The organism is Kitasatospora sp. NPDC097643 (assembly GCF_040302625.1).
Classification (GTDB): Bacteria; Actinomycetota; Actinomycetes; order Streptomycetales; family Streptomycetaceae; genus Kitasatospora.
In genome coordinates, this window is the sequence record NZ_JBEOSA010000012.1 from 55097 (window position 1) to 112191 (window position 57095).

The 57095-nt window shown below is 75.0% G+C and carries 51 protein-coding genes (2 of these 51 running past the window's edge); 31 read left to right on the forward strand and 20 right to left on the reverse strand.

Going from position 1 to position 57095, the window contains the following annotated elements; translation table 11 throughout:
- A protein-coding gene (locus ABTY15_RS11070) for a S8 family serine peptidase (protein ID WP_350579925.1) crosses the window boundary here: on the reverse strand, positions 1-2860 show its 5' portion. The gene continues 599 nt to the left of window position 1, outside the view; 2860 of the gene's 3459 nt are visible here — the first part of the coding sequence; it begins with the start codon at positions 2858-2860; its stop codon lies beyond the left edge, outside the window.
- A gap of 559 nt (positions 2861-3419) precedes the next feature.
- The gene (locus ABTY15_RS11075) at positions 3420-4292 is read right to left on the reverse strand and encodes a siderophore-interacting protein (RefSeq protein ID WP_350579928.1); all 873 of its coding nucleotides are present in this window, start codon (positions 4290-4292) and stop codon (positions 3420-3422) included.
- An 82-nt stretch (positions 4293-4374) separates the two neighbouring features.
- Here ABTY15_RS11075 and ABTY15_RS11080 point away from each other — a divergent pair, with 82 nt between their 5' ends.
- Positions 4375-5187, forward strand: a complete 813-nt coding sequence (locus ABTY15_RS11080; RefSeq protein ID WP_350579931.1) for a TetR/AcrR family transcriptional regulator — start codon at positions 4375-4377, stop codon at positions 5185-5187.
- Positions 5188-5258: 71 nt separating this feature from the next.
- Here ABTY15_RS11080 and ABTY15_RS11085 read toward each other — a convergent pair whose 3' ends face one another.
- Positions 5259-5459 (reverse strand): hypothetical protein, encoded by a 201-nt coding sequence (locus ABTY15_RS11085; RefSeq protein WP_350579934.1) that lies wholly within the window; start codon positions 5457-5459, stop codon positions 5259-5261.
- Positions 5460-5642: 183 nt separating this feature from the next.
- Between ABTY15_RS11085 and ABTY15_RS11090 the strand changes: the two genes are divergently transcribed.
- From ABTY15_RS11090 to ABTY15_RS11105, 4 genes are read left to right on the forward strand one after another with little or no spacing between them, the layout of a single operon-like run.
- Positions 5643-7031 carry a D-alanyl-D-alanine carboxypeptidase family protein gene (locus ABTY15_RS11090; RefSeq protein WP_350579942.1) on the forward strand — a complete coding sequence of 463 codons (1389 nt, stop codon included), beginning with the start codon at positions 5643-5645 and terminating at the stop codon, positions 7029-7031.
- A 32-nt stretch (positions 7032-7063) separates the two neighbouring features.
- The gene (locus ABTY15_RS11095; protein ID WP_350579945.1) at positions 7064-7849 is read left to right on the forward strand and encodes a bestrophin-like domain; all 786 of its coding nucleotides are present in this window, start codon (positions 7064-7066) and stop codon (positions 7847-7849) included.
- 35 nt (positions 7850-7884) lie between these two features.
- Positions 7885-8307, forward strand: a complete 423-nt coding sequence (locus tag ABTY15_RS11100) for a PPOX class F420-dependent oxidoreductase (protein ID WP_350579947.1) — start codon at positions 7885-7887, stop codon at positions 8305-8307.
- 15 nt (positions 8308-8322) lie between these two features.
- A complete protein-coding gene (locus tag ABTY15_RS11105) occupies positions 8323-8739 on the forward strand; it encodes a PIN domain-containing protein (RefSeq protein WP_350579949.1) in 417 nt (138 codons plus the stop codon).
- Here ABTY15_RS11105 and ABTY15_RS11110 read toward each other — a convergent pair.
- Both ABTY15_RS11110 and ABTY15_RS11115 read right to left on the reverse strand, forming a co-directional pair.
- A complete protein-coding gene (locus ABTY15_RS11110; protein ID WP_350579952.1) occupies positions 8736-9209 on the reverse strand; it encodes a hypothetical protein in 474 nt (157 codons plus the stop codon). The two genes, ABTY15_RS11105 and ABTY15_RS11110, sit on opposite strands and share 4 nt — an antisense overlap.
- A 113-nt stretch (positions 9210-9322) precedes the next feature.
- Positions 9323-9952: a hypothetical protein gene (locus tag ABTY15_RS11115; protein ID WP_350579955.1), complete on the reverse strand. Its 630-nt coding sequence runs from the start codon at positions 9950-9952 to the stop codon at positions 9323-9325.
- Between the two features lie 419 nt (positions 9953-10371).
- Here ABTY15_RS11115 and ABTY15_RS11120 point away from each other — a divergent pair, with 419 nt between their 5' ends.
- The 4 genes from ABTY15_RS11120 (at position 10372) to ABTY15_RS11135 (ending at position 14465) form a co-directional block, all read left to right on the forward strand.
- Positions 10372-11313 carry a barstar family protein gene (locus tag ABTY15_RS11120; protein WP_350579956.1) on the forward strand — a complete coding sequence of 314 codons (942 nt, stop codon included), beginning with the start codon at positions 10372-10374 and terminating at the stop codon, positions 11311-11313.
- A gap of 202 nt (positions 11314-11515) precedes the next feature.
- Positions 11516-11707, forward strand: a complete 192-nt coding sequence (locus ABTY15_RS11125) for a hypothetical protein (protein WP_350579959.1) — start codon at positions 11516-11518, stop codon at positions 11705-11707.
- 11 nt (positions 11708-11718) lie between these two features.
- Complete coding sequence (locus ABTY15_RS11130) at positions 11719-13956, forward strand: heavy metal translocating P-type ATPase (RefSeq protein WP_350579961.1); 2238 nt, start codon at positions 11719-11721, stop codon at positions 13954-13956.
- Positions 13953-14465 (forward strand): copper chaperone PCu(A)C, encoded by a 513-nt coding sequence (locus ABTY15_RS11135; RefSeq protein ID WP_350579964.1) that lies wholly within the window; start codon positions 13953-13955, stop codon positions 14463-14465. The genes ABTY15_RS11130 and ABTY15_RS11135 overlap by 4 nt, the downstream gene beginning before the upstream one ends.
- Here ABTY15_RS11135 and ABTY15_RS11140 read toward each other — a convergent pair.
- Positions 14422-15504 carry an Acg family FMN-binding oxidoreductase gene (locus ABTY15_RS11140; RefSeq protein WP_350579968.1) on the reverse strand — a complete coding sequence of 361 codons (1083 nt, stop codon included), beginning with the start codon at positions 15502-15504 and terminating at the stop codon, positions 14422-14424. The genes ABTY15_RS11135 and ABTY15_RS11140 overlap by 44 nt on opposite strands.
- 191 nt (positions 15505-15695) lie before the next feature.
- Positions 15696-16577 carry a universal stress protein gene (locus tag ABTY15_RS11145; protein WP_350579971.1) on the reverse strand — a complete coding sequence of 294 codons (882 nt, stop codon included), beginning with the start codon at positions 16575-16577 and terminating at the stop codon, positions 15696-15698.
- A gap of 410 nt (positions 16578-16987) precedes the next feature.
- Here ABTY15_RS11145 and ABTY15_RS11150 point away from each other — a divergent pair, with 410 nt between their 5' ends.
- The 11 genes from ABTY15_RS11150 to ABTY15_RS11200 all read left to right on the forward strand — a co-directional run bounded on the left by ABTY15_RS11150 (position 16988) and on the right by ABTY15_RS11200 (position 31247).
- Positions 16988-18685: a sensor histidine kinase gene (locus ABTY15_RS11150; protein WP_350580134.1), complete on the forward strand. Its 1698-nt coding sequence runs from the start codon at positions 16988-16990 to the stop codon at positions 18683-18685.
- 262 nt (positions 18686-18947) lie between these two features.
- Positions 18948-20534, forward strand: a complete 1587-nt coding sequence (locus ABTY15_RS11155; protein WP_350579974.1) for an AMP-binding protein — start codon at positions 18948-18950, stop codon at positions 20532-20534.
- Positions 20524-20766: a phosphopantetheine-binding protein gene (locus ABTY15_RS11160; protein WP_350579976.1), complete on the forward strand. Its 243-nt coding sequence runs from the start codon at positions 20524-20526 to the stop codon at positions 20764-20766. Before ABTY15_RS11155 ends, ABTY15_RS11160 begins: the two co-directional genes overlap by 11 nt.
- Positions 20763-22115 carry a flavin monoamine oxidase family protein gene (locus tag ABTY15_RS11165; protein ID WP_350579979.1) on the forward strand — a complete coding sequence of 451 codons (1353 nt, stop codon included), beginning with the start codon at positions 20763-20765 and terminating at the stop codon, positions 22113-22115. The genes ABTY15_RS11160 and ABTY15_RS11165 overlap by 4 nt, the downstream gene beginning before the upstream one ends.
- Before the next feature lie 116 nt (positions 22116-22231).
- Positions 22232-24049 carry a class I adenylate-forming enzyme family protein gene (locus ABTY15_RS11170; protein WP_350579982.1) on the forward strand — a complete coding sequence of 606 codons (1818 nt, stop codon included), beginning with the start codon at positions 22232-22234 and terminating at the stop codon, positions 24047-24049.
- 6 nt (positions 24050-24055) lie between these two features.
- A complete protein-coding gene (locus tag ABTY15_RS11175) occupies positions 24056-25450 on the forward strand; it encodes a KamA family radical SAM protein (RefSeq protein ID WP_350579984.1) in 1395 nt (464 codons plus the stop codon).
- On the forward strand, positions 25447-26517 hold the full coding sequence (locus tag ABTY15_RS11180; protein ID WP_350579987.1) for an ATP-grasp domain-containing protein: 1071 nt from the start codon (positions 25447-25449) through the stop codon (positions 26515-26517). The genes ABTY15_RS11175 and ABTY15_RS11180 overlap by 4 nt, the downstream gene beginning before the upstream one ends.
- Positions 26514-27740, forward strand: coding sequence for an AMP-binding protein (locus ABTY15_RS11185; RefSeq protein WP_350579990.1), 1227 nt, complete (start codon positions 26514-26516; stop codon positions 27738-27740). The genes ABTY15_RS11180 and ABTY15_RS11185 overlap by 4 nt, the downstream gene beginning before the upstream one ends.
- On the forward strand, positions 27737-29035 hold the full coding sequence (locus ABTY15_RS11190) for an MFS transporter (protein WP_350579993.1): 1299 nt from the start codon (positions 27737-27739) through the stop codon (positions 29033-29035). The genes ABTY15_RS11185 and ABTY15_RS11190 overlap by 4 nt, the downstream gene beginning before the upstream one ends.
- Complete coding sequence (locus ABTY15_RS11195) at positions 29032-29973, forward strand: SDR family NAD(P)-dependent oxidoreductase (protein ID WP_350579996.1); 942 nt, start codon at positions 29032-29034, stop codon at positions 29971-29973. The genes ABTY15_RS11190 and ABTY15_RS11195 overlap by 4 nt, the downstream gene beginning before the upstream one ends.
- Before the next feature lie 5 nt (positions 29974-29978).
- The gene (locus tag ABTY15_RS11200) at positions 29979-31247 is read left to right on the forward strand and encodes a phenylacetate--CoA ligase family protein (RefSeq protein ID WP_350580136.1); all 1269 of its coding nucleotides are present in this window, start codon (positions 29979-29981) and stop codon (positions 31245-31247) included.
- Between the two features lie 57 nt (positions 31248-31304).
- Here the strand turns inward: ABTY15_RS11200 and paaI are convergent, their stop codons facing one another.
- From paaI to ctaD, 4 genes are all read right to left on the reverse strand, one after another.
- On the reverse strand, positions 31305-31736 hold the full coding sequence (gene paaI / locus ABTY15_RS11205; protein ID WP_350579999.1) for a hydroxyphenylacetyl-CoA thioesterase PaaI: 432 nt from the start codon (positions 31734-31736) through the stop codon (positions 31305-31307).
- Between the two features lie 46 nt (positions 31737-31782).
- Entirely contained in the window at positions 31783-32508 is a 726-nt protein-coding gene (locus tag ABTY15_RS11210; protein WP_350580006.1) for a response regulator, read from the reverse strand.
- Between the two features lie 118 nt (positions 32509-32626).
- The gene (locus ABTY15_RS11215; RefSeq protein WP_350580009.1) at positions 32627-33055 is read right to left on the reverse strand and encodes a hypothetical protein; all 429 of its coding nucleotides are present in this window, start codon (positions 33053-33055) and stop codon (positions 32627-32629) included.
- 144 nt (positions 33056-33199) lie between these two features.
- Positions 33200-34960, reverse strand: a complete 1761-nt coding sequence (gene ctaD, locus ABTY15_RS11220) for an aa3-type cytochrome oxidase subunit I (RefSeq protein WP_502893476.1) — start codon at positions 34958-34960, stop codon at positions 33200-33202.
- A 302-nt stretch (positions 34961-35262) separates the two neighbouring features.
- Between ctaD and ABTY15_RS11225 the strand changes: the two genes are divergently transcribed.
- Entirely contained in the window at positions 35263-37092 is a 1830-nt protein-coding gene (locus ABTY15_RS11225; RefSeq protein ID WP_350580011.1) for an AfsR/SARP family transcriptional regulator, read from the forward strand.
- Between the two features lie 18 nt (positions 37093-37110).
- Here the strand turns inward: ABTY15_RS11225 and lanKC are convergent, their stop codons facing one another.
- The 3 genes from lanKC to ABTY15_RS11240 form a co-directional block, all read right to left on the reverse strand.
- A complete protein-coding gene (gene lanKC, locus ABTY15_RS11230) occupies positions 37111-39648 on the reverse strand; it encodes a class III lanthionine synthetase LanKC (protein ID WP_350580014.1) in 2538 nt (845 codons plus the stop codon).
- Between the two features lie 35 nt (positions 39649-39683).
- Positions 39684-40907 carry an MFS transporter gene (locus ABTY15_RS11235; RefSeq protein ID WP_350580017.1) on the reverse strand — a complete coding sequence of 408 codons (1224 nt, stop codon included), beginning with the start codon at positions 40905-40907 and terminating at the stop codon, positions 39684-39686.
- Between the two features lie 136 nt (positions 40908-41043).
- Positions 41044-41217 (reverse strand): hypothetical protein, encoded by a 174-nt coding sequence (locus ABTY15_RS11240; protein WP_350580019.1) that lies wholly within the window; start codon positions 41215-41217, stop codon positions 41044-41046.
- Positions 41218-41600: 383 nt separating this feature from the next.
- On the opposite strand from ABTY15_RS11240, the gene ABTY15_RS11245 reads away from it, so the two are divergent.
- Genes ABTY15_RS11245 through ABTY15_RS11255 form a run of 3 tightly spaced genes read left to right on the forward strand, consistent with a single transcriptional unit; the run spans position 41601 to position 46109 of the window.
- The gene (locus tag ABTY15_RS11245; protein ID WP_350580022.1) at positions 41601-44717 is read left to right on the forward strand and encodes an adenylate/guanylate cyclase domain-containing protein; all 3117 of its coding nucleotides are present in this window, start codon (positions 41601-41603) and stop codon (positions 44715-44717) included.
- Positions 44714-45568 carry a S8 family peptidase gene (locus ABTY15_RS11250; RefSeq protein ID WP_350580025.1) on the forward strand — a complete coding sequence of 285 codons (855 nt, stop codon included), beginning with the start codon at positions 44714-44716 and terminating at the stop codon, positions 45566-45568. Before ABTY15_RS11245 ends, ABTY15_RS11250 begins: the two co-directional genes overlap by 4 nt.
- A complete protein-coding gene (locus ABTY15_RS11255) occupies positions 45552-46109 on the forward strand; it encodes a GAF domain-containing protein (RefSeq protein ID WP_350580027.1) in 558 nt (185 codons plus the stop codon). Before ABTY15_RS11250 ends, ABTY15_RS11255 begins: the two co-directional genes overlap by 17 nt.
- Here the strand turns inward: ABTY15_RS11255 and ABTY15_RS11260 are convergent.
- The 6 genes from ABTY15_RS11260 to ABTY15_RS11285 all read right to left on the reverse strand — a co-directional run bounded on the left by ABTY15_RS11260 (position 46100) and on the right by ABTY15_RS11285 (position 51461).
- The gene (locus tag ABTY15_RS11260; protein WP_350580030.1) at positions 46100-47221 is read right to left on the reverse strand and encodes an AI-2E family transporter; all 1122 of its coding nucleotides are present in this window, start codon (positions 47219-47221) and stop codon (positions 46100-46102) included. The two genes, ABTY15_RS11255 and ABTY15_RS11260, sit on opposite strands and share 10 nt — an antisense overlap.
- 104 nt (positions 47222-47325) lie before the next feature.
- Positions 47326-48417 carry a winged helix DNA-binding domain-containing protein gene (locus ABTY15_RS11265; RefSeq protein WP_350580033.1) on the reverse strand — a complete coding sequence of 364 codons (1092 nt, stop codon included), beginning with the start codon at positions 48415-48417 and terminating at the stop codon, positions 47326-47328.
- A complete protein-coding gene (locus ABTY15_RS11270; protein ID WP_350580035.1) occupies positions 48414-49142 on the reverse strand; it encodes a glycerophosphodiester phosphodiesterase in 729 nt (242 codons plus the stop codon). The genes ABTY15_RS11265 and ABTY15_RS11270 overlap by 4 nt, the downstream gene beginning before the upstream one ends.
- Positions 49139-49606, reverse strand: coding sequence for a hypothetical protein (locus ABTY15_RS11275; RefSeq protein ID WP_350580038.1), 468 nt, complete (start codon positions 49604-49606; stop codon positions 49139-49141). The genes ABTY15_RS11270 and ABTY15_RS11275 overlap by 4 nt, the downstream gene beginning before the upstream one ends.
- 85 nt (positions 49607-49691) lie before the next feature.
- On the reverse strand, positions 49692-50108 hold the full coding sequence (locus ABTY15_RS11280; RefSeq protein WP_350580041.1) for a TOBE domain-containing protein: 417 nt from the start codon (positions 50106-50108) through the stop codon (positions 49692-49694).
- Positions 50109-50267: 159 nt separating this feature from the next.
- A complete protein-coding gene (locus ABTY15_RS11285) occupies positions 50268-51461 on the reverse strand; it encodes an ROK family transcriptional regulator (RefSeq protein WP_350580044.1) in 1194 nt (397 codons plus the stop codon).
- A gap of 159 nt (positions 51462-51620) precedes the next feature.
- Here ABTY15_RS11285 and ABTY15_RS11290 point away from each other — a divergent pair, with 159 nt between their 5' ends.
- From ABTY15_RS11290 to ABTY15_RS11320, 7 genes are all read left to right on the forward strand, one after another.
- Positions 51621-52886 carry an MFS transporter gene (locus ABTY15_RS11290; protein WP_350580047.1) on the forward strand — a complete coding sequence of 422 codons (1266 nt, stop codon included), beginning with the start codon at positions 51621-51623 and terminating at the stop codon, positions 52884-52886.
- A 91-nt stretch (positions 52887-52977) separates the two neighbouring features.
- Positions 52978-53772: a dienelactone hydrolase family protein gene (locus ABTY15_RS11295; protein ID WP_350580050.1), complete on the forward strand. Its 795-nt coding sequence runs from the start codon at positions 52978-52980 to the stop codon at positions 53770-53772.
- Positions 53773-53781: 9 nt separating this feature from the next.
- Positions 53782-54531 (forward strand): TVP38/TMEM64 family protein, encoded by a 750-nt coding sequence (locus ABTY15_RS11300; protein ID WP_350580052.1) that lies wholly within the window; start codon positions 53782-53784, stop codon positions 54529-54531.
- A gap of 64 nt (positions 54532-54595) precedes the next feature.
- Entirely contained in the window at positions 54596-55111 is a 516-nt protein-coding gene (locus ABTY15_RS11305; RefSeq protein ID WP_350580055.1) for a DinB family protein, read from the forward strand.
- A 270-nt stretch (positions 55112-55381) separates the two neighbouring features.
- The gene (locus ABTY15_RS11310; protein ID WP_350580059.1) at positions 55382-55774 is read left to right on the forward strand and encodes a cell division protein SepF; all 393 of its coding nucleotides are present in this window, start codon (positions 55382-55384) and stop codon (positions 55772-55774) included.
- A gap of 143 nt (positions 55775-55917) precedes the next feature.
- A complete protein-coding gene (locus tag ABTY15_RS11315) occupies positions 55918-56517 on the forward strand; it encodes a TetR/AcrR family transcriptional regulator (protein ID WP_350580062.1) in 600 nt (199 codons plus the stop codon).
- On the forward strand, positions 56514-57095 hold the 5' end (the start) of the coding sequence (locus ABTY15_RS11320; RefSeq protein WP_350580065.1) for an MFS transporter. The gene runs 963 nt beyond the window's last position; 582 of the gene's 1545 nt are visible here — the first part of the coding sequence; it begins with the start codon at positions 56514-56516; its stop codon lies beyond the right edge, outside the window. Before ABTY15_RS11315 ends, ABTY15_RS11320 begins: the two co-directional genes overlap by 4 nt.

Here is a 57095-nt window from a genome sequence, read left to right on the forward strand (position 1 = left end):
CGCCCTGCGGCACCAGCGGCAGGTCGACCCGGCGGTCCAGGCGTCCGTCGGCCGCGATCTTCTGGGTGGCGACGGTGTTGTTGGTGTAGTTCACCTGGACGGTGACCGGCTTGCCGGCGGCGAGCTTGGTGCGCGCGTTGTCCGGCAGCCCGGTGGCGGTGGCGCGGTTCTGGTTGAACGCGACGGTGCCGGTGAAGTCCTGGGCGAGCTGCTGGCCGCTGACCGGGCCGAGCACGTTCAGGACGAACCGCCAGCGGCCGGCGGCCGGGTTGACGGTGGTGGCCGAGACGCCGGCGGTGGTACCGCTCAGGCCGCCCTGCGCGTCGAGGAGCGCGTTGCCCTCGATGTCGACCGGGGTGCCGTTCGGGCTGATCAGCGCACCCTGCATGAGCAGCTTCGAGTCCTTGGCGACGGTCACGCCGACCCGCAGGTCCTTCTGGCCCTTCGGGACGTCGAACGCGTACGCGAAGCTCTGCGTCGGGGAGGCGCTGCGGCCGTTGCCACCGGTGATGGTGCCGGTGAAGCTGCCGGTGCCCTGGTTGACCGGGACGAGGCTGCGCAGGACCACCGGCACGCTGGTGGTGCGGCCGTTGGAGCTGGCGACGGTGATCGCCTCGCTGGAGTCACCGCTGGTGGCGGGGGTGGTGAGCTGGACCTTGAGGGTCTTGGTGGCGCCCGGGGCCAGGTCGACGACCTGCGGGGTCACCGCGCCGGCCGGCACCGCGCGCTGGGTCGCGGTGCCCAGCTGGACCGGGCCGTTGTAACCGGCCTTGCCCGCCGGGGTGTAGAGGATCGCGGTCCACTCGCCGGCGACCGGGTGCGGGACGTCCACCAGGCCGTAGTCGGCCGGGGTCGCACCGCCCTGCGGGCGGGTGTTGGTCTCGAAGCGGCCCTTGGGGTCGAGCAGCGTCATGCGGACGACCGGACCGTTGGTGACCGGGTTCGGCGCACCCTGCCAGGCGATCGACGCCGCGAGGCGGTCGGCACCGGCCGGGACGGTGAACTTGACCTGCTTCTGCACCCAGGTGGCGCCGTTGGTGGCGTACTTGAAGGTGTCGGTGGAGGACGTGTCCAGCTGGACGGTCTGCTGGTCGCTCGACAGCGGCGCGAAGTTGCGGGTGGCGGCGCTGACCGTCTGGGCGGTGGCACCGGTGTTGGTGACCGTCACGTCGGCGGTGTGGTTCGAGCCCGGGTTGCCCGCGATGTCGAGCTGGCCGGTGGTGACGACGACGGTGTTGCCGTCGGCCGCACCGGAGCCGCCCTGGTAGCCGCGCGCGGCCTCGACGGCGGCGCGGACGTTCAGCAGACCGGCGCCCTGCTCCTCGGCCGGCACGCCGAGGTCCTGCGCGGTGCCGGTGAGCAGCTTCTTCACCAGCGCCGGGGCGGGCGACTGGCCGTGGTGGGTGTCGCGGTAGGCCTGGATGACCAGGGCCGCGGCGCCGGTGACGAACGGCGCGGACTGGCTGGTGCCGCCGAACGGCTGGATCGGCGAGCCCTTGCCGCTGAAGCCCTTGCAGTCCTCGTACTTGGTGAGGTCGGGCGAGCAGAGCGCCCAGTCCGACTCGCCCGGCGCGACCAGGTCGACGGTGCGACCGGCCTGGGTGAAGCCGCCGGAGGACAGCGCCGAGATGCGGTTGTTCTCCCACGTGCGGTTGGAGAACTGCGCGGCCGCGTAACCGGTCTGCTGGTAGTTCTGGTTGTCTGTGGAGGCGCCGACCGCGATCACGTTCGGGTCCGTGGACGGGGTGCCGATGGTGCCGCTGATGCCCGCGTCGCCGGTGGAGACGGCAACGGTGACACCGGCCTTGACGGCCTGGTCGTTGAAGAGCGCGACGGTGTCGTGCGCGCCGCTGTCCGGGGTGACGTTGCCACCGAAGGACTCGTTCAGCACGTCGACGTGCGCGACCGAGACGGCGTAGTCGATGGACTGCAGGATCGACGAGTTGGACATGATCTCGCCGCCGGCCCGCAGGGCGACCAGGTTGGCGTCCGGGGCGAGGCCGCGGATGCGGATGGTGCAGCCGGTCGGCAGCGGGTGCGAGGCGTTGACGAACTCCGAGACGTCGTACACCTGGCGGCCCTGGGCGATGACCGCCGAGGCGTCGCCGAAGGCCTCCGCGCCACCGGTGGGCGCGTCGACGCCGGTGCCGGAGAAGTCCTGGTAGTCGACGACCGCGTGCGAGCCGTCGGCCCGGATGAAGTCCGGGTTGTTCGGGTCGAGGCCGTCCGCGATGTAGGCGACCTTCACGCCCTTGCCGGTGGCCAGGTCGGCCGCGCCGGGCTGGCCGTTGGCGCCGACGGTGTGCGTGGAGTACAGGCCCTCGGGCTCCAGCAGCGGCTTGGACGGGTCGGAGGGGCAGACCGTGTTGGTCGCGTTCTCCTCGGCGCCCTGGCTGCCGTTACTGCCCGAAACGGCCTGCGCGGCGGCGCTCTTGGGGGCCTTGGCACCCGTGGCAGCGGCGGTGGTGTCCGTGCCGTCCTTGTCCTTCTTGGTCTTGCCGGCGGCCGGCGGCGCGACGGTGACCTGCTCGTCCGTCACGACCGAGGCGACGGCCGGGTCGGCCTGGAGCGCGGCGCGCAGGGCCGGGCTGACCGTGGCCGAGAAGGCGTTGCCGACCACGAAGGTCTTGATGTTGGTGCCGCCGCCGGCCCGGACCTTGTCCAGCAGCGGCGCCTGGGCGTTCGCGGCCTTCTGCTTGCGGGCACCCAGGTGTCCGCTGTCCGCCGGGGAGTCGGCTATCTGGTCCTTGAGAATCACGATCACCGGCACCGGGGGCCCGTCCGCCGACGCCACCGGGGCGGCGCTCTGCGAATCCGGGATCGGAGCACCGTTCGCGCTGGTCCCGAAGGTCAGGACCATGGACGCGGCGGTGACCGTGACGGCAGCTGCTAGCTGGGATTTCCGCCAGCCGATCAATGGACATCCTTTCGTCTGATGAGACGTCAGGCTGCGCGGCTCAGCGTACCCGGATCCAGGGTCGGTCGCGTGGTTGCTCCGGACCGCGCGTCCCGACAGCGGTCGCATTCCAGCGCATGCGACACGACCGCGACAAGGGGGAAAAGCCCCATCAGAAAGTAAAAATGACCATCAGAAAGTAAAATTCACGGCCGAAATCGGGCCATGTCCACATCTTTTCGCTGACCAGACCAGGTCGGAACCGACCGTTCCGGCAAGCCCCGTGCCACGAAAATGCCGGTGGCGAACTCTGGACACTGGCGAAACACCGCCACTTCGGCCGCACCACGGCTGCCACCCGTCTTCCCCGCCGGCGCGCCCGCCGAAACCGGGCGGGACGCGCCTGCCGGGAGCGGACGGGGAGCGGACGGGACCGGGCGCGGGGCCTACGGGATCGGGCGCGGGATGGCCGGGGCGGGTGGCCGACGGGGAGCCCCGTTGGCCGCCCCGGCCGGTGGCGGCGTCAGGACCCGGCCAGCCGCTCCTGAACGTCCGCCAGATCCTCGGCGGTGGGCGCGTCGTCCTGGGTCAGCCGGTGACGCCAGTACCCGCTGAAGTCGATCGAGGACTTCGCCACCCCGCGCTCCGCCACCAGGTGCCGGCGCAGCGCCCGGACCGCGCCCGCCTCCCCGGCCAGCCAGGCGAACGGCGTGCCGGGCGGCAGATCGGCCGCCCGGACGGCCTCGGCCAGCACGGCGCCGGGGGCCGCGTCACCCCGGGCGAGCCAGTGCACGGTGAGCCCGGCCCGGGCGTCCAGCGGCTGCCGTTCGGCCTCGTCCGCGACCTCGACGAACGCGACCGCCCGGGCGTCGGCGGGCAGCGCCTCGACCAGGGTGCCGATCGCGGGCAGCGCGCTCTCATCCCCGGCCAGCAGCACCCAGTCGGCCGCCGCGAACACCTCGGCGAACGGCACCGGCCGGGCGTACAGCTCGGAGGGGCCGACCATGCCGAGGCGGTCCCCGGGCTTCGCGCGGCGCACCCAGGCGACGGCCGGGCCGGCGTCGCCGCTGTCGCGACCGTCGCCGCCGTGCAGCACGAAGTCGATCTCCAGCAGCCGGGTGCCCGGGCGCCGACGCCGGACGGTGAAACTGCGCAGCACCGGGCGGTCGGTCTCGGGGATCGCGAGGTACGCCTGGTACCAGCCCATCGGGTCGGCGCTCGGCGCGGGCAGCTGCGGCACGGCCTGCCCGGGCGGCGGGAAGCAGAGCTTGACCTGCTGGTCGGGCGCACCGCCCACGGTGTCCGCCAGGTCCTCGGCCGCGAAGGTGATCCGGGCGGTGCGCGGGGTGATCCGGCAGACCTCGGCGACCTCGACGAAGGTGACGGGCAGTGTCATCGCGAAACCCCTTCGATTGATAACCTTACGGCATAAAGAGTTGCTGCGGCCGAGGATACTTTACGCCATAAGGAGTTGTGCCATGGTCGTCTACGCCGGACAGGGCGACGCCCACCGGTCCCTGTCGCTGCTCTGGGGCGGGCCCGACCAGCCGCGTCCCGGGCGCCCCGGACGCACCGGACGCACCGGCCCCAAACCGGGCCTCAGCGTGGACGCGATCGTCTCCGCAGGAATCGCCGTCGCCGACGCCGAGGGCATGGCCGCGCTCTCCATGCGCGCGGTCGGCGACCGGCTCGGCCGCACCGCCATGGCGCTCTACACCTATGTGCCCGGCAAGGCCGAGCTGCTCGACCTGATGCACGACCGGGCCCTCGCCGAACTCCCCGCCGGCCCGGACGAGCCCCCCGTCGGTCCGGATGGGCTCCCCGTCGGTCCGGACTGGCGCGCCGCCGTCACCGGCTGGGCCGAGGCCCTGTACGCCTGCTACCTGCGCCACCCCTGGGTGCTCCAGATCTCCCAGGCCCGCCCCGTCCTCGGCCCCGCCGAACTCGCCGCCATGGAGACCCTGCTGCGCGCCCTCCAGCCCGCTGCCCTGCCGCCGCAGCGGCTGCGCGGGGCCGTCGGCGCGCTCTGGCAGTTCGTCCGCGGCACCGCCGCCGTGACCGCCGAGACCCGGGGCGCGGCCGCCGCCACCGGCGTCACCGACGAGGACTGGTGGCTCGCCCGGTCCGCCCGGCTCGCCGAACTCGCACCGCACTTCACCGCCCGGTTCCCGCTGCTGACCGCCCTGCAGAGCGAGGGCGGCGCCGACCCGCGCGAGCGCGACCAGGAGGCCTTCCGCACCGGCCTCGCCGTCCTGCTCGACGGCATCGCGGCCTCGGCGGCCGGGGGCTGAGCCCTGGTAGCTGAGCGCTGGTAGCCGAGCCCGGTAGCCGAGCCCGGCGGTCGAGCGTGGTAGCCGAGCCCTCAGGCCCCGCGCCGGGCCGCCGGGATCGCCAGCACCACGCCCAGCACCAGCAGCGCCGCGTACCCGACCGTCTCGTGCCCGGCCGGCACCAGGAAGCGGACGAAGCCGAACAGCCGGAAGCCACCCAGCCGGTCCGCGAGCAGGCCGGACCCGCCGCCGAGGATCAGGACGAAACCGAGGTAGCCGAGCAGGGTCTTCATACCGGGAGCCTAGGAAGCCGCCCGCGCCCGGTAATCCGACTTTCGGCGCGACCTGGGGTCACCAAAGTCGTCGCGCCGCTCGGCCCTCCGCCCACCGGGCCGCCCACCGGGTATGCGGTCCGAACGGAGCAGCACGGCGCGGCGGCCCGGCGACGGCGCCAGTACGTTCGCGGTGTGCAGCAGATGTCACAGCATGTCAGCCGGGTGGCGGCAGCCGCCGCGGTGTCCGCCCTGGTCGTCGCCGCCGGCGCCCCGGCGGCCCTCGGACAGGACACCACCGGTGCGGTCGGCGGGGAACGACTCGGCCGCCCGGAGATCCAGGTCGCGCCGCAGGCCGGGGCGCCCGCACTGCCCACCGCGCTGACCGGGCGGTCCTGGGTGGTCGCCGACGCCGGCACCGGCGAGGTGTTGGCCGCCCGCAACGCCCACCTGCCGCTGCCGCCCGCCAGCACCCTGAAGATGCTGTTCGCGGACACCGTGCTGCCCAAGTTCGACCGCGCCCTGGAGCACCAGGTCACCTCCGCCGAGCTGGCCAACCTCGGCGCCGGCAGCAGTCTGGTCGGCGTCAAGGAGAACCTGCCGTACCGGGTCGAGGACCTCTGGCGGGGCGTCTTCCTCAGCTCCGGCAACGACGCCGTGCACGTCCTCGCCCACATGAACGGCGGCCTCCAGCAGACCGTCGCCGAGATGCAGGCCCGCGCGCAGAAGCTCCAGGCCCGCGACACCAAGGTGATCTCCCCCGACGGCTACGACATGGACGGCCAGGTCTCCTCCGCCTACGACCTCACCCTGTTCGCCCGGGCCGGCCTGCGCAACGCCGACTTCCGCTCCTACTGCTCCACCCGCACCGCGCGCTTCCCCGGCGGGCTGGACAAGGTCACCGGGCAGCGCACCACCTTCGACATCGCCAACACCGACCGACTGCTCGGCAAGTACCCGGGCCTGATCGGCGTCAAGAACGGCTACACCACCAACGCCGGCGCGACCTTCACCGGCGCCGCCGAGCGCAACGGCCGCACCCTGCTGGTGACGGTCATGCACCCCGAGGCCCAGGGCCGGGTCTACGACGAGGCCGCCAGCCTGCTCGACTGGGGCTTCGCCGCCCTCGGCAAGGTGCAGCCGGTCGGTCAACTGGTCGAGGACACCGCCGCCACCGCGAGCCCCGAGCCGGACGCCGCCACCTCGTTCGCCCCGCCCTGGGTGCGGCCGCACGCCCTCCGGGGCGGGGGCGGCGGCCTCGGCCCGGTCGGCTGGACGGCCGTCGGGCTCGGCAGCGCCCTCGCGGCCTGGGCCGCCGGGCGGGCCGTCGTCCGGCGCCGGGGCAGCACCGCCGCCGCGGCTCCGGCCGCCGCGGTGACCGTGGCCGTGGCCACCGCGCTGCCGGACGCCCTGCCGACCGCGGCTCAGACCCCGCTGCCGACCGCGGTACCGACCCCGCTGCCGACCGCACTGGCCCGCGCCGGTGCCTCCGCCGTCGGCGGCTCGACCGGGGTCGGCAGCCGGGGGCGGCGCGGGCTCGCCCGCCGCGCCCGGGTGCTGGTCGCCACCACCCGCACCAGACTGCACCGCTGACCGTCAGGCCGCGCCGACCAGCAAGGACCTCCGTGGAACTCTGGCTGCTGAACCACCTGTCCACCGCCCTGCTGGCCGTCCTGGTGGTCGGCGGCTTCGTGCTCCTGGCCGTCGCCGGCAGCCTGATCGCCACCCGCTGGCACCCGGCGCTCAACGACGGCGAGAACAACGACATGGTCGGTGTGGTGCTCGGCATGTTCGGTGCGATCTACGGCATCATCCTCGCCTTCGTCATCGTCAACCTGTGGACCGAACTCCAGGACACCCAGAAGGTGGTCGCCACCGAGGCCACCGCCCTCTCCCAGATCGTCCGCGACGCCCAGGCCTTCCCGCCCGACACCCGGGCCGCCGTCAATGCCACCGTCCGCGACTACGTGCACACCGTCGTCGAGAAGCAGTGGCCGCTGATGAAGGCCGGGCACGGCGACTACACGGCGACGGGCGAGAAGGTCGACGGGATGTACCGGGTGCTGTCCGGGTTCGAACCGCAGACCCAGTCCGAGCAGGCCTTCTACGCCAAGGCGCTGGACAGCCTGAACGACGTGGTCGCCCAGCGCCGGAACCGGATCGCCGAGAGCCGCGACCAGTTGCCCGTGCTCCTCCAGGTCCTGATCGTCGGCGGCGCCGTGGTGATCATCCTCCTCACCCTGCTGTACGGCATCCGCAGCCGGAGGGTCCGGCTGCTGTTCGTCGGCTCGGTGGCCGCGCTGATCGGGTTCAGCCTGCTGCTCGTCGTTGTGCTGGACCGGCCGTTCGCGGGAGACCTCAACGTCTCCCCGAAGCCGTTCAAGGAGAGCTCGCTGGCACAGTTCTGGTGACCGCCGCACCCCCTGGGACCTCTAGACTTCCCGTCATGACCACCCCCGATCCCGCCTCCGGCCCCGCCTCGCCGGAACGGCTCGCGCGCATCGTCAGCCTCTCCGCCGGGAGCTACCTGCTCGTCACCACCTACAAGAAGGACGGCACCGCCGTGCCGACCCCGGTCTGGGTGGTGCGCGACGGCGAGGCGCTCGGCATCTGGACCGTCGCCGACTCGTGGAAGGTCAAGCGGATCCGCAACCGCGCCGACGTCCTGGTCGGCCCCTGCGACGTCAAGGGCCGCCCCACCGGCGAGCAGTACCCCGCCACCGCCGAGCTCCTCGGCCCCGAACGCACCGCCGCCTACCGCACCCTGCTGCGCCAGAAGTACGGCCTGCTCGGCGTCCTCACCCTGCTCGGCAGCCGGCTGCGCCGCGGCGAGCGCGGCACCGTCGGCATCCGGATCACCCTCACCTGACCGGGCGGGGCGGCCGTGGGAACCGAGGAGACCGGCAGCGACCTGCCGCTGCTGGTGGTCGACGGCGCCAACGTGGTCGGGTCGGTACCCGACGGCTGGTGGCGCGACCGGCACGGCGCCGCCGAACGGCTGCGCGACGCACTGGTCACCGTCGCCGGGCAGGGCCTGCCGGACCTGCCCGGGCCGCTGGACGTGGTGCTGGTGGTCGAGGGCGCGGCCCGGGGCGTGCCCGGACGGCCCGAGGTCCGGGTCGTCGCCGCCGTCGGCAGCGGCGACGACCGGATCGTCGAACTCGTCCGGGCGGCCAGGGCCGAACACCCGCACCGGCACTGCCTGGTCGTCACCGCCGACCGCGAACTGCGGGCCCGCGTCGGCGCCCTGGGCGCAGCCGTCACCGGCCCGCGCAGCGTCCGGCCGCCGGACAGGCCTTAGGGCTGTTCGTCCGGCTGCACGGCGTACATACCCCAGTGGATCGCCGGATCCGAGGTGTGCACGGTGAACTCGAGGTCCCGGCCCTCACGGGCGGGTATCTCCACCGAACCCATGCCCGTCCCCTCCACCGGACACTGCACCGTGAAGTCGGCCGGCGCGAGGCCGCCGACGTGCACCTGCACCGAACCGCCGCCCCGGCAGCCCACCGTCACCGTGAACGGCAGCGTGGGAGTGACGGAGGCCGTCACAGCACCGCCGTCACCGATCCAGTCCGGGATCCAGAGCAAGGTCTCCGGCGTCCCCGGATCCGGCAGGATCTCCCCCGCCCCCGGGCCGCCCATCACCTGAGCCGGAGCCTGGGCCGGGGCCTGCCCCTGGACCGGCTCGGCGGCCGCCGCCCCGGTGACCGCCGACACCACGCCCAGCGCACCCGCCACCCCGGCCAGCGCTCGTACCGTCTTACGCCGCACTGCGACTCCCCCTGCCATGAACGTCATGGACGTGTGCCGATCTTCGGCACACGAAGGACGCTAGCCCATGGCTCTGACAATCCGCCGGGGCTACCGGGGACTCGGTGGCGGACTCAGTAGCGGACGGCCTTCACCACCACCGGGAGCAGGCGCTCCGCCTGCGCGTTGCGGCTGAACGCGAGCGGGGTGGCCTGCCCGTTGACCGGGACGTTCTCGGCACCCACGAAGGCGCTGTCCACGGTCTTGCCGCTGGTGTCGGTGAAGTCCACCTGCACCGCGTAGTTCGCCGGCTCGGTGCCGTCGTTCTGGATGGTCACCCAGACCGCGGGCAGCCCGCCGGTGGCGGTCAGCGGCACCTGGGTGAGGGTGACCGAGCCGAGCGCGTTGCCGCCACCGGGCAGGTCGGCCAGCACCGAGGCGGCCTTCTGCTGGGTCTGCACCTGCTGCGCGGCGGCCGAGGCCGCGAACGAGGCCGCCGCGGCGGCGGCCGACTCGGCCGCCGAGGCGACCGCGGTCGGGCTCTCCGACGCCTCCGGGGAGGCACCACCGGAGACGGAGGCCGACGGCGACTCGCCCGCCGCATGGCCCGACGGGCCGACCGACGGGTTCGTCGACGAGCTGCTGCAAGCCACCAGCACCCCGGCGGCCGTGACCGCCGCTGCCAGGGCGGCCGCCCGGGACGCCGTCCAACGCCGCGAACCGCGGCTGTCCGAGGGGCTGGGAAGGCTGTGGAGTTCGCGCACCGGGGTTCTCTCTTCTCGCTCGGCGTCCGGCGGCCGGAGGCCCGTACCCACCCCATGCTTCGGCCCCCACCGCCCAACGGCGAAACCTGCACACCCGTTCGGGTACATCCCCACGACCCGCCCGCCCCGGCCGGGCGGGCCCGTATCGTGGGCGCGAAGGCTGCTCACATGTTCGGGGGTCGGGTGCGCACTGCGGATCACGCCAGGTGGGACCGGGGCTTTCCGGTGAACTACCTCCTGGTTCAGGAGGACGAGGACGGCGTGGAGCGGCTCTGGGGGAGATGCGCGGGCGTCGAAGGGCTGTTCGTCGACCCGGTCCCGCCGGCACGGAGGTCCTCACTCTCCGCGGATGCCGCCCCGACGGTCTCCTGAGCAGCATCCTGGCCGAGCCCGACGTCTCGCTGCGGGGTGTCGGCGACGTGTGCGTCGAGGTCTGGGACGACGAGAAGCCGGTGCAGTGGTGGACACTCGTCGATGCGGTCGTGGTGGCCCACCAGCCCCACCCGGCCGACCCGGCGCGGTACGACATCGTGCTCGGCGCCGGCGTCAGGAACGAGGAGAGCTTCTTCGAACTGCCTGCGGCACCGCGCTTCGAGCTCTTCGCGGGGACGACGGTCGCTGCGGCGAGTGCAGGCCGGTGTTCCGCCGTGGACGGCCTGTTCGGGACGCGAGCGGACCCGGCCCCCGTTCCGCTGGAGCTGATCGGCTGCGAGCCCGCGGAACCCCTGCTCGCGGCACTGCGACGACCCCGCCGGTCGGAGCGGGACTGGGCCCACCTCCTGGTTCTGGATCGCCGTGGTGCCGTGATGGCCTCCCGCACCGTGGGCCTGTCCATCACCGGAGCGCGCCCGTCCGTTCTCGGCGGCGCGCTCGTCGACATCACCCTCACCGATGGTGGAGACGATCGGCCATCGCCGGCGGCCCGCCCGGTCTGGGCGCAGTGGTACCAGGGCCCGCCGGCCGAGCCCAACCTGTGGGCGCCGTACGACTCGCAGGGCAGGGCCGAATGGCTGGACCTCACCACTCGTGCCTGGCGGGCGCCCGCGCCGCAGCCGGACCGGTCAGGCGGTGAGCACCATCTCGACGGCCGGTTCATCACGGACGTTCCCGGTCTGCACTGCGCGATCGGCGAGGCCCTGCTCGGGCCCGGCCGCTACTACGGCCGGGAGTGGAACGCCTTCAAGGACTGCCTGGGCGGTGGCTTCGGCGTGGCTCCGCCTTTCGCCCTGACCTGGCACGACTCCGAGATCGCACGCCGCGCACTGGCGGACGTCGTGGAGGATCCGCAGGGCCGGCTCTCCTACTTCGAGGAGATCGTGCAACTCCTCGAACGACGCGGCGTCACGGTCCTGCTCCGGTGAGCCATCGACACCCGGGCGCAGACGACTCCGGGACGGGCTGAGCAAGCTTCAAGCCGCCGCCACGGCGAACTGACGACAGTTGGATGGGCGAGCTCACCGGTACCAAGCCCCGGCAACGCGGGCGGCCCGGGGTGGCCGGAGCGGCACGGACGGATTTGGGGCGTGTGGGAACCGATCGGGTGGGCGGGCCGACTGGTGGGGCGTGAGTGCGAAGTCGCCGGGTGTCCGGCCGTTGAGTGTGCTGGCGGGGTTCGCCCTGCTGCTGGTGGTGGTGTTCGTGGTGGCGTACGCGGTGGGGCGGCAGGTGGGGCCGGTGGCGCCGGGGCTGAACCCGGGGACCGGGGGCTCGGTGTCGCCGGGGATGGGCGGGCACGACATGGGCGGCATGCGGTGAGCCCGACGCTGGTGAGCACGGATCTGGCGGTCGGCGGGATGACGTGTGCGGCCTGTGTGGGCCGGGTCGAGAAGCGGCTGGCGCGGATCGACGGGGTGAGCGCCGGGGTGAATCTGGCGACCGGCCGGGCCCGGGTGCTGCATCCGGCCGGGGTGTCGGTCGGCGAGCTGGTGGCGGCGGTCGAACGGGCGGGATACTCCGCCGAGTTGGCTCCGTCCGGCGCGGCCGTCGGCGCGGTGGTGGCGGAGGAGCCGGCGGACCGGTGGCGGCTGCTGGTGACGGCGCTGCTGGCCGTCCCGGTGCTGGTGCTGTCGATGGTGCCGTCGTTGCAGTTCCCCGCCTGGCAGTGGGTCTGCTTCGCGCTGGCCGTCCCGGTGGTGACCTGGGGTTCGGCCGGCTTCCACCGCCGGGCCTGGCAGGGGCTGCGGCACGCGGCGGCGACGATGGACACCCTGGTGAGCCTGGGTGTGGTGGCGTCCTTCGGCTGGTCGGCGTACGCGCTGCTGTTCGGCGGGGCCGGGGACCCGGGCATGCGGATGCCGTTCTCGCTGACGGCGGACGGCGGCGGCGCGGCGCACGTGTACCTGGAGGCGGCGGTCGGGGTGCCGCTGTTCGTGCTGGCCGGGCGGCTGCTGGAGGGCCGGGTGCGGCGCAGCGGCGGTTCGGCGCTGCGGGCGCTGGCTGAGCTCGGCGCCAAGGAGGTCTGCGTCCGGGACGCGAGCACCGGCGAGGAGCGCCTGGTGCCGGTCGAACTCCTGCTTCCCGGCCAGGAGTTCGTGGTCCGGCCGGGTGAGCGGGTGGCCACCGACGGGGTGGTGACGGAGGGCGGTTCGGCGCTGGACCTGAGCCTGCTGACCGGGGAGAGCGTGCCGGTGGAGGTCGGCCCCGGGGACCGGGTGGCGGGGGCGACGGTGAACGTGGGCGGCGCCCTGGTGGTGCGGGCGACGGCGGTCGGCGCGGACACCCAACTGGCCCGGATCACCGCGCTGGTGGCGGACGCCCAGGCGGGCAAGGCGCGGGCGCAGCGGCTGGCGGACGCGGTGGCCGGGGTGTTCGTGCCGTCGGTGCTGGCGGTGGCGGTCTGCGTGCTGGGGTTCTGGCTGGGCGCGGGCGCGGCCCCGCAGGCGGCGGTGACGGCGGCGGTCGCGGTGCTGGTGGTGGCCTGTCCGTGTGCGCTGGGTCTGGCGACGCCGACGGCGCTGCTGGCGGCGACCGGGCGGGGCGCGGAGCTGGGCGTGCTGGTGCGCGGCCCGGAGGTGTTGGAGAGCCTGCGCCGGGTGGACACCGTGGTGCTGGACAAGACCGGCACGCTGACCACCGGCCGGATGGAGCTCTGCGACGTCACGGTGGACCAGGACGGCGACGCCGACGCCGACGAGGTGCTGCGGCTCGCGGCCGCGGTGGAGCACCGGTCGGAGCACCCGATCGGGCGGGCCGTGGTGGCGGCGGCGCGCGACCGGGGCGGGGTGCTGCCGCCGGTGGACGGCTTCGCGGCCGCCGCCGGGCTCGGGGTGTCCGGGACGGTCGAGGGCCGGGCCGTCCGGGTGGTCCGGCCGGACGGCGTCGCCGCACCGCTGCCGACCGTGCTGGCGCGGGCCGTCGACGCGGCGGGCGCGGCGGGCCGCACGGCGGTGCTGGTGGAGCTGGACGGGCGGCCGACGGCGGTGCTCGCGGTGGGCGACACGCTGCGCTCGGGCAGCTGGCGCGCGCTGCACCGGCTGCGCGGGCTGGGCCTGGAGACCGTGCTGCTGACCGGGGACGGCCCGGGCGCGGCGCACGCGGTGGCCCGGGAGCTGGGCATCGAACGGGTGCACGCCGCTGCCTCGCCGGAGCGCAAGGCGGAGGTGGTGGCCGAGCTGCGGGCGGCCGGGCGGACCACGGCGGTGGTCGGCGACGGCGTCAACGACGCGGTGGCGCTGGCCTCGGCGGATCTCGGGGTGGCGCTGGCCTCGGGCAGCGACGCCGCGATCGGCGCGGCCGGGCTGACCCTGGTGCGCGGCGACATCGAGGCGGTGGTGGACGCCGTCCGGCTGGCGCGGCGCACGCTGGCGACGATCCGGGTCAACCTGCTGTGGGCGTTCGGCTACAACCTGGTGCTGATCCCGCTGGCGGCGGTCGGACTGCTGAACCCGATGCTGGCGGCGGTGGCGATGTCGCTGAGCTCGCTGCTGGTGGTGGGGAACAGTCTGCGGCTGCGTACCTGGCAGCCGGGGCGCGGCACCGCCGGGCGCCAGGGGGGACGGCGATGAAGAGGGCGACGGGCCGGGCGACCGGCAGGACGGAGCGGTGGATGGCGGTCGGGCCGCCGGTGGGCGCGGCAGCGCTGGCGCTGGCGCTGTTGACCGGGTGGACGGCGGTCGGCGGGGCCGGGCGGTCCCGGCCGGTGGAGGCAGGGGCGGGCTCGGTGCTGCTGCCGTCGGCGGGGGCGGCCTCGGCCACCGCGGCGTTCTTCACGGTCCGCAACCCGGGTGACGTGCCGGACGAACTCACCGGCGCCAGCTGGGAGTTCGGCGGCCGGATCACCCTGAAGCGGCATCTGCACCAGGGCGCGGCGGGCCGCTGGGAACCGGTCGCCGCGCTGCCGGTGCCGGGTCGCGGGGCGCTCACGATGTCCCCGGAGGACGCCGATCTGGTGATCGCCGACCCGCCGCCGCTGCGGGCCGGTCAGTGGGTGGAGTTCACGCTCAGCTTCCGGCACAGCCCGCAGCTGCGGCTCAGGGCCGAGGTGCTGCCACCGGGCTCGCGCCGCCCCGGCTGAGGCCCGGTAACGCGTCCGGCGGCAGCCCGGCGTCCCGACCGAGGCCCCACGGCGCGTCCAGGGTCGACTCGACGGGCCGGCGCGAGGTCGCTGCCCCGGGCGGGCCGTAGCCGACCCGGATCACCAGTTGGACGTGGCCCGGCCCCTCGGCCGGGTCGCGCAGCGCCCACCGGGTGTCCGACCACTCGACGGCCTGGTGCCAGACCGTCAGCCGGATCCCGTGCACGGTGGCGAGCAGCCAGACGTGCTCCAGCGCCTGCCCGGTGCGCAGCCAGTCCGCCGGCTCGTCGCCGGCCGTGGTGAAGGTGCACAGCTGGGGCAGTGGCTCGAAGCGCCGGGACGGCTGCGCGGGCGGCGCCTGTCCCGGGTACGGCGGGCGACCGGCGAACTCCCGCACCGGGACGCGGGCCTCGTGGTCCTGCGGGCCGAGCGCGGCGTACGGGATGCCGTCCTCGGCCGGGCCGGCGCGCAGCCAGGCCCGGCTCTCGGCCTGCCGGGCCGGGTCCTCGGCGTTGCGGCCCTCGGCCTCGGCGGTGAGGGCGAGGACGCGCCGGACGGCGGCCTCCTCCAGGGCGGCGAGGGTGACACCCTCCTCCCGGGCGGCGGCGATCAGCTCGCCGAGCACCGTCTCCGGGACGTCCCGCTGGACGAAGGGCTGTCGGCTGGAGTGCCGGGCGGCGACGGCCGGGTACAGGTCGCAGCCGAACGGCGGGCGGGGTCCGGCCGAGCGGGACAGGTCGAGGACGGCGAGCAGCGTCGGGGCGCCGACGTCCGGGAGCAGCCGGACGACCGCCTCGCGGCCGAGCCGCCAGGCGGCCACCCGCAGGTTGAACACCGCGGCGCCGACGGCGATGTACAGGGCGGCGCCGCTCGGGTCGGCGAGCGGCACGGTGCGCTCGAAGTCGGCGTGCACGGCGAGCCCGAAGCCGTCGAGGGTGGGGGTGAACCGCCAGGGCTGGCTGTTGTGCAGCGACGGCGCCGCGCCACCCGCCGTGACGAGCATGCGCAGGTCCGCCGGGGTGAGGGGGGTACCGGTCATGGTGATCCACTCCTTCGACCACTGGGGCCCCGCTGGTTCCGAGGGTGCGCCGGGATCAACGCGGGCGGCAGAGGCGAAAGCCCCCCGCGCCCAGGGCCGACGGTCATCTCCCCGGGGCGGGCGCCCGGCGAACCCCGCGGGAATGGAGGTGACGCGTGCCGGGCGTACGGTCACGCATGCGGGAGGGGCGGTCACGCATGCGGGACGACCGCGACCGGGGCCGGGGCGTGGTGCAGGACGGCGTGGGCGACCCGGCCGAGCCGGGGGCCGATCTCGACCGGGCGGCGGCGCCGGCCGACGACGACCAACTGCGCGCCCGCCGCGGCCTCGACCACCGCGCGGGCGGGGCCGGGCCGGACCTCCTCGACCACCTCGACCTCCGGGTGCCGTTCGCGCCGCTCGGCCACGGCCAGCGAGAGCAACTTGGCCTCCAGCGCCTCCAGCTGGGCGATCTCGGCGCCGGGCGGGATCCAGCCCGCGTACCCGAAGGCCGGCGGGAGGTCCCAGCCGGACACGGCCCGCAGCCGGGCGCGGCGCAGGCCGGCCTCCTGGAAGGCGAAGGCGAGCACCGCGTCGTCCGGCGCGTGCGCGTCGACGCCGACCACCACCTCGGGCACCCCGGCGGCCTCCGCCGCGTCCTCCTCGGTGGGCTCCGCACGCACCACCACCACGGGCACCTCGCTGCGGGCGGCCGCGGCCATGCCGACCGAGCCCAGCAGCAGCCCGCTGAAGCCGCCGAGGCCGCGCGAGCCGACCACCAGCAGCTCGGCGTCCACGGCGGCCGCGATCAGCCCGTCAACCGGCGCGTCGAGGACGACGTCGGTGTGCACGGCCAGGCCGGGGTGCTGGGCCCGGACGGCGTCGGCGGCCTCGGCGAGGGTCCGCAGGGCGGCCTCGGGCGGGGCGTCGGCCTCGGCGAACGCGGCCCGGCCGTCGGTCAGCCACGGCCAGGCGTGCACCAGGCGCAGCTCCGCACCCCGGCGCAGCGCCTCCCCGGCGGCCCAGTGCGCGGCGGCGGTGCTCTCGGGCGAGCCGTCGACCCCGGTCAGGACGGTTGGCGTCACGAGGGTCATGAGGGTTCCTCCACGATGTCGGCGCTGATGACGGGGGCGCCTCCCGACCCGAGGCCGGGAGGTCTCTGACGGCCCGTCTGCTCCCCACCCTGACGGCCCGGCGCACCCGGGCGGCAGGGGCGCAGGGCCCCCGAGGTGGGGACGAAGGGCCCGCCCGGCCGGGCCCGGGGCCGATCCGGCGGATCCCGTCGGACCGGACCGCGGCGCCAGGGTGCGGGCACCGCGGGGCAGAGTCCCCCGGCCCGACCCCGGCCTGTCGGGGCCCGGCCCACACGCACTACCGTGATTCCGGCGTTTCCCCTGGCCGGACGGCGCGCGCCGGCGCCGGGGCGGTGGAGGCGGTCGGCGCGCGGACGAGGAGGTCACCGGTGGGCGGCGCGGACGGCAGCTCGGCGGGCGGCGGCACCCGGATGCCCCGGCTGCGCCTGGACGAGCTGCTGGAGGAGCTCCAGTGGCGGATCGACGCGGCGCGCGGCACCCGGGACCGGGTGCACGGCCTGCTGACGGCGGTGCTCGTGGTCGGCCGGGAGCTGGACCTGTCCCAGGCGCTGCACCGGATCGTGGAGGCCGCTGCCGATCTGGTGGATGCCCGGTACGCCGCGCTGGGGGTGATCGGGCCGGACGGCCACTCGCTGTCGCAGTTCCTGACGGTGGGTCTGAGCGACGCGGAGATGGCCGAGATCGGCCCGCCGCCGTCCGGCCGGGGCATCCTGGGCGAGCTGATCCGGGATCCGCGGCCGCTGCGCTGCCCGGTGCTGTCCGAGCACCCGGCCTCGGTGGGCTTCCCGCCGAACCATCCGCCGATGCACACCTTCCTGGGGGTGCCGGTGCGGGTGCACGGCGAGGTGTTCGGCAACCTCTACCTGACCGACAAGCGCGGCGGGCTGGACTTCGACGCCGATGACGAGGCGGTGATCTCGACGCTGGCGGTCGCGGCCGGGGTGGCGATCGAGAAGGCGCGGCTGTACGAGGAGGCGCAGCTGCGGCAGCGCTGGCTGCGGGCGAGCGCGGAGATCACCCGCAGCCTGCTGTCGGGCGCGCCGCGGCTGGAGGTGGTGGAGCTGATCGCCCGCCGGGCCCGGGAGATCGCGGGTGCGGAGCTGGCGGACGTCTCGGTGGCGCTGGCCGGTCCGGGCGAGCGGGCCGCGGAGCTGTCGGTGGAGGTGGCGCTGGGCGGTGCGCCGTCGGCGCGGCTCGGGGTGACGGTGCCGGTGGACGGCACGCTCTCGGGGGCCGCGTACGCCTCCGGTTCACCGGTGACCAGTGACGAGCTGGCCTGCGACGCGCGTTTCCCCGCCGGCCCGGCGGGGCGTTTCGCCGGTCTGGGCGCGGCGGTCGCGGTGCCGCTGGGCACCGGTCCGGGGTACGGGCGGGGCGTGCTGCTGCTGGCCCGCGCGGCGGGGGCGCCACCGTTCGGGCCGGACGAGACGGGGCCACTGCTGGGGTTCGCCGATCAGGCGGCGCTGGCCCTGGAGCTGGCCGAACGGCGGCGCGACGCGGAGCAGTTGACCCTGCTGGAGGACCGGGACCGGATCGCCCGGGATCTGCACGACCTGGCGATCCAGCGGCTGTTCGCCACCGGGATGACGCTGCAGAGCGCGGGGCGGCTGATCGACAGTCCGGCCGCCGCGGACCGGGTGGGGCGGGCGGTGGCGGACCTGGACGAGACCATCAAGATCATCCGTTCGACGGTCTTCGGGCTGCGCGCGCACGGCGAGCCCGACCGGGGGCTGCGGGCCCGCGTCTCGCTCGCCGTCGCCGAGGCCCGGTCGACGCTCGGGTTCGCGCCGCGCCTCAGCCTGGAGGGCCTGCTGGACACCGACGTGTCGCAGGAGCTGGCCGGGCAGGTGCTGGCCGTCCTCGGTGAGGCGCTCAGCAACGCGGCCCGGCACGCCCGGGCGACGCGGGTGGAGGTGACGCTTGCCGCGTTCGCCGGTCGGGTGGCGCTGACCGTGACGGACGACGGGGTGGGGGTGCCCGAGGGCGGGCGGCGCAGCGGGCTGCGCAACCTCGCCGAGCGGGCCGAGCGGGCGGGCGGCACGTTCACCGTCGACCCGGCCGAGGGCGGCGGCACCCGACTGGTCTGGGAGGCCCCGCTCGGCGGCTGACCCGCCCGGTCCGGGTGACGGATCGTCAGTTCCGGTGCGGGGCCCGCGCGGCGGCGGATCGCCGGGCGGGCACGGGTGGCACGCATGCGATGGACACGGCCCTCCCCACCCGAACGAGCGGACCACCCCGGAGTGGTTCACACTTCCACCACGCGTCCTTGGAAGAACACCCTCAACATCCATTGTCGCCACGCATGTTCGAAGGTAGAGTCGCCGTTCGCCGAGCACGGATGAGCATTCGACAGCATCATTTGGGGCGGGCATGTCAAATAGTCGCGACACCCTCCAGGTCGCCCCTGACCTGATTGACGCGTTCACTGAAATAGCACGACGAAATCCGCAGCGCCCGGCGATAGTCCAGCAGGGACGCGCACTGAGTTACGGCCGACTCGACGAGTTGGCGAAAGCCCTGGCCACGCGCCTGGGACCGAACCCCGGCACGGTCGCCGTGCCGGCCGTCCACACTGCCGAAACGGTGGTCGCACTTCTCGGCGTGCTGACCGCCGGAGGCGGGTATTGTCCCGTCGATCCGGCATTCCCGGTGGATCGCCGACTCGCCATGGCTGCGGCCGCCGAATGCCGCACCGCGGTGGTCGGCGAATGCCGTCCGGCGACCGCCTGCGAGACCTCACTCATCCCCCGACCCGGGCTTCGATTAGTCGAGTTGGCCTTATTCACGGAATTGACCGGGGATACCGGGGATCCCCCGGGAACCCCACCGCCGGACCGGCCCGACACCGGCCCGGAACAACCGGCCTACATTCTGTTCACGTCGGGTTCGACCGGGCAGCCGAAACCCGTCGTGACGCCCCGCCGGGCGGCCGCGGCCACCGCCCACTCCCTGCGCGGGCTCTTCGGGTTGACCCCCGAGGACCGGGTCCTCCAGTTCGCCTCGCTCAACTGGGACACCTGCTTCGAGGAGATCCTCCCGACGCTCACCACGGGTGCCACCCTCGTCCTCGACCCGGACGCCCACCGCGGCTCGTTCCCGCGCTTCCTGCGGACGGTCGAGCGCGAGCGGATCACCGTCCTCGACCTGCCGACCGCCTTCTGGCACGAGCTGGTGCTCCACCTGGTCGAGGAACGGGCCCAACTACCGGCATCACTAAGGCTGTTGGTCATCGGCGGGGAGGCGGCCAACCCCGCCCGGCTGGCCGACTGGGCCGGGCTGGACACCGGGCGGATCCGGCTGCTGAACACCTACGGCTGCACCGAGACCACCCAGATCACCCACGCGGTGGACCTGTACGGTCCGCTGGCGCCCGGGCGCCACTGGGACGGCACGACACCGGCGCCGATCGGCCGCGCCCTCCCGCACGTCGTCGAACACATCGACGAACAGGGGGAGTTGACGATCGGCGGGCCGGCCGTGGCGCTCGGCTACCGCGGCCTGCCGGAGGCGACCGCGGCCCGGTTCGGCACCGTCCGCGGCGTCCGCTTCTTCCGCACCGGCGACCGGGTGAGCCGCGACCCGGACGGCGTGCTCGTCCACCGGGGCCGGCTGGACGGCGAGGTGAAGGTGCGCGGCGTCCGGGTGGACCCGGCCGAGGTCGAGGCGCACCTCGGCGCCCATCCGGACGTCACCGCCGCCGCGGTGACCGCCGCCACCCTGGCCGGTCGCACCGCCCTGGTCGCGTACGTGGTGGCCCGGCCGCAGGCGACGGCCGAGGGCCTGGACGGCGCACTGCTCGCCCACCTGCGGGCGCGGGTGCCCGGCCACCTCGTCCCCAGCCGGATCACCCTCGTCCCCCGGCTCGTGCTCACCCCGAGCGGCAAAGTCGACCGGGCCGGCTGCCACCTCCGGTACGCGGCCCCCGACAGGTCAAAGGAGACCTCCGTTGAGCATTGACCTCACCAGCACCGCAACCCCGGAAGCGCTGGTGGCGATCTTCCGGCGCGTCCTGGAGCACGACGACGTGGCGGCCCACTCGGACTTCTTCGAGCTCGGCGGCGACTCGCTGATCGCCACCCGGGTGCTGAGCGCGATCGCCCGCGACTACGGCGTGGAGCTGACCTTCGACGACTTCCTGCTGGCCCCCACCCCCGCCGGGCTCGCGCGGCGCGTCGCGGGCACCGCATGAGCGGGCCCGCCCCGCACCACGGCGGCGTCACCAGCGCCGTGGTGGTCGGCGCCGGGCTCGCCGGGCTCACCGCCGCGACCGGACTGGCCGCCCGAGGGGTCGCCGTCACCGTGCTGGAGGCCCGCGACCGGGTCGGCGGACGCACCCACGGCATCGCGGCCGCCCCCGGCACGCAGGTCGACGCGGGCGCCGCATACCTCGGCGGCCGGCACACCGAACTCCTTGCTCTGATGGCCGAATTGGGCCTCAAGACCACACCGACCACGATGCTCGGCGCCAGCCGCTTCGGACTGGGGACCGCGCACACCACCCAGGACGGCCGGTTCCCGCCGCTCAACGCCGTCGCCCTCGGCGACCTGTTCGAGCAGCTGGCCGAACTCACCGAAGCGGTACGGCCGGACGCGCCCTGGCTCACCCCGGACGCCGAGCGGCTGGACACCCTGACCGCCGCCGAGTGGGCCGAGCAGAACCTCGCCCACCCGGACGCCCGGCTGTTCTTCCCGCTGTTCCTGGGCGAGATGATGGCCGCCGACCCGGCCGAGGTGTCCGTCCTGCACGTCGCCTTCTACCTGCGCTCCGGCGGCGGGCTGCGCTACCTCAACGCCTTCGAGGGCGGCGCCCAGCAGGACCGGGTGGACGGCGGCGCCCACCAGCTGTGCGAGCGGCTGGCCGACCGGCTCGGCCCCCGGGTGCGGCTCGGCGAGCCGGTCCGGGCCGTCCACCAGGACGCCGGGCAGGTCACCGTCCGCACCGACCACGGCGAACACCGCGCCGATGTCGCGGTGTTGGCGCTGCCCCCGCTGCTCGCCGACGCGATCGAGCACCACCCGGCGCTGCCGGTGCGCCGGGCCGGGGAACGCACCGCGCGCGGCTGCGCGGTCAAGGTCCACCTGGTCTACCCGGCGCCCGTCTGGCGCGACCACGGTCTGTCCGGCTGGTCGGTCAACGCCCGGGGCCCGCTGCTCTCCACGGTGGACGACTCCCCCGCCGACGGCGGGATCGGGGTGCTCACCGGCTTCGTCACCGGCGCCGAGGCCCACCGCTTCGCCGCCCTGGACCCCGAACAGCAGCGCGCCACCGCCCTGCGGCAGGCCGCTGAACTGTTCCCGATGCTCCCCGACCCGCTCGGCTGCCACGTCACCGACTGGGTCAACGAGCCGTACAGCCAGGGCTGTTACGCCGCCCTGCTGGGGCCCGGCGACTGGCTGCGGCTGGGCCCCTCGCTCACCGCCCCGCACCACCGGGTGCACTGGGCCGGCACCGAGACCAGCACCGCCTACTTCGGCCTGATGGAGGGCGCGATCCGCTCCGGCCACCGCGTCGTCGCGGAGATCCTCGCGCGCCGCTGAGGCACCGCGGCTCGCGCCCCCCGAGAAACACACCGCACGCTTCACCCCAACTTCCCCTGCCCGGCGCCGGTTTCACGAGAGCCCGCGCCCGGCCACCCCACGCCCGGGAGACCGTCATGAGCGACCAGAGTTCCATCGCGCCCCTCGCCGCCCGGGAGCGGCTGATGACCGAACCCGACCTCGGGGCCGGCAACTTCCTCGACCACGCCATCGCCGCCAGCCCGAACCGCGCGGTGCCGTTCGTCTTCACCCACCGCACCGACCACCGCGGCGAGGTGGTACTGCGCGGCCACAGCCTGCTCGACCTCGCGGCGCTGCGCGACCGCTACGCCGCCTGGTACCGGGCGAACGGGGTGCGCCCGGGCGAGCCGGTCGGCATCGTGGTCGCCGAGGGCCTGGATCCGCTGCTGCACTTCCTCGCGCTGAGCTCGCTGGGCGCCGTCCCCGCGCTGGTCAACGACGCGATGCGGCACGACGTCATGGTCCGCTACCTCGACCACGTCGGCGTGGTCGGCATCGTCGCCGACGACCCGACCCGGCTGGCCGCCGCCTACCGCGAGGACCCGGCCCGCCGCCCGCGCTTCATCGCGCTCGCCTCCGAGGTGCAGGCCTTCGACGCCACCGCCGCCGAGCCGACCGCCGCCGACCCGAGCACCGCCGCCGCCGCCGGCCACCCGTACCGGCACGCCCCGAACGACGTGGTCGCGCTGATCCACTCCTCCGGCACCACCGGCATCCCCAAGTCCACCATGCTGGCGCACCGCCAGTTCTGGGACGGCAAGCAGCCGCGCATGGTGCGCTTCCCCGCCGAGCCGTACGACCGGCTGATGTCGCTGATGCCGCACACCCACGCGGGCGGCCTCAGCTACTTCCTCACCGCGACCCTGCTCGGCCTGCCCACCGTGGTGATGTCCGACTGGCGCCGCGCCGTCGTCGAACCGGTCATGGAGGCCTTCCAGCCGACCATGGTCGCCTCCTTCCCGCGCACCTTCGTCGAACTCGCCACCGGCGAACTCCCGGTCCGGGGCGCGGCCAGGGTGCACTCCTGGTTCAACACCGGCGACAGCGCGCACCACGGGCACATCCGCCGCCTGGTGACGCTCGGCGAGCGGCCCGCCGGACTGATCCGGCCCTGGCTGCTGCCGCAGGAGCGGGCCGAGCAACCCGCCCTGCCCGGTTCGCAGTTCATCGACGGACTGGGCTCCTCCGAGATGGGCATGGCGCTGTTCGGCCAGGTCACCACCCCGGAGAGCGCCCGTGACGACCGCTGCGTCGGCACGCCACTGGAGGTGGTCCACCGGGCCGCGGTCCTGGACCAGGACGGCGTCGAACTCCCGGACGGCACGGTCGGGTTGCTCGGCGTGGTGACGCCGTCCCGGACCCCGGGCTACTGGAACAACGAGCGGCTGACCGCCAGTTTCGAGCTGGCCGGCTACTGGCTCACCGGCGACGTCGCCCGGCGCGGCGCCGACGGCCGCTTCTACCACCTCGACCGCACCGTGGACGTCATCGACACCGCCGACGGCCCGGTCTACAGCCTGCCGATCGAGGAGGTGCTGCTGGCCGACTGCGCCGACCTGGTGCAGGACTGCTCGGTGATCGGGGTCCCCGGCGCGACACCCGGCGAGGGCCAACGCCCGGTCGCCGTGGTGAGGTTGCAGGAGGCGGCCGAGGGCGCGACCGCCGAGGAGGTGCAGCAGGCGGCCAACAAGGCGCTGGCCGAGACCGGGCTGGCCGCCCTGGCCGCCGTCCGGATCGCCCGCACCCCGCAGGACTTCCCGCTCGGGCCGACCGGCAAGGTGCTCAAGCGCGAGCTGCGCACCCGCTTCGCCACGCTCTTCCTCGAACAGCGCGACCAGGACGACCAGGGCGGCCGGGACGGCCGGAGCAGCCACGACGACCAGGACGGCCGGCCCGGCCAGGACGGCCAGTAACCCGCGATGGGACACCCCGTGATCCGGCAGCCGTACCAGTACGCGCGCAGGGCGCTCGTCGAGCCGGACTGGCGACGGCTGCCGGGCTGGCGCGACGTCACCGAGGCGCAGTGGCGCGACCCCCAGTGGCAGCGGTCCCACTCGGTGAAGAACGCCAAGCAGCTGCGGGCCGTCACCGGCGGCCTGCTCGCCGACCGGTTCTTCGGCGAACTCGCCGCCGACCAGGCCTGGTTCGCCACCATGCCGATGCTGCTGCCGCCGCAGATGCTGAACACCATGGTGCCGGACGCCCCGGCCGGCCAGGACGCCTTCACCGAAGCGTTCCTGGCCGACCCGGTGCGCCGCTACATGCTGCCGGTGCGCAGCGACCGGCACCCGCGCTGGCCCAGCCACCCGCGGGCCGAGCGGGACTCGCTGCACGAGGCCGAGATGTGGGCGGTCGAGGGCCTGACGCACCGTTACCCGACCAAGGTCCTGGCCGAGTTGACCTCCACCTGCCCGCAGTACTGCGCCCAGTGCACCCGGATGGACCTGGTCGGCACCTCCACCCCGCAGGTGGCCAAGACCCGGCTGGTGCTGCGGCCCGCCGACCGGCAGGAGCAGATCCTGGACTACCTCAAGCGCACCCCCTCGGTGCGCGACGTGGTGGTCTCCGGCGGCGACCTCGCCAACGTGCCCTGGCCCCGGCTGGAGCTGTTCCTGCTGCGGCTGCTGGACCTCGGCACGGTGCGCGACATCCGGCTCGCCAGCAAGGCGGTGGTCGGCCTGCCGCAGCACTGGCTCCAGCCCCGGGTGCTGGAGGGGGTGGCCCGGGTCGCCGGGGTGGCGGCGCACCGCGCGGTCAACCTGGCCGTGCACACCCACGCCAACCACGTGCGCTCGGTGACCCCGCTGGTCGCCGAGGCGGCCCGGGCCCTGCTGGACGCGGGGGTGCGCGACGTCCGCAACCAGGGCGTGCTGCTGCGCGGCGTCAACGACACCCCCGAGGACCTGCTGGACCTCTGCTTCGCCCTCCAGGGCGAGGCGAACGTCCTGCCGTACTACTTCTACCTCTGCGACCAGATCCCGGGCGCCGAGCACTGGCGGACCCCGCTGCACCAGGCGCAGCGGCTCCAGGAGGCGATCATGGGCTACCTGCCCGGCTACGCCACCCCGCGCCTGGTGTGCGACGTGCCGCGCGTCGGCAAGCGCTGGGTGCACCAGGCGGTGGCCTACGACCGCGAGCGCGGCATCTCGTACTGGACGAAGAACTACCGCACCAGCCTGGAGACCGGCGACGACGGCGCGGACGCCCCGCTGGACCGCCGTCACCCCTACTACGACCCGGTGGACACCCTCCCGGAGGCCGGCCGCCACTGGTGGTCCGGGCAGCCGTCCGCCGCACCGCGAGGAGAGCGATGAGCACACCCGCCCCGTCCGGCACACCCGCCCCGGCGACGAGCACCCCCGCCCCGACGGGCGACCTGCGCCGCCTGTGCTGGATCTTCCCCGACCGGGAGTCCTCCCGGATGGCCGAGATGTGGCACGGCTTCTTCTGGGACCTCTACGCCGAGAGCGCCGCCGAGCTCGGCCTGCGCTGGACCAGGAACGCCCCGGACTCCGTCACCGTGGACGCCACCGGGCCCGGCCGACCCCGGGTCTACGTCGACGACGAGCCGGTCACCCCGCAGGACACCCTGTTCATCACCGCGCTGTACTCGCTGCCGTACCAGTCGATGGACATCTTCAACCAGTACGCGCTCTACGCGGTGCTCGAACAGGCCGGGTTCTACCTGCCGTTCCCACCGCAGGTGTCGCTGATCGGCAACGACAAGCTGGCCACCCTGCTGTTCCTGCGCGGCTCCCCGGTGCCGACCATCCCGACCGTGCGGATCGGCACCGGGCGGGACGTGAGCAAGCACGGCTACGAGGTCGGGCTCGGCGCGATGACCTACCCGGCGATCGTCAAACCGGCCGGCTGGTGCGGCGGTGGCGGGATCAACCTGGCCCGCTCCCCCGAGGACGTCCGGGGCCTGGCCAGCCTGGCCCAGGGCGGCGACACCACGCTGGTCGTCCAGCCCTACCTCGGCGACGGCACCATCGACTACCGGGTGTACGTGGTCGACGGCGAGCCGTACGCGGTGATGAAGCGCACCCCCGAGCCCGGCTCCCCGGTGGCCAACGCCTGCCGCGGCGGGCGGATGGAGTTCCCGCCGGTGCCGCCGGAACTGGCCGCCGCCACCGCCTGGTTCGCCGAGCGGCTGCCGATCCCGTTCTTCTGCGTCGACTTCCTGTACGACGGCGAGCGGTACTGGTTCTCCGAGCTGGAGCCGGACGGCGTGATCGCCCCCGACTACGCCGACCCCGACCGCGTCCTCCAGCGGGAGGTCACCCGCGCCCGCTTCGCCGCCTACCGCGACGGCCATGCCAAGTGGCTCGCCGACGGCGCCCGCCCGCTCACCCTCCCCGCCGCTCCGGAGCCCCGATGACCCCCGCCTTCTCCCTGCCACCCGAGGCCGCGGAGCCACAACTGCACGTCGCCCGGCGGACCTTGGAGCGCCTGCGGACCGTCCCGGCGCTCGCCGGACGCTACGCCGGCCGCCCCGGCCCGCACACCCTGGCCGAGCTCGCCGCGCTGCCGCCGCTGGCCAAGGACGACCTCAACACCGCCCTCGCCCACCTGGAACCCGCCGCCGAGCAAGCCGCCACCTGGCTGTTCCAGAGCGGCGGCTCCACCGGCGCCCCCAAGGTCGGCTACGCCCCCACCGGCTTCTACATGGCCGGGGTGCACGCGCACTGGCAGCCGCTGGACCGCTCGGACGTCTTCGTCAACGCCTGGGGCGCCGGCCGGATGTGGGGCGCGCACTTCCTCGCCGCCGCGCTCGCCGACCTGGCCGGCTGCCGGATCATCGCGCTCGGCTCGGTCACCCGGGAGGAGTACGGCGACTGGCTGGCCTTCCTGGCCGACCGCCGGGTCACCGCGATCGGCGGCACGCCCAGCGTGCTGCGGCTCTGGTTCGCGCACGCCCGCGCCGCCGGGATCGAACTCCCCTCGCTGCGCAAGGTGTTGTGGCTCGGCGAGGCCTGGCAGGGCCAACTCGCCGAGGACCTCGCGGTGGTGGCGCCCGGCGCGCGCCGCTGGGGCATGTTCGGCTCCACCGAGACCTGGGTGGTCGGCACCAACACCCCTGACTGCCCGGCCGACACCTTCCATCCGCTGCCCGACCAGCTGGTGCACGTCGGCGACGGCGACCTGCTGGACTTCACCACCCTCAACCCCGAGATGCTCAACCCCGTCCTGCGCTACCGCACCGGCGACGCGGGCGAGTTGACCACCTGCCGGTGCGGCCGGCCGGGCCCGGCGATGCGGGTGCTGGGCCGGCGCGACAGCGTCGTCCAGGTGCGCGGCCTCGGGCTGGACGTGGACGAGCTGATCGCCCGGGCCGAACGCGAGCCGGGCGTGACCAGGGCGCAGGTGGTGCTCACCGAGCAGCGCGGCCGGGCCACCGGCCTCGACCTCCTGCTGCTGACCGGCACCGGCGCCCGGCCGGACGCCGAGCGGCTGCGCACCGAGCTGCTCGCCGCCGTCTTCACCCTGAGCACCGCCTTCCAGCACGACCCGCAGTCCTTCCGGGTGCGCCCGGTCGAGGAGCTGGTCGGCAACGAGCGCACCGGCAAGACCGCCGCCCTGGTGCTGCGGGAGGAGGCGTGACCACGGCCGCCGCGGAGCCCGGCCGCCCGGCGCCGCTCGGGCGCGGCTTCTCGCTGTTCTGGGCCGGGCAGACGGTCAGCCTGGTCGGCGACAAGGTCACCGTGTTCGTCGTCCCGACCCTGATGATCTTCGTGCTGCACGCCTCCGCCCTCCAGGTCGGCGTGGTGGCGATGGCCCAGTACCTCGGCATCCCGCTGCTGGGGCCGATCGCCGGCGTCCTGGTCGACCGCTGGGACAAGCGGTGGACGATGCTCGGCTGCGACCTGGTCCGCCTCCTCGCGGTGGCGGCGATCCCGCTCGCCTACGCGCTCGACGTGCTCTCCACCCCGCTGCTGTTCGGCTGCGTCGCGGTGATCAGCGGCGCGACGATCTTCTTCAACGTCGGCTACCTGGTGGCCGTCCCCGCCGTCGTCCCCGAGGACGGCATGGTCCGCGCCTACTCCCGGCTGGAGGGCAGCGGCTCGGTCGCCGAGGTCGCCGGGCCGTCCATCGCCGCCGCCCTGTACGGCGCGCTCGGCGTCGCCGCGCTGCTGGTCGACGCGGCCAGCTACCTGGTCTCCGCGGTCTGCTTCCGCTCCATGAGCCCCTGGGGCGAGCGGACCGTCGAGCAGGGCTCGATCCGGGAGCGGCTGACCCGGGGCTTCCGGCTCAACTGGGCCGACCCGGTGCTGCGCCGAGTGGTGCTGGCGGCGGTGGTGCTCAACTCCGGCGGGCCGGTCTTCGTCACCGTGCTGCCCGTCCTCGCCTACCGGGGCCTGGACGTGCGGGTCGGCGTCTTCGGCGCGGCGATGTCCGTCGCGGCGGTCGGCGCGCTGATCGGCGCGCTGGTCGCCCCGCAGCTCAGCCGCCGGTTCGGCCTCGGCCGGACGATGGCCTGGTCGCTGCTGCTGCACTGCCTGGTCGGCCTCGGGGTGCTGGCCGCGCCCGCGCTGCCGCCCGGGCCGGTGATCGCGGTGACCATGGGCTGCTACGGCTTCTTCATGTCCTGCATCAACGTGTGCAGCGCGCCGACCCGGCAGTCCCGGATGTCCGCCCGCAACCAGGGCGTCATGCACGCCGCCTTCCGGACCGTCACCTGGGGCGTCATCCCGCTCGCCGCGCTGCTCGGCGGCGTCGCCGTGAGCCTGCTGACCGGGCCGCTCGGCATCCTGGACGCCGCCCGGGTGGTGATGGCCGGCGGCACCCTGCTGGCCGCCTGCTCCTTCGTCCCGGCGCTCGGCATCCAGCCCCGGCTGGACGCCGCCGAGCGCGCGGCCGCCTCGGCGGACCAGGACCTCGTGGAGTCCGCCTCATGAGCCCGGTCAGCGGCGGCGGCTCGCTGAGCGGAGCCGGCCCGGTGAGCGGCGCCGGCCCGGTGCTGCTGATCACCGGGACCTCCTCCGGCATCGGCCTGGCCACCGCCGTCGCGGCCGCCCGGGCCGGCTTCACCACGGTGGCGACGATGCGCGAGCCGGACCGGGCCGGCGCGCTGACCGCCGCCGCCGAGGCCGCCGGGGTCGAGGTGGACGTGCGCCGGCTCGACGTCACCGAGCCGGACTCCGTCACCGGCTGCCTGGCGGAGGTGGCGCGCCGCTACGGACGGCTGGACGCCGTGGTCAACAACGCCGGCGTCTCCAACTGCGACCCCACCCTGGAGATGTCCACCGAGGCCGCACTGCGGGCCAACCTGGAGGTCAACTTCTTCGGCGTGGTCGCCGTCAGCCGGGCCGCGCTGCCGCTGCTGCGCGCCGCCCGGGGCCGGCTGGTCACCGTCGGCAGCGTGCACGGGGTGATCGGCCAGCCCTTCAACGAGGCCTACTGCGCCGCCAAGTTCGCCGTCGAGGGGTTCATGGAGGCACTCGCCCCGACCGCCGGGGCACACGGCGTGCGGGTCTCCCTCGTCGTCCCCGGCTTCGTGCCCGACACCAACTTCGGCATCTTCCCGGACGTCGACCGGACCACCCTGCACGCCGCCTCCGGCCCGTACGCGCCGACCTTCGCCGGCTACCTGGAGTGGGTCGGCGGCCAGGGCTGGGAGTCGGCCGGCCAGCCGGCCCGCGAGGTCGCCGAGGTGGTGCTGCGCACCCTGCGCTCCGAGCGGCCGCCGTTCCGGGTCCCGGCCAACGGCTGGGCCGCCGACTACCTCGCCGCGAAACTCGCCGACCCGGACGGCTCCACCGTCCAGACGCTCGCCCGGACCTGGCTCGGGCACCCCACCACCGGCCCCACCGCCCCCGCTGAGCAACGGAGTTGACCACAGTGCCCGCCAAGTCCCTGCCCGAGCTGGTCGAGTTCGCCCGCACCCACTCGCCGTTCTACGCCGAGCTGTACCGCGACCTGCCGCCCCGGATCGACCGCCTCGACCAGCTGCCCGTCATCGACCAGACCGCCTTCTGGGCCGCCAACACCTGGCCCGACAACCGCGTCCTCACCGGCCCGCTCAGCGACGCCGGCGTCTACAAGACCGGCGGCACCACCGGGGTCCCCAAGTTCTCGCCCTGGACCCGCGCCGAACACGCCGACTCGGTCACCGCCTTCGGCGCCGGGCTGGTCCAGGCCGGCCTGCGGCCCGGCCACCGGGTCGCCAACCTGTTCATGGCCGGCGAACTCTACGGCGGCTTCCTCTACATCGAGAACGCCCTGCACCACGCGCCGGTGGACAACGTCCGCCTCGCCGTCGGCGGCGCCGCCCCGGACGCCTACGTCGCCGACCTGATCGGCGGCTTCGGCGTGCACGTGCTCGCCGGGGAGCCGATGAAGCTCAGCGCCGTCGCCGAGTGCCTGGTGCGGCGCGGCGAACCGGCGAACGGGGTGGAGCTGCTGCTCTTCGGCGGCGACCTGCTCTTCGCCGACCTGCGGCCGATCCTCTCCCGCGCCTTCCCCAAGGCCGCCGTCGCCTCCGTCGGCTACGCCTCCAACGACGCCGGCCTGGTCGGCGCGCCGGTGCCCGGCGAGGATGTCCGGGTGCACGAGGCCTTCCCGAACCGGACGGTCGTCGAGCTGATCGACGAGGCCACCGGCGAGCCGGTCACCACCCCGGGCGTCGCCGGGCGGGTCGTCGTCACCAACCTGTTCCGCACCCTGATGCCGATCCTGCGCTACCCCACCGGCGACCGCGCCGAATGGGTCGACGCCGGGTGCCGCCGCTTCCGCCTGCTCGGCCGCTCCACCGAGGGCGCCCGGGTCGGCGCGGTCGCCATGCCCACCGAGGAGATCCGGGCCGTCCTGATCGCCGCCGACCCGAACCGCCGCATCGCCGGAATGCAGCTCGTCCAGCGCCGCTGGGACGGCCGGGACGGCCTGATCCTGCGCCTCGGCCACACCGAGCAGCCGCCGCCCGGCGAGCTCGCCGAGCTGGCCGACCGGCTGGTCGAGGCGGTGTACACGGCCCGCCCGCTCTACCCCGAGGAGGTCGCGCTGGGCACCGTCCACGACCTCGCGGTGGAGTGGGTGCCGCGCTCCGAACTGGTGGTCAACCCGCGCACCGGCAAGCTCCAGCAGGTGCTGGACGAACGCCCGCGGGACTGAGCCGGCTGAGCCGGGCGGCGGCCGCACCGCGTTCAGCTGCTGTGCGGCCGCCCGCGTTCAGCTGCTGTGCGGCCGCCCGCCGATCACTACGCTCTGCCCCCGGAACTCGGCGATCACCTTCCCGCCCACCGTCCGGACCGTCACGTCGTAGATCCCGCTCCGCCCGGCCCGCGACCGCTCCACCGCCTCGGCCACCAGCTCGTCCCCCGCCTCGGCCGGGGCCAGGAAGGCCACCTGCGCCGCCTGCGCGACCGTCACCGGGCCGTGGCTGTTGCAGGCGTACATGAAGGCGGCGTCGGCCAGCAGGAACAGGTAGCCGCCGTGCGCCGTGCCGTGCCCGTTCACCATCGTGGCGCCCACCGTCATCCGCATCACCGCGCGCCCGGCGGACGCCTCCGCCAGCGCGATGCCCAGCGTCCGGCAGGTCAGGTCGCGTTCGTACAGCGCGGCGATCGCCGGGTCGGGCCCGGCCTCGGGGTGCGAGTCCATGGCGCCCCAGCGTAGGGCACCGGGGCGCCCCCGGAGCCTGCTGGTGTCAGCCCCAGGCGGGACGCGGGTGGGCGGCGGCAGTCGGCGGCGTGGCCGCGGCCTGGCGCCGCTCGGTGGCGATCAGCGCGGCCTGCACCCGGCGCTCCACACCGAGCTTGGCGAGCAGCCGTGACACGTGGTTCTTCACCGTCTTCTCCGCCAGGTACAGCCGCTCGCCGATCTGCCGGTTGGTCAGCCCCTCGCCGATCAGCGCCAGCACCTCCTCCTCCCGCGCGGTCAGGGCCGGCCCCGTCGGGGCGGACCGCGCGGGCTCGGCGTCACTGCGCAGCCGGTTCAGCAGCCGGGTCGCCGCGCCCGGGTCCAGCATCGACCGGCCGGAGGCGACCGTCCGCACGGCGGCGACCAGGTCCGTCCCGCTGATCTGCTTCAGGACGTACCCGGCGGCGCCCGCCATCACCGCGTCCAGCAGCGCCTCCTCGTCGTCGAAGGAGGTCAGCATCAGACAGGCCAGCCCGGGCATCCGGGACCGCAGCTCCCGGCAGACCGACACGCCGTCCCCGTCACCCAGCCGGACGTCCAGCACCGCCACATCGGGCCGCAGCGCGGGCACCCGCACCAGCGCCTGCTCGGCGGTGGCGGCCTCGCCGACCACCTCCAGATCCGGCTCGCCGTCCAACAGGTCGTGCACTCCTCGGCGCACCACCTCGTGGTCGTCCAGCAGGAACACCCGAACCGGTGCCGGACCGCCGACACCCTCCACCACGGTCGCCATCGCGCGGCTCCACCCTCGTTCGTCCCCGCACACTGCCGGCAGGGCCCAACGCATCCTCCCCCACCCGCACAACCGGCGCCCAGGGCCCAAGGACCCCATTCCCCCGGGGCCCGGGCCGTCAACCCCCGAGCACCAGGGATGCCGCCCCCAGCGAGGCGACCGCCGTCCCCACCACCAGCCACCCCGCCAGCACCACCGCCGCCGGCCGCGCGGAGTGCGGTACCGGCCCCGCGTCCAGCGCCGCCCAGCGGACCGCCTCCTCCCGCTGCTCCCCGTGCCGCTCCAGGAGCGCGCGGATCCGGAGCGCCGTCCCGCCGATCAGCCCGGCGAACGCGCACTGCACCGCGGTCCGCCAGTCGGGCAGCACCAGCAGCAGCCCGCCGGTCAGCGCGAGCGCCCCCCACCACAGGACGCACGCGGCCGCGGCCGTCCGGACGGAGCGGGGCCGGTCGGCGCCGGCCTGGAGGTCGGCGATGGCGGGCAGGTACCAGACGCAGCCGCTCGCGGTGAGCGCGGCGGTGCCGATGGCGAGGACGGCATGGGTCATGGGGCCGGGCCTTCCTGGTCGCGGAACATCACGGGGAGCAGCGGGGAGCAGCGGAGAACAGCGGGGATCGACGGGGATCGGCAGGGGCCGCCCCGCCCGGAGCCGGGGCCGCGGGCGGGGCGGCCGTTCAGGTCGACGCCACCGTCACTCCTCGGAGGACTTCACGCGCCGGCGCGGCAGCCCGTACATCGCCGGTGTGACGCCCGCCAGGTGCGGGCCGGGCTCGCTGCCGTTCTCCAGCGCGTCGAGGGCGGCGATGTCCGGGTGGTGCAGGTCGAAGGCCGGGGATTCGGAGCGGATCCGGGGCAGCTTGACGAAGTTGTGCCGGGGCGGCGGGCAGGAGGTGGCCCACTCCAGCGAGCGCCCCCACCCCCACGGGTCGTCGACCTCGACGCGCTCGCCGTACTTGGCGGTCTTCCAGACGTTGTAGAGGAACGGCAGGATCGACAGGCCGAGCAGGAAGGAGCCGATGGTGGAGACGGTGTTGAGCGTGGTGAACCCGTCGGAGGCCAGGTAGTCGGCGTAGCGGCGGGGCATGCCTTCGGCGCCGAGCCAGTGCTGCACCAGGAAGGTGGCGTGGAAGCCCACGGTGAGGGTCCAGAAGGTGATCTTCCCGAGGCGCTCGTCCAGCATCTTGCCGGTCATCTTCGGCCACCAGAAGTGGAAGCCGGCGAACATCGCGTACACCACCGTGCCGAACAGCGTGTAGTGGAAGTGCGCGACGACGAAGTACGAATCGGAGACGTGGAAGTCGATCGGCGGCGCCGCGAGCAGCACCCCGGTGAGGCCGCCGAACAGGAAGGTGACCAGGAAGCCGACGGTCCACAGCATCGGGGTCTCGAAGCTCAGCGAGCCGCGCCACATGGTGCCGACCCAGTTGAAGAACTTCACCCCGGTCGGCACCGCGATCAGGAAGGTCATGAACGAGAAGAACGGCAGCAGCACCTGCCCGGTGACGTACATGTGGTGAGCCCACACCGTCACCGACAGGCCCGCGATGGCCACCGTGGCGGCGATCAGGCCCGCGTAGCCGAACATCGGCTTGCGGCTGAACACGGGGATGACCTCGGAGACGATCCCGAAGAACGGCAGCGCCAGGATGTACACCTCGGGATGCCCGAAGAACCAGAACAGGTGCTGCCAGAGCATGGCCCCGCCGCTGGCCGGGTCGAAGACGTGCGAGCCGAACTTGCGGTCGCACTCGAGGGCGAGCAGCGCGGCGGCGAGCACCGGGAAGACCAGCAGCACCAGCACCGAGGTGAGCAGCACGTTCCAGCAGAAGATGGACATCCGGAACATGGTGAGCCCGGGGGCGCGCATGCAGATGATCGTGGTGATGAAGTTGACCGCGCCGAGGATGCTGCCGAAGCCGGAGAGCGTCACGCCCATGATCCACATGTCGGCGCCGACGCCCGGTGAGTGGACGGCGTCGGACAGCGGCGCGTAGAGGAACCAGCCGAAGTCGGCGGCGCCCTGCGGGGTCGCGAAGCCGGCCGCGGCGATCAGCGAGCCGAACAGGAACAGCCAGTAGGCCAGCATGTTCAGCCGGGGGAAGGCGACGTCCGGGGCGCCGATCTGGAGCGGCATGATCCAGTTCGCGAAGCCGGTGAACAGCGGCATCGCGAAGAGCAGCAGCATCACCGAACCGTGCATGGTGAAGGCCTGGTTGAACTGCTCGTTGGAAAGTATCTGGGTGCCGGGCCGGGCGAGTTCGGCGCGCATCACCAGGGCGAGGATGCCACCGATCAGGAAGAACGAGAACGCCGACACCAGGTACATGGTGCCGATGGTCTTGTGGTCGGTGGTGGTCAGCAGCCTGACCACGGCCGAACCGGGCCGTCGGGCCCGAACTGCCGCCGGCGGTACGGCGGTCGGCGGTGGCGTGGGGTCGCCCTGTGCCGGGATGGCGCTCAAGGACGCACTCCTTCGGAACGTCGTGCGAATGGATGGCGATCCATGATCGGAACCCACCCCCGCCGCACCCCAGGGTCGTTGGGCCCACCCACCGGGGGCCGCTGGGCCCCCGTTCCGGGGCCCGGACCGGGACCTCCGGACGACCGGGCGCTCGCCCCGGCGACGAGCGCCGCTGGAGAACCACCGGAGCCGCCCCGCCCCCGCACCCACCGTCACGTAGCCTGCGCCCATGCGGGCCAGTACGGCCGGTCGCGCCCCCGTACGCCCCCACCCACCGTCCCGGAGGTACGCCGATGCCCCTGGCCCAGCCCGCCGCCCCCGCCCGGCTGCGCTTCGCCGTCCTCGGCCCGCTCACCGGCGAGGCCGCCGGCCGCCCGCTCGCCCTCGGACCGCTCAAGCAGCGGCTGGTCCTGGCCGTGCTGCTGAGCCGCGCCAACACCGCCGTCCCGGTCGACCTGCTCACCGACGCCGTCTGGCCGGACGAGCCGCCGCGCACCGCCCGCAAGAACCTCCAGGTGTACATCAGCACCCTGCGCACCCTGCTCGGCCGCGAGGACGGCCCCGACCGGCTCGCCCACTCGGCCGGCGGCTACCTGCTGCGGGTCGCCGAACCCGAGCTCGACCTGCTGCACTTCCGCGCCCTCGCCCGGGCCGGCCGGGCCGCCGCCGACAGCGGCTCGCTCGCCCCCGCCGCCCGGCTGCTGCGCCAGGCGCTCGACCTGTGGCAGGGCCCGCCGCTCGCCGACCTGCGCTGCTCCCCCGCCGTCGAGGCGGAGGCCGAGCGTCTCGAAGCCCGCTGCCTCGGTGTCCACGAGGACTGGGCGGAGACCGAGTTGGAGCTCGGCAACGCCACCGCCGTCGCCGAGGAGCTCGCCGAACTCGCCGAACGCCACCCGCTGCGCGAACGCCTCCAGGCCGCCCGGATGAACGCCCTGCACCTGACCGGCCGCCAGGCCGAGGCGCTGGCCGTCTACGACACCCACCGGCAGCTGCTCGCCCGCGAGCTGGGCCTCGAACCCAGCCCGGCCCTGACCGCCCGCTACCGGCAGCTGCTCGCCCGCGGCCGCGCCCGCCCGGCCACCGCCCGCACCGCCCAGGCCACCGGCCCGAGCAGCGCGCTGCTGCCCGCCGACACCGTCGACTTCACCGGGCGGTCCATCGAACTACGGGACCTGGTAGACGAGTTGGGCGAGGGCGGCGGACGGGTCGCGCTGCTCTCCGGGCCGGCCGGCATCGGCAAGACCGCGCTGGCCGTGCACGCCGCCCACCTGCTCGCCGACCGCTTCCCGGACGGCCGCCTGCTCGTCCGGCTCCGCACCGCGGACGGCACCCCGCGCCCGCTCGCCGACGTCCTCACCGAACTCGGCTCCCTCACCGGCCGGTTGGAGCACGCATCGGACGACCCGGCGCAGGCCGCCGCACTCTGGCGCGCCTCCCTCGCCGGGCGCCGGATGCTGCTGATCCTCGACGACGCCCCGGGCGAGGCCGTGGTCCGCGAACTGCTGCCCGGCATCGGCCCGAGCGCCACCCTCGTCACCTCCCGCAGCCAACTCGCCGGCCTGGCCTCGGTCCACCGGATCACCGTCCCGCCGTTCACCCCCACCGAGGCCCTCGACCTGCTCGGCCGCATCGTCGGCCCCGGCCGCACCGGCACCGACCGCGCCGCGGCCGCCCGGGTGGTCGACGCCTGCGGGCTGCTCCCGCTCGCCGTCCGGGTCGCCGGGACCAGGCTGGCCGTGCTGCGCCACCTGCCGCTGACCGAGTACGCGGCCCGGCTCGCCGACCCGGCCGGCGCCCTCGACGAACTCGTCGCCGGTGACATCACCGTCCGCGCCCGCCTCGACTCCGGCTGGCGCGACCTCACCGACCAGGGCCGCCTCGCCCTCGCCCGGCTCGCCGCCCTCCCACTGTCCCAGCTGTTCACCCTCCCCGAGGCCGCCGCCGCCCTCGGCCGCCCCGAACGCCTCGCCCTGCGCACCCTCGAAGCCCTCACCGACACCGGCGCCGTCACCTCCCCCACCGCCGAGGTCACCGCCCACGCCGCCCTCTACGCCCTCCCCCGCCTCACCCACCTGCACGCCCGCGAACACCCCGTCACCCTGCTCGCCCAGGACACGCTCTGAGCCTCACCCCAGCGAGCCTCACCCCAGCGTCAGCAGGTCCAGCACGTTCCCGCCCGCCAGCCCGCGGAGTGCCAGCAGCACCCCCGCCGACCCCGTGTGCAGGTCCGCGGAGCAGCGCCGCAGCCGCATCCCCGGCACCAGCAGCCCCTCCGGCCGGCCCACCAGGTGCCAGCCCAGCCGCCGCACCTGCTCCGCCACGGCCGCCGGCTCCCCGCCGAGCCGGGAGAGCGCCAGGGTCAGCCCGGCCCGCCCGCGGAACAGCCCGGGCTCCCGGACGAACCCGGGCGCGCAGACCCGCCGCACGTCCGCCAGGAAGCCCGCGTGCTCCCCGCCCCCGTACGCCTGGTACTCCTGCGCGACCAGCGCGATCCCGCTGCTGCCCCGGTCGAGGTAGGCCAGCCGTCGCCCGCCCTCCAGCACCTGCACCGACCCGTCCGGCACCCGGACGCAGGCCTCGACCGCCCGGGCGAGCGCCGCCCGCCCGGAGGCCAGCAGCCACTCCTCGCCGGTCCGCTGGTACAGCCGCAGCTGGACGAAGGCGATCCCGGCGAGCCCGTACAGCAGCCCGGCCGTCTCCGGCGCGGCCAGTCCGCCGACCGGCTCCCCCCGCACCACCGCGGCCAGCGCCCGTGCGTCCGCCAGCGCGTCGGCCAGTTCGCGCGCGCTGCCGAGGCCGTCGGCCAGCCGGAGCCGGGCGAGCGCCGCGCCGGCCCGTCCGCCGAACAGCGCCACGGTGGGCGCCGGCCCGGCCTCCCGCGCCCGTTCGACCACCTCGGCCGCCGCCTCCGGCCGCCCGACCCGGGCGAGCACGGCGGCCGCGCCGAGCGGCCCGTCCAGCAGGCCCCCGGTGCCCGGCCGGGCCGGCCGCCGCCGCAGCGCCGCGAGCAGCCAGTCCGCGTACTCCTCCGGGCAGGGCGCCGAGGCCCGGTGCAGCGCGTACAGCACGCCGGCCGCGCCGTGCGCGACGCCCGTGCCGCCGTCCGCGAACCCGGCCGGATCCCCGGGGAAGAGCCGGTCGAAGCGGTCCGGCGTGGCGCCGGCGTGGATCCCGGCGACCAGTTCGGCCTCGGCCGCGGCGAGGTCGGGCCCGGCCAGCAGCTCCCGGACCCGCCGCTCCCCCGCCGACTCCCGCACCGAGTCCCGCACCGACGCCAGCGGCGGCACCGGGCGAGCGGGCCCGTCCTGCGGGCCTAGCCCGAACCACTCGCGCGCCCGCCGTTCCAGCCCGGCGAGCTTGCCAGGGTCGAGGGCCGCGAGTTCCGTCACCGGCATCAGCAGCATCAGCCAGGCCGCCCACAGCAGGTACCGGTCGGCGTCGGCGCCGCCGAGCCCGGCGGGCACCCGGACGCCGGCCGCGCCGGCCAACGGCACGTTCCGGCCCGCGAGTTCGTCGGCGTACTCGAAGTCGACCAGGACGACCGAGCCGTCCGGCCGCAGGATGACGTTGGCGGGGTGCAGGTCCCCGAACCGCACCCCGCGCTCGTGCAGGGCGTCGAGCGCCTTCGCCACCCGGGCGACCACGTCGCCCACCCAGCCGGCGTACTCGGCGCGCTGTTCGGCGGTGCAGTTCTGGTGCACCAGCGGGTAGCGCCGGACCGCCTCGTCGAACAGCTGCACGCCCTCGATGTGCTCCTGCACCAGGAAGGTGTGTTCCCAGACCTGCCGCACCTCGTGCAGCCGGGGCACGCAGTCGAGGCCGGCGAGCCGCTCCAGCGCCCACTGTTCGCGCCGCAGCCGGGTGACGGCGTCCTCGCCGGAGCCGTCGAGCCCGGCGTACGGGCGGGCCTCGCGCAGCACCACCCGCTCACCGGTGGTCCGGTGTTCGGCGCGGTAGATCCCGCCCGCGTTGGAGAACTGCACCACCTCGTCGATCCGGTACGGGAGTTCGCCGACGGCCGCACGCCGGGCCGCGAGGTGCGGGCGCAGCGCCGCCGGCGGCTCGACCCAGGCGGGCAGCCGGAACACCGGGTCGCGCCGGTCCGGCACCAGCGCGCCGGACGGGTCGCGCAGCGCGGGGGCGGGCCGCCCGGCCTCGTCCTGGCACCAGAGTTCGACGAACGCACCGTAGCGCACGTACACCGGCGCCGTGCCGATCCGCAGGTCGGTGAGCACGTACGGGCCGGGCCTGCCGTCCAGCGCCACCGCCAACTCATCGACCAGCGCGAGGAATTCACCGTCCGAGCCAGGGTAGACGGTGACGAACTTGCCGCTGCTGCCGCGCCCCGCGTACTTGCCGTTCGCGACCAGCAGCGCCGCCCGGCTGCGCAGGAACTTGAACGCGACCCGGCGGTCGGTGCAGAGCCGGGCGACGATGCCGAGGGTCTCCTCGGCCTGGTCCGGGACGGCGGAGACATGGATCTTCCAGCCTTGCTCGGGCAGTTGGGCGCCGTCCGGCCGCAGCGCCGTCCACAGTCCGCGCTGTTCCCGCCGCCACCCGGCGGGCGGCTCACCGACCCCGAGCGGGTACCGGCTCGCCCGGTCGCGCAGCCGCCCGGGGGTGTCGTAGTACGTCGGGTCGGCGAGGCAGTACAGCTGGGTCTCCTGGGCACCGGCCACGGCACGCCTCCAACTCTCCGGTGTCTCCGATGGGTTCAGGCCGCCGCGGGTTGCAGCGCGGGCCCGCGCCGGACCGGCGGCGCCCAGGTGACCACGGCCGCGCAGAGCGCGATGGCGAGCGCCAGCAGGGCGAAGGTGCGGGTGCCGCCGAGCGCGCCGAGCAGCGCCCCGCCCGCCAGCGGACCGACCGGCTGGACCAGGGTGGACAGGAAGGCGGCGGCGCTCTGCACCCGCCCGATCCGGTCGGGCGGCGCGGCCTGCAACATGCCGGTGACGAAGCCGATGCTGGCGACCGTGGACAGGCACATGCAGGCCGCGCAGAGCACCCCGATCAGCACCGGCACCCGGGTGAGCACCAGGGCCCCGGCGGTCAGCGCGGCCGCCCAGCAACTGACCGCGACCAGGCTGCCGTCGCGGGCCCGGGCGTCGAGCTTCGGGGCGAGCAGCGCCCCGGCCAGCGCGCCGGCCGCGGTGAACGAGACCACCGTGCCCCCGCCGACGCCGGAATGCCCGCCGTCCGAGGCGACCGCCAGCGTGGCGAACATCAGCGCGCTGAACGCGAAGTTCATCCCGAGGCCGAAGATCAGCAGCAGCGTCCGCAGGTAGGGCTGCTGCCAGATGAAGGCCAGCCCGGCGGTCAACTCGGCCTTGCTGAACACCGATCCGCTCTTCGCCGCGGGCACCGAGCGGGTCCGCATCAGCGCCACGCAGAGGGTGGAGAGCAGCAGCCCGACCCCCTCGGCGACGAACGGCAGCACCGGGTGCCAGGCGAACAGCGCACCGCCGCCGAGCGGGCCGACGAGCCGGGCGGCGGCGCCGCGCGCCTGCATCCGGGAGGAGGCGGCCCGGACCTGCCCGGGCGGCACGACCGCACGCAGCAGGCCCCCGGCGGCGGGCCCGTAGGTGCTGGAGATGAGCGCCCCGGCGGCGGCCACCAGCAGGACGAGCGGCAGCGGGGTGTGGCCGCGCAGGACGGCGGTCACCAGCGCGGCGACCGCGAGCAGGCTGCCGACGTCGCACACCCGCATCAGCCGGCGCCGCTCGATCCGGTCGGCGAGGACACCGCCGGGCAGCATGGTGAGCAGCAGCGAGCCGACCGAGACGGTGCCGATGGCGCCCGCCTGGGCGGCCGAGCCGGTCTCCCGCAGGACGAGCAACGGCAGGGCGATCGAGGCGAGTTGGGAACCGAGTGAGGCCAGCAGGCCGCCGATCCAGAGCAGCCGGAAGTCCCGGTTGCCCGCGAGCGAGGTGGGTGCCATGGCCGTCCTCCGAGGTGAGCGGGTGGAAGCGGGCCGGGGCGGTCCCGCGTCGACGGGACCACCCCGGGGGCCTGAAGCGTGTCTGGGGCGGGGGTGCGCCCGCCCCGACGACGGACCCGGCCTGCCCGGCAAGCGGTCAGGCGGTGGTCTCGGCGCCGTGGACGTAGCTGATCAGGCTGAAGCAGCTGCCGTCGGAGGCCTCGTGGAGGACCTTCATCGCCTGAAGGTCCAGGATGTCGGCGGTGTGCGCCTCGACCTCGGGGGTCTCCTCGCCGTCCTCGCCGACGATCGGGTCGATGTTCTCGGCCATGGCTGAACTCCCTTCGCGAAATGGTGGGTTCGGGCACGGCGGGTGGTGGTCCGCCGTGCCGTCGACGGTAGGAGGGCGCGGCTGCGCGCGGCCCCGGAACCGGTACGGCACCGGTATGGCCGCAGGTCGGCGCCCCCGCGCCGGCCGCTGTCCGCCCGCGGCCGCCGCCCCGGCGGGCCCCGGCACCCGCTGCCACCTGCGGCCATACCGCCCGCCAGGCGCCTCCGAACCGGGCCCGAAGCCCGGCCGGTCAGCCTGAGGCCTCCCGCACCCTTGCACCCCGCAGCGCCCGTGCCGCCCGCACTCCGCGCCGCCCCGTACCACCTGCGCCGCCCGCACGCCGTACCTCCCGCACCGCGAAGGACTAGCGAAGGACTGCCACCATGCCCTGCCCACAGTGCGCCCAACTCGCCTTCACCAACGACCAGTTCTGCCCCTCCTGCGGCACCCCGCGGGCCGCCGCCCTCGATCTGGCCGCCGAGGAGCGCAAGCTGGTCACCGTGGTGTTCTGCGACCTGGTCGACTCCACCGCCCTGTCCGGCGCGCTGGACCCCGAGACGCTGCGCGAGGTGATCCTGCGCTACTTCGAGCGGATGCACCGCCAGATCGAGGCACACGGCGGCACCCTGGAGAAGTTCATCGGCGACGCGGTGATGGCCGTCTTCGGCGTCCCGGTGATCCGCGAGGACGACGCGCACCGGGCACTGGCCGCCGCGCTCGCCATGCTGGAGGACCTGGAGGACCTCAACACCGAGCTGGACGCCACCCTGGGAGTCCGGCTGGACGTCCGGATCGGCGTCAACACCGGTCAGGTGGTGGCCGGTTCGGACGCCTCCGCACGCCAGGCGCTGATCTCCGGCGAGACCGTCAACATCGCCGCCCGGCTCCAGACCCACGCCGCCCCCGGCCAGGTGCTGATCGGCCCGCAGACCCTGCGCGCGGCCGGCCCGGCCGCCCAGGTGCACGAGGTCGGCCCGTTGCAGCTCAAGGGCAAGGCCGAGCCGGTCACCGCCTACCGCCTGGTCGGCCTGGACGAGGACGACCCGGAGCTGCTGCGCCGCTTCGACGTGCCGCTGGTCGGCCGGGACCGCGAACTCGCCCAGCTGGACGCCGCGTTGACCAGGGTGGCCGCCGGCCTGGGCGCCGAGCTGCTGCTGGTCGCCGGCGAGCCCGGGATCGGCAAGACCCGGCTGGTCCGCGAGTGGCAGGAGCGGACCGCCCGGCACGCCGCCCGCTGCGGCACCGGCCGCTGCCGCAGCTACGGCGAGCAGGGCGCGCTGGCCCCGCTGGCGGAGGCCGTCCGGACCCTGCTGGGCGACTCGGCGGCGGCCGCGCCCGCCGAGGCACTGGCCCGGCTCGACGAGGCCACCACCCCCGGCCTGGGCGTCGCGCAGACCTGCGAGCGGCTGGCCGGGATCCTGCGCGGGCGGGCCGTCGAGCGCCCGGTCGTGCTGGTCCTGGACGACTGCCAGTGGGCCGGCCCGGCGCTGCTGGACGCCGCCGAACGGCTGGTCGCCGCGCTCGGCGCGGCCCCGGTGCTGCTGCTCTGCCTGGCCCGCCCGGAGCTCCCGGCCGCCCGCCCCGAGCTGCCGACGCTGCCGCTCGGCGGCCTCTCCTGGGACGAATCGGCCCTGCTAGCTGCCCAGTTGACCGAGCTGAGCGCGCACCAGGACACCGTGCCCACCCGGCTGCTGGAGCGCGCCGAGGGCAACCCGCTGCACCTGGAGGAGCTGCTGGCCGCCCTCACCGAGTCCGACGGACCCGCCCTCGCCGACGAACTCCCGCCCACCGGGCGGGCGTTGCTCAGCGCCCGGATCGACGACCTGGAGCGCGACGAGCGCACCACCCTGGACCTCGCGGCCGTCCTCGGCCGGGCCTTCACCGCCGCCGAACTCGCCGAACTCGCCGCCGGCGGTGCCGACCAGGACGCCTTCGCCGACCCCGAGGACGACGTCTTCACCGGCCCGATCGACGGCCTGCCCGGCGACCCGCCCGCCGAGGGCGACCGCACCCCGCCCCGGCTGCACGCCGCCCTCGCCCACCTGGCCGAGCGCCGCCTGATCGAGCCGGTCGGCACCGGCTACCGGTTCAGCAGCGGCCTGGTGCAGGAGTCCGTCTACCAGTCGATGTCCAAGCGGGCCCGCGCCGAGCGCCACGAGCGCGCCGCCGAGTTGCCCGCCGTCCGCGCCGCCGGGGACGCCACCGTCGGCGGCCACCTGGAGCGCGCCCACCGCTACCGCCTCGAACTGGGCCTGCTGGACGCCCGGACCGACACCCTGCGCACCCGCGCGGCCGCCGCCCTCGGCGCCGCCGGGGACCGTACCCTCGGCCGCGCCGACCTGCCCGCCGCCGTCGACCTGCTGGAACGCGCCGTCCGGCTGCACTACCCGAACGAACGGACCGCCGGCCCCGCGCTGCGCCGCCTCGGCGAGGCCCGGCTGGCCCTCGGCCGGGCCGACGAGGCACTGCCCGTACTGGCGCAGGTCCGCGACGCGGCCGCCGACCCGCTGGACGCCGCGCACGCCCGGCTCGCCCTGGCCGCCCGCGGCCTGCCGCCCGGCCCGGAGCAGCCCGCCGCCACCGCCCGCGCCGTCCTGCCGCTGTTCACCGACGCCGGGGACGCGCTCGGCCAGGCCCGCGCCCACCTGCGGCTGGCCGAGGAGCACCTGCTGGCGGGCCGGCACACCGAGGCCGAGCGGCTGCTGGACGAGGCGCTCGGCCACGCCGCCCGCACCGACGCCGAACTCGACCGGGCCGCCGTGCTGGCCGCCCTGGCCGCCTCGCTGCTCGCCGGGCCCACGCCCGTCCCGAACGCCGTCTTCCGGCTGCGGGCCCTGCTCACCGAGCACGGCGCCGGCCGCCGGACCGTCCGGGTCGCGATGAACGGCCCGCTGGCCGTCCTGCTCGCCCTGCGCGACCGGCCCGGCGAGGCCGAACTGCTGCTCGCCGAGGCGAACGGCCTGGCCGGGGAGCTGTCGCTGGCCGACGCGATGGTCTCGCTGCCGGCGCTGACCGCGCAGGCCGCCGCCGCCACCGGCCAGACCGCGCAGGCCCTCGACCTGCTCGCCGACGCCGCCGAGATCGCCCGCCGGCTCGGCGCCGCCGCCCCGCTGCCCCGCCTCGCCCTGACCACCGCCCGCGTCCTGCTCGACACCGACCGCCCGGCCCAGGCCGCTCGCCACCTGGACGGCGTCGACGGCCTCGGCGCACTGCCGCCGGTGCTGGCGATCGAACTGGACGCGCTGCGCGGGCGCCTCGCCGCCACCGCGGGCGAGAGCGGACCGGCCCTGGAGCTGACCGAGACCGCCGCGCACGCCGCCGGGGAGACCGAGTCGCTGCTGCTCCAGGCCCTCACCGCGCTCGACCGCGCGCACGCCCTGCTGCTGCTCGACCGCCCCGCCGAGGCCGCCGTGGCCGCCGCCACCGCCCGCGACCGGTTCGCCGCCAAGGGCCACCTGCCGGGCGTGCGCCGGGCCGAGCGGCTCGGGGGCACCCGGTGAGCGGCCCGGCCGGGCTCACCTGGAGCCTGCGCGGCCGGGGCGCCGCCGACCTCCCGGTGCCGGCCGACACCCCCGACCCCGACCCGACCGGCGGCACCGGCAAGGGCGTGCGGGTCTGCGTGGTCGACTCCGGCGTCGAACCGGACCACCCGCTGGTCGGCCCGCTGAACGGCTCCTGGGGGGTGGTCAAGGACCCGGCCACCCGGGAGCTGGTGGTCCGCCCCGACTTCACCGGCGACACCTGCGGCCACGGCACCGCCTGCGCGGGCATCATCCGCCGCACCGCCCCGGACTGCGAGCTCTACAGCGTCCGGGTGCTCGGCGAACGCTTCACCGGCACCGGCGACATGCTGCTGACCGGCCTGCGCTGGGCCGTCGAGCAGGGCTTCGACGTGATCAACCTCAGCCTCTCCACCACCCGGACCCGCTTCCTGGAGGAGCTGCACGCGCTCGCCGACGACGCCTTCTTCGCCCGCACCGCCATCGTCGCCTCCGCCCACAACACCCCGGTGGAGAGCTACCCGTGGCGGTTCTCCTCGGTGATCTCGGTGGGCAGCCACCAGGAGGACGACCCGGCCCTGCACCTGTACAACCCGGCGCCGCCGGTCGAGTTCTTCGCCCCGGGCCAGAACGTCCGGGTGCCCTGGCTCGGCGGCGCGACCATCCGCACCACCGGCAACAGCTTCGCCACCCCCTACGTGGCCGGGCTCTGCGCCCGCATCCTGTCCCGCCACCCGAGGTTGACCACCTTCCAGCTGAAGAGCGCGCTCTACCTCTCCGCGGCCAACGTCCAGGTCGGAACCCGCCCGTCCAACCCCCTCACGGAGGCGCCCGATGACCCTCAGCACTGACCCCGCCGTCGACCCGCTGGCCCGCGAGCTCCTGCAGTCCGTGGTGGACGTCGCCCGGGCGATCTTCGGCGCCCAGGCCGGCTCGGTCTGCCTGCTCGACGAGGCCGCCGACGAACTGGTCTTCCAGGCCGTGTCCGGGCGGGGCGAGGAGTCCCTGGTGGGCCGCCGCTTCCCGGCCGGCAGCGGCATCGCCGGCTGGGTCGCCGCCTCCGGCGAGCCGATGGTCGTCGACGACCTGGCCGCCAACCCGACCTTCGACCGGGACTTCGCCGCGTCCACCGCCTACGTCCCGAACGCCCTGATGGCGGCCCCGCTCACGCACGGCAGCCGGGTCCTGGGCGTCCTGGAGGTGCTCGACCCGGCCCCGCAGGCCCGCGCCAGCCTGCCCGAGCTCGACCTGCTCGCCCTCTTCGCCCGGCAGGCCGCCGCCGCCCTGCGCGTCCTCGCCGAACGCGCTCCCGTCCCGCCGACCGTCCCCGACCGCACCGCCGCCCTCGGCCTGCTCGCCGACCTGGAGGAGCTCCTCCGCCGTCAGCCCTGAAGGCCTCGCGGCTCGGCGGAGTCCCCGGCCCGGGCCCGGCGGCGGCCGGGGGTGCCGCGCAGGACGGAGACCACGCCGACGCCCGCGGCGCAGAGCGGGACGGCGAGGAGCGCCCCGAGGATCCCGGCGATCCCCGAACCGGCCACCACGGCGACCATGATGGTGGCCGGGTGCAGCTCCACCGTGCGGCTCTGGATGAGGGGTTGGAGGATGTTGCCCTCGATCAGCTGGACGGCGAGCACCACCCCGAGCGCCCACAGCGCCGTCCCCAGCCCGCCGTCGGCGAGGGCGACCAGCACCGCGACCGCCCCGGAGAGGAAGGCCCCGACGAACGGGATGTAGGCGCCGATGAACACCAGCGCGCCCAGGCCGGGTGCTCCGGGCACGCCGAGCGCGAGCAGGCCGATGGTGATGAAGGTGGCGTCGATCAGCGCGATCAGCGTGGTGCCGCGCATGAAGCCGGCCATCGCCTCGAAGGCCCGCTCGGCACAGGCGATCACGGTCTCGGCGCTGCGCGCGGGCAGGTAGGAGCGGACGGTCTCGTCGGTGCGGTGGCCGTCGCGAAGGAAGAAGAACACCAGGGCGAGCGCCAGCACGCCCCCGGTGACGAGCTGGGTGGCGAGGCCGAGCCCGGACAGCACACCGTTGGTGACGGTCGTGACGAGCGAGTTGGTCTCGCCCTTGGCGTTGCCCAGGGTGTGCCGGATCTTCTGCCCGAACGGCCCGAGCCACTCGGCGAGCCGGTCGCCGGCCTCCGGGAGGGATCGCGCGATCTGCGGCGCGCTGTGCACGAGGGCGTTGACGAGCAGGGCGATCACCCCGCCGCCGACCGCCACCAGCAGCACGCAGGTGAGCCCGGCGGCGAGGCTCCGGCTGACGCCCCGCCGGACCAGCCACGGCACGACCGGGTAGAGCAGCGAGGCGCCGAGCAGGGCCAGCACCACGGGCACGGTGGCGGCCCGCAGTTCGACCAGCGCGAAGACCACCAGCGAGGCGACGGTGATCAGCAGCACCACCGCCGCCGACCAGGCCGCCGCCTGCCGGACGGCCGGCGGCAGCATCAGGTACGGCCGGCGGTGGTCCTCCGGGGGCTGCTCCGGCTCCACGGACACGGGCCACCTCCGCCGGGATCGTTGCTGGGTCCGAACCGCCCCATCTCAACAGATGATCCGACAGTATGCCCGTTTTGCCCCGACCCCTGGCGCGCCCGACCGGGCTACTCCACCGCCTCGATCCGCACGGCTCCGCCCCCGCCCCCGCCCGCGAAGGCCAGCACCCGCTGCGCCTCGGCCTCCACCGCCGCCCGGTCGGCCCGCCGCAGCGGCGAGAACGGGCGTACGGACACCTCCTGCTCGCCGGTCAGCCGCCAGCTCCCGGCGACCAGCCCGTCCACCAGCAGGGTGCCGAGCACGATCCCGTTCTGCGTCATCACCCGCCCCCGGTACTCCTCGGGCAGCACCCGGGTGCGGTCCGCGTGCGAGAGCAGCAGGTTGTCGAAGGGCGCGAGCAGCCGGACCGGCGCCGGGGTGTCCGGGTCCGGCCGGGGCGCCCCGGGCAGGTCGTACAGCAGCCGGCCCTGCTCGTCGCGGAAGGTGAGCAGCCGCGGCGCGAGCCGCTTCAGCACCGGGCCGAGCCGGCTGAGCCCGCACCACTTCTGCAGGTCGGCGACGGTGGCGGGGCCGAAGGCGGCGAGGTAGCGCAGGGCGATGTCGTCGAGCGAGGGGGCCGGGTCGAGCGGCCGGCCGAGCCAGGCCTCGGCGGTGGTGTGCGCGGCCGGTCCGCCGCGCCCCCAGAGCCCGCGCGGCGGGACCTGGACCAGCGGCAGCAGGCAGCGGGCGGCCTGGGCCAGGGCGGCCGGATCGCGCTCCGGGCGGGTGGCGGCCAGCAGCGGGCCGAGCTGCTGGAAGGTCCGCGGCTGCTCCTCGACCAGGGCGCGGGCCTCGGCGGCGAGCGCGGTGAGGTCGAGCCCGGCGAGCCGCTTGCCGTAGCCGGCGCGCAGGCCCTGCTCCAGGACGGGCTGGAGCAGCGGGCGCAGGGTCAGGCAGTCCTCGGCGGTGACCAGGTGGATGGTGCTGCGCTGGAGGGCGGTCCGGACCACCGCGCGGTCCTCGATCAGCGCGCTCAGCTGCGGGTGCGCGAAGCCGTCGAGCCGGGCGAGCAGGCCCAGGTAGGGCGGCTGCGGGGCCGCCTGGGCCTGGAGCCCGCCGAGGTGGCGGACCATCTCGGCGGGCGTCAGGTCGCTGCGGGCGAGCAGGTGCTGACGGGCCAGCAGGGCCCGGCCGAGCGCCCGGACGGTCAGCACCGTCACCGGCGGCCGTCCAGCACCGAGCGCAGCACGTCGATCCGGTTGGTGGTGATGGAGGCGACGCCGCCGTCGCGCAGCCGGCGCATGGTGCGGCGCAGGTCGGCGGTCCAGGTGGAGACGGCGAGGCCGGCGTCGGCGGCGGCGGCCGTGAACGCGGGGGTGACCAGGCCGAACGGCGGGTTGAGGTAGCGCGGGCGCAGGTCGTCCAGCAGGGCGCGGGCGGGCAGCCGGGGCTGCTTCCAGGTGAGCGCGATCTCGGCGTCGGGGGTGAGCGCCCGGACGGCGAGCATGGCGGTGGCGGGGCCGCAGAAGGCGACCAGCCGTTCGGCGCCGAGGCCGGTGACGACTTCCCAGGTGGCGGCGGCCGGCCCGGGTTCGTCCAGGTCGATCAGCAGCCGGCGGCCGTCCACCGCCGCGACGACCTTGACCGCCTCGGCGAGGGTGGGGACGGCGAGCGGGCCCTGGCGCAGCTCGTCGAGCTGCTCGATGGTGACCCGCCCGATCGCCCGCGGGTCGCCCCAGAGGCGTTTCAGGGTGGGGTCGTGCAGCAGGACGGGCACCCGGTCGCGGGTGAGCTGGACGTCGACCTCGACGGCGTCGGCCCCGGCGGCGAGCGCGGACTCGACGGAGGGCAGGGTGTTCTCGCGGTACCGGTACGGGTCGCCGCGGTGGGCGACGGCGAGCACCGGGCGGCGGTCGGCGGGGGTCGTGCGGTCGGCGGCGGTCATGTGATCAGCCCCGCGATCCACGGGGTCAGGTCGTGGACGCCGACGCTCTCCCGGTAGCCGTCCTCCCCGGGCACGGTGACGACCATGGTGGTGGACGGCGGGAAGGTGCGCGCCTTGACGTGCACCAGGCCGGTCCAGACGGAGTTCAGGAAAGCGGGGACGCTGTCGCGCGGGACGTCGAAGGCGATGCCGTCCAGGCTGACCACGGCCTCGTCGTGGACGAACAGCCGCACGGTGACGGCGGGTCGGCCGGCGATCTCCAGCAGCGCCTCGTGCGGGATGGCGTCCAGCTCACTGCTGCCCGAGCCGCCCGAGCTGCCGGTGCCGTCTGCGCCGACCAGCCCGGCGAAGGTCCGGTCGCGGCCGATGTCGTGCTGGGCGCGGACCTCCCGGCCGTGCCGGGCGGCCATCGCCTCGATGGCGTGCACGGCGCTCTGGGTGGTCGGCAGGGGCGGATGGGACATCCGGGGCGGGCCTCTCGTTTCGGAACTCGTACGGACGGACGGGCAGCGGCGCTGACGGCGTAACGGCGGCGCCGGCGAAGCGGAACTAACGGCGTTCGATCATCACATTGGTCGACTTGATGACTGCGGTGGCGGGGGCGCCGGGCACCAGGTTCAGCTCCTCCGCCGACTCCCGGCTGATCAGCGACACCACCCGGAACGGCCCGGCCTGGATCTCCACCTGGGCCGCCACGTCACCGAGCACCACGTCGGTGACGATCCCGGGGAAGCGGTTGCGGGCGGAGGACGGACGGCCCTCGGCCTCGGCGTTCTCGGGCCGGGCCAGCTCACGGGCGAAGGCCGCGAGGTCGGCGCCGGGGATCATCCGGTGGCCGTGCTCGTCCCGCTGGGCGGCGACCCGCCCGGCGTCCACCCAGCGCCGCATGGTGTCGGCGCTGACGCCGAGCAGCGCCGCCGCCTCACCGATGCGGTACGGGTTGACCGGCAGGTCGGACTGGCCCATGTGCGACTCCTGACGCTGACTCGACGGACGAGGGAACGGGGGGAACAGGGGAGGGTGGAACCGCAGGAGCCGGGGCCGGGGTGCCCGGAGGCCCGCCTCCGCCGCCATCCTGCCGTACCGGGGGCCCGGCCCGCGAAGCGGCGCCCAGTGCGGGGAGGGCTACGGCTCGCCGAAGAGGTCCCGCCGGACGGCGTCGCCGGCGGTGAGGACGGCCCCGCCGAGCACCGCGCCGCCGCCCGCCGTCCCGGCCCGGACCTCGGTGCGCAGCGGGGAGAGCCCGGCCAGCCGGCGTTCGACCCGCTCGGCCAGTTCGGCGCCGCCGGCCCGGCCGATCTCGCCGCCGAGCACGACGCAGCCCGGGTCGAGGACGACGCAGATCCCGGCCGCTCCGACGGCGATCCGTTCGGCGAGCTCGTCCAGGAACGCCCCGCCCGGCTTGCCGGGGCCGAGCGCGGCCAGCGCGGCGTGGACGGCGGCCTCGGCGGCGGGGGCGTCGCCGGCCGCGCCGGCGGGCAGCCCGTGGGCGCGGGCGAGGTCGCAGACGGCGGCGCTGCCGGCCAGGCTGTGGAAGCCGCCGTCGCAGCTGGTGGCGGTGGGCAGGCCGGTGGTGCCGGGGACGGGCAGGAAACCGATCTCGCCGGTGCCGCCGGAGAAGCCGCGGCGCAGCCGGCCGTCGAGGATCACCGCGGCGCCGACGCCGTGGCCGAGCCAGAGCAGCACGAAGGTGTCGCGGTCGCGGGCGGCGCCGATCCGGTACTCGGCCCGGCCGGCCAGGTTGACCTCGTTCTCCAGGATCACCTGGGTGCCGGGCAACTCCCGGAGGGCGGTGAGGAGTTCGGCGTGCCAGCCGGGCAGTTTGCCGGTGCTGTTGAGTTGCCCGGTGGCGGGGTCGACCAGTCCGGGGGCGCCGACGGCGACGGTGTGCAGCCGCTCGACGCCGGCACCGCGCGCGGTGTCCAGCAGGGTGGCGACCAGCCGCCGGGCGGTCTCGGGTGCGGTCGGGTCCTCGACCGTGACGTCGGCGGTGCCGAGGGTGCGCCCGGCCAGGTCGGCGACGACCAGGCTGACGCCGCCGGAGCGGACGTCGACGGCGGCGAGGTGGGCGCGGGAGGCGACCAGCGCGTAGAGCCGGGCGTTGGGGCCGCGGCGCTGTTCGCCGCGCTCCCCGACCACGGCGACCAGGCCGGTGCGCCGGAGGCGTTCGAGCAGGTCGGCGACGGTCGGCCGGGACAGGCCGGTGAGGTCCCGCAGCTCGGTCGCGGTCAGCGGGCCCTGTTCGAGCAGCAGGTTGAGTGCCAGCCGGTCGTTGATCGCCCGGGCGGTGCTCGGCGTGGCCGTGCGCACGGTGGTCATGGCCGGTCATCCTTTCAGACTTCCGCACTGTTTCTATCAGGGTCCCTTCCTGATAATTTACCGGGCAGACCGCGAAGCCACGAAGCCACGAAGCCACGAAGAGCACGCAGACCACTCCACCGGGCACCGTCGCGCCGCGCGACCGGGAGGGAACGCCGGATGAGCGAGCACAGCACCACCTCCGCACCACCCATGGAAGCGCTGACCGCCCCGCGCCGGGCCCGGGTGAGCATCGCCCTGGTCTTCGGGGTGCACGGCGCCGTCAGCGGCAGCTTCGTCACCCGCATCCCGTGGATCCAGCACCACCTCGACCTCTCCCCCGGCCGGCTCGGCCTGGCCCTGGTGATGCCCGCCATCGGCTCCTCCCTCGCGATGCCACTGGCCGGGCGGTTCGTCCACCGCTACGGCGGGCGGGCGGCGGTGCGCGGACTGCTCTCGCTCTGGTGTCTGGCGCTGGCCCTGCCCGCGCCGGCGCCCTCGCTGCCGGTGCTGTGCGCGGCGCTGCTGGTGTTCGGCGCGACGGCGGGCATGGCGGACGTCGCGATGAACGCGCAGGGCGTGGAGATCGAGCAGCGGCTCGGCCGCTCGATCATGTCCGGGCTGCACGGGATGTGGAGCGCGGGCGGGCTGCTGGCCTCCGGCTTCGGCATCCTCGCCGCCCACCTCGACCTCGACGCCCGGCTCCAGCTGGCCGTCACCGCACTGGTGCTGCTCGCCCTGGCGCAGCCGGTCTGCCGAGGCCTGCCCGACCTGCGGGCGCCCGAGCAGGCGGAGGCGCCGCCGCACTTCGCCCTGCCGCCGCGCAGCTCGCTGGTGATCGGGCTGGTCGGCTTCTGCGCGGTGTTCGCCGAGGGCGCCTCGATGGACTGGAGCGGCGTCTACCTGCGGGACGTCACCGGCGCCTCGGCCACCCTGGCGGCCGCCTCGTACACCGCCTTCGCGGGCACCATGGCGGTCAGCCGGCTCGCCGGGGACGCGGTGATCCGCCGGCTCGGCGCCGTCCGGGCGACCCGGCTGGGCGGCGCGGTCGCCACCACCGGCGGTCTGCTGGTAGTGGCCGCCGACGGCCCGGCCCTGGCCATCCCGGGCTTCGCCCTGATCGGGATCGGCATCGCGGTGATCGTCCCGCTGGCCTTCGCCGCGGCCGGCCGGATCGGCAGCAACCCCAGCCAGGCCATCGCCGGCGTCGCCACCGTCACCTACACCTCCGGCCTGGTCGCCCCGGCGATCATCGGCACCCTGGCCCAGGCCACCTCGCTGACCGTCTCCTTCGGCCTGGTCACCGCACTCACCTTCGCCCTCCTGCTGAGCGCGGGCGCGCTGCGCCGGGCGGAACAGAATTCCGCCACCGAAAACACCGCCCGCGAAAACGTGACCACAATGTCACCGGAAAGCACTTCCGGAAAAAACCTCCCCACACTATGATGGGAAAATTCCGAGGAGTTCCTCGCTAATATCGCCAACCGTCGGGTGCAGCCGCGCCCGGCGGTTTTCGCGACCGCGAGAGGAACTCCCCGTGTGCTACGACCCGGACGCCGCACCGCCCGCCTTCGCGCCCGCCCGCTGGGCCCTGGCCGAGGCCACGCCACTGACCCTGACCTCGGCCGACGGCACCCGGTTCGCCGCCTTCCTGGCCCGCCCGGAGGTCGCCACCGGCGCCGCAGTACTTCTCCTGCCGGACAACAAAGGCCTTTCCCCGTTCTACCGGCAGACCGCCGCCCGGCTCGCCGAACAGGGCCACCCGGCGCTCGTCCTCGACTATTACGGCCGAACCGCCGGAGCCGATCCGGAAAACCGCCCGGCGGAATTCGGCGAGCTGCCGAACCTGCTCCCCCACCTGCTCACGCTCACCCCGGAAACCCTGGACGCCGACCTCCTCGCCGGCATCGCCCGGCTGCGCGCGACCGGCGTCGCGGAGGTGGTCGCGCTCGGCTTCTGCTTCGGCGGCCGACAGGCCTTCCGCGCCGCCGCGCCCCGGTTCGGGCTGGCCGGCGCGGTCGGCTGCTACGGCTACCCGGACGCGGTCAACGGCACGCCCGGCCCCACCCAGCTCGCCGCCGGGCTCGACGCACCGATCCTCGCCCTCTGGGGCGGCGCCGACGAGCACATCCCGCCCGCCACCGTCGCGGCCTTCGACGCGGCACTCACCGCCGCCGGCTGCCCGCACGAGTTCGTCACCTACCCGGGGGCGCCGCACAACTTCTTCGAGCTCTCGGCGACCGGGCACGCCGACGCCGCCCGGGACGTCTGGCGCCGGCTGCTGGCCTTCCTCGCCGGGCCCGCAGGCCGTCCGAGCGAGCCCACCGGTTAGGCTCGGCCGGTGCCCGCACCCGCAACGCCGCCCGCGCCCGCCGACACCGCCGTCCGGGACACCGACGTCCACGACAACGCCGCCCAGGAGACGCCGTCCGGCCGCTCGCCGTGGTGGCGGTTCGCCCTGCTGGTGGTGGTGCTCGGCGCCGCCGCCGGCTCGCTGTTGCTGTGGAGCCCGACGGAGCTGCTGAACGGGGGGCTGGCCGACCGGCTGCCCGGGTACTGGTTCGCGCCGCTGTTCGCCGCCGTGTACGCGGTCGGCACGCTCGCCTTCGTCCCCCGGCCCGCGCTGAACGCCGCCGCCGGGCTGCTGCTCGGCATCCAGCAGGGCGTCCTGCTGGCGGTGCTGGGCACCACGCTGGGCGCGGCCATGGCCTTCGTCCTCGGGCGCGGCCTGGGCCGCGAGGCGCTGCGCCCGTACCTGCGCGGCAAGGTGCTCGGCGGGCTGGACCGGCGCTTCACCGAGCAGGGCTTCCGCAGCGTGCTGGTGCTGCGGCTGCTGCCCGGCATGCCGTTCCAGGCGGCCAACTACGGCGCGGCCTTCTCCGGGGTGCGCTTCCTGCCGTTCCTGACCGCGACCGCGATCGGCGTGGTGCCGACCACAGCGGTGTACGTCACGGCCGCGGCCAGCGCGGGCGAGCCGGGCTCGGCGGCCTTCCTGCTGTCGGCCGGCGTGATCGCGCTGCTGGTGCTCGGCAGCCTGGTCGGGCTCTGGCGGGCCGCCGCCGCCCGCCGCCGCCGGCTGCCGGCCGGCTAGGGCCTCGAAGCGGACCCGGAAAATCCCCTCGACCCGTCCGCCGCCGCCCGCCACCATGGCGGGCATGACCGACCTCACCCCGCGGATCGACCCGCCGATGGCGGCCGACGAGACCGCCATGCTGACCGCCTGGCTCGACTACCACCGCAGCACCCTGGCCCTCAAGTGCGAGGGCCTGAGCGACGACCAGCTGCGGCTGCGCTCCGTCCCGCCGTCCTCGCTCTCGCTGCTCGGCCTGGTCCGGCACATGGCCGAGGTGGAGCAGCACTGGTTCCAGACAGTGCTGAGCGGTGCGGAGATCACCGCCAGCCACTACTGGACGGAGGCCGATCCGGACGGCGACTTCAACCACGTGGACACCGCCGACGTCGCGGCCGACTTCGCCACCTGGCACGCCGAGGTCGAGGCGGCCCGCCGGGCGAGCGCCGGCCTGTCGCTGGACACCGCCGGCAAGCGGCTGCGCCACGGACAGGAGGTGACGCTCCGCTGGATCCTGGTCCACATGATCGAGGAGTACGCCCGGCACAACGGTCATGCCGATTTGTTGCGCGAGCTGGTGGACGGCAAGACCGGCGAGTGAAATCGTTTCCGCATTGTTGACAGAAGGTCAATTAAGCGGTGACCGCGACCGATATGGTCTACGCGCGCAACCGTACGCCGCACCACCGCGTCGCAGCTGGTGCCCGGGCTCGCCCGGGTTTCCGGCACGGCACGACTCGTACGGGGGTCGCGAGCGGGCACGGGACCGGTGAACAGTGCGATACTCGGACAGTTCCGACGAGTGGATGACGTGTCAAAAAGGACACGCAGCCCCGGGGGACCAGTACGGGACGAGGCAGGGAGGCGCGGCATGGGAGCACTTCGCGACGAGCACCACAACGGGTGGCTGATGCCCTCGGGGAACTACCCGGCCGCGGTGTACGACGACGAGTGGGTCGAGCACGAGACGGTACCGTCCGTGCCCGCGCCCGCGAAGATCGTCTCCCTGCGGCCGACCGGTTTCGAGGCGGCGCGCACGGTCGGCGAGCACATCCGGGCCAGCACCCCGGTGGTCATGGACCTCACCGAGATGGAGGAGGCCGAGGCCAAGCGGATGGTCGACTTCGCCTCCGGACTGATCTTCGGCACCCAGGGCGGCATCGAGCGGATCGCCCGCCGGGTCTTCCTGCTCACCCCGGCCGACGTCGAGGTCATGGTGATCGACCGCCCGCTGGACGACACCGGGTTCTACAACCAGAGCTGAGCGCCACCGCGCGTTGACCCCGACCGGGGACGGCACCCGCCGTCCCCGGTTTTTTGCGCCCGGACGCCCCAGCTGCATGACTCATCTGAGGCGCGGGGATTAATTCTGAGACGTCCACGTCTCAGATGACCTACACTCGACGCATGGCCACCGACCGTGACACCGTCCTGGAAGCCGCCGTCGGCGTGCTCTCCCGCCGCCCGACCGCCCACCTGGACGAGATCGCGCGCGCCGCCGGGATCAGCCGCGCCACCCTGCACCGGCTCTTCCCCGGGCGCGACGCCCTGATCCGCGAGGTCGGCCTGCTCGGCCTGCGGCGCTTCGCCGCCGCCCTGGACACCGCCACCGTCGAGGACGGCGACGCCGAGGCCGCCCTGCGCCGCCTGGTGGACGCGGCCGTCCCGGACGCCGCGCTCTGCGCCTTCCTGGCCGGCGAGAACCAGCTCTACGACGACGACAGCATCAACGACCTCTGGGAGGTCCAGATCAGCCGGCTGCACGCGCTCTTCCTGCGCGGCCAGCAGCAGGGCGTGTTCCGCATCGAGCTGAGCGCCGCCTGGCTGAGCGAGGCCTTCTTCGACCTGGTCGCCGGGGTCGGCTGGTCGATCCAGGACGGCCGCCTCGCCCCGCGCGACGCCGCCTTCTCGCTCGCCGAGCTGTTCCTCGGCGGCGCGCTGCGCCGGCCCCCCGCACCGGAACCCGGACCCGCCACACCCACACCCTCGGAAACCGATATGCCATGACCACCACCCCCCGCCAGCGCTGGACCGGCCTCGCCGTCCTCGTCCTGGCCGTCACCGTGGTCGCCCTGGACGCGACCGTCCTCTCCCTCGCCATCCCGTCGATCAGCGAGACGCTGCGCCCCAGCGGGACCCAGCTGCTCTGGATCGGCGACGCCTACTCCTTCGTCCTGGCCGGCCTGCTGGTCAGCATGGGCGCGCTCAGCGACCGGATCGGCCGCAAGCGGCTGCTGCTGACCGGCGCCGCCGCCTTCGGCGCCGCCTCGCTGCTGGCCGCCTACGCGCCCGGGCCCGGCTGGCTGATCCTGGCCCGCGCGCTGCTCGGCGTGGCCGGGGCGACGATCATGCCCTCCACGCTCTCGCTGATCCGCGCGCTCTTCCCGGACGACCGGGAGCGGGCCACCGCGATCGGCGTCTGGGGCGCGGCCGCGACGGCCGGTGCGGCGCTCGGGCCGGTGGTCGGCGGGGTGCTGCTGGAGCACTTCTGGTGGGGCTCGGTGTTCCTGCTGAACATCCCGGTGCTGCTCCTGCTGCTGGTCCTCGGCGCCCGGCTGCTGCCCGAGTCCCGCGATCCGCGGCCG

Bases quoted from the DNA above. Each gene is read 5' to 3' on its own strand.
- ABTY15_RS11075 (WP_350579928.1), bottom strand. From the start codon at position 4,292: ATGACACTGCCCGTCACCTTCGTCGAGGTCGCCGAGGTCTGCCGGATC.
- ABTY15_RS11080 (WP_350579931.1), top strand. From the start codon at position 4,375: ATGGTCGTCTACGCCGGACAGGGCGACGCCCACCGGTCCCTGTCGCTG.
- ABTY15_RS11085 (WP_350579934.1), bottom strand. From the start codon at position 5,459: ATGAAGACCCTGCTCGGCTACCTCGGTTTCGTCCTGATCCTCGGCGGC.
- ABTY15_RS11090 (WP_350579942.1), top strand. From the start codon at position 5,643: ATGTCACAGCATGTCAGCCGGGTGGCGGCAGCCGCCGCGGTGTCCGCC.
- ABTY15_RS11100 (WP_350579947.1), top strand. From the start codon at position 7,885: ATGACCACCCCCGATCCCGCCTCCGGCCCCGCCTCGCCGGAACGGCTC.
- ABTY15_RS11135 (WP_350579964.1), top strand. From the start codon at position 13,953: ATGAAGAGGGCGACGGGCCGGGCGACCGGCAGGACGGAGCGGTGGATG.
- ABTY15_RS11140 (WP_350579968.1), bottom strand. From the start codon at position 15,504: ATGACCGGTACCCCCCTCACCCCGGCGGACCTGCGCATGCTCGTCACG.
- ABTY15_RS11145 (WP_350579971.1), bottom strand. From the start codon at position 16,577: ATGACCCTCGTGACGCCAACCGTCCTGACCGGGGTCGACGGCTCGCCC.
- ABTY15_RS11150 (WP_350580134.1), top strand. From the start codon at position 16,988: ATGCCCCGGCTGCGCCTGGACGAGCTGCTGGAGGAGCTCCAGTGGCGG.
- ABTY15_RS11155 (WP_350579974.1), top strand. From the start codon at position 18,948: ATGTCAAATAGTCGCGACACCCTCCAGGTCGCCCCTGACCTGATTGAC.
- ABTY15_RS11165 (WP_350579979.1), top strand. From the start codon at position 20,763: ATGAGCGGGCCCGCCCCGCACCACGGCGGCGTCACCAGCGCCGTGGTG.
- ABTY15_RS11170 (WP_350579982.1), top strand. From the start codon at position 22,232: ATGAGCGACCAGAGTTCCATCGCGCCCCTCGCCGCCCGGGAGCGGCTG.
- ABTY15_RS11175 (WP_350579984.1), top strand. From the start codon at position 24,056: ATGGGACACCCCGTGATCCGGCAGCCGTACCAGTACGCGCGCAGGGCG.
- ABTY15_RS11180 (WP_350579987.1), top strand. From the start codon at position 25,447: ATGAGCACACCCGCCCCGTCCGGCACACCCGCCCCGGCGACGAGCACC.
- ABTY15_RS11185 (WP_350579990.1), top strand. From the start codon at position 26,514: ATGACCCCCGCCTTCTCCCTGCCACCCGAGGCCGCGGAGCCACAACTG.
- ABTY15_RS11195 (WP_350579996.1), top strand. From the start codon at position 29,032: ATGAGCCCGGTCAGCGGCGGCGGCTCGCTGAGCGGAGCCGGCCCGGTG.
- paaI (WP_350579999.1), bottom strand. From the start codon at position 31,736: ATGGACTCGCACCCCGAGGCCGGGCCCGACCCGGCGATCGCCGCGCTG.
- ABTY15_RS11210 (WP_350580006.1), bottom strand. From the start codon at position 32,508: ATGGCGACCGTGGTGGAGGGTGTCGGCGGTCCGGCACCGGTTCGGGTG.
- ABTY15_RS11215 (WP_350580009.1), bottom strand. From the start codon at position 33,055: ATGACCCATGCCGTCCTCGCCATCGGCACCGCCGCGCTCACCGCGAGC.
- ABTY15_RS11225 (WP_350580011.1), top strand. From the start codon at position 35,263: ATGCCCCTGGCCCAGCCCGCCGCCCCCGCCCGGCTGCGCTTCGCCGTC.
- ABTY15_RS11235 (WP_350580017.1), bottom strand. From the start codon at position 40,907: ATGGCACCCACCTCGCTCGCGGGCAACCGGGACTTCCGGCTGCTCTGG.
- ABTY15_RS11240 (WP_350580019.1), bottom strand. From the start codon at position 41,217: ATGGCCGAGAACATCGACCCGATCGTCGGCGAGGACGGCGAGGAGACC.
- ABTY15_RS11245 (WP_350580022.1), top strand. From the start codon at position 41,601: ATGCCCTGCCCACAGTGCGCCCAACTCGCCTTCACCAACGACCAGTTC.
- ABTY15_RS11255 (WP_350580027.1), top strand. From the start codon at position 45,552: ATGACCCTCAGCACTGACCCCGCCGTCGACCCGCTGGCCCGCGAGCTC.
- ABTY15_RS11270 (WP_350580035.1), bottom strand. From the start codon at position 49,142: ATGACCGCCGCCGACCGCACGACCCCCGCCGACCGCCGCCCGGTGCTC.
- ABTY15_RS11275 (WP_350580038.1), bottom strand. From the start codon at position 49,606: ATGTCCCATCCGCCCCTGCCGACCACCCAGAGCGCCGTGCACGCCATC.
- ABTY15_RS11280 (WP_350580041.1), bottom strand. From the start codon at position 50,108: ATGGGCCAGTCCGACCTGCCGGTCAACCCGTACCGCATCGGTGAGGCG.
- ABTY15_RS11285 (WP_350580044.1), bottom strand. From the start codon at position 51,461: ATGACCACCGTGCGCACGGCCACGCCGAGCACCGCCCGGGCGATCAAC.
- ABTY15_RS11290 (WP_350580047.1), top strand. From the start codon at position 51,621: ATGAGCGAGCACAGCACCACCTCCGCACCACCCATGGAAGCGCTGACC.
- ABTY15_RS11305 (WP_350580055.1), top strand. From the start codon at position 54,596: ATGACCGACCTCACCCCGCGGATCGACCCGCCGATGGCGGCCGACGAG.
- ABTY15_RS11310 (WP_350580059.1), top strand. From the start codon at position 55,382: ATGGGAGCACTTCGCGACGAGCACCACAACGGGTGGCTGATGCCCTCG.
- ABTY15_RS11315 (WP_350580062.1), top strand. From the start codon at position 55,918: ATGGCCACCGACCGTGACACCGTCCTGGAAGCCGCCGTCGGCGTGCTC.